The organism is Fodinibius sp. GM108, from assembly GCF_058386985.1.
Genome location: NZ_JBYEIR010000010.1, coordinates 1 through 57,671 on the forward strand (window position 1 = coordinate 1; position 57,671 = coordinate 57,671).

General features: G+C 44.1%; 48 protein-coding genes and 1 tRNA gene (1 of these 49 running past the window's edge). 29 read left to right on the forward strand and 20 right to left on the reverse strand.

Annotated elements, in window-relative coordinates; genetic code table 11:
• Positions 1–161 precede the first annotated feature (161 nt).
• Positions 162–1,289, reverse strand: a complete 1,128-nt coding sequence (tgt, locus tag ACT3ID_RS16295; protein WP_491543120.1) for a tRNA guanosine(34) transglycosylase Tgt — start codon at positions 1,287–1,289, stop codon at positions 162–164.
• Between the two features lie 146 nt (positions 1,290–1,435).
• Between tgt and ACT3ID_RS16300 the strand changes: the two genes are divergently transcribed.
• The 9 genes from ACT3ID_RS16300 to ACT3ID_RS16340 all read left to right on the forward strand — a co-directional run bounded on the left by ACT3ID_RS16300 (position 1,436) and on the right by ACT3ID_RS16340 (position 7,754).
• Complete coding sequence (locus tag ACT3ID_RS16300; protein ID WP_491543121.1) at positions 1,436–2,164, forward strand: polyprenol monophosphomannose synthase; 729 nt, start codon at positions 1,436–1,438, stop codon at positions 2,162–2,164.
• Positions 2,165–2,241: 77 nt separating this feature from the next.
• Positions 2,242–3,204 (forward strand): acetyl-CoA carboxylase carboxyltransferase subunit alpha, encoded by a 963-nt coding sequence (locus tag ACT3ID_RS16305; protein ID WP_491543122.1) that lies wholly within the window; start codon positions 2,242–2,244, stop codon positions 3,202–3,204.
• A 9-nt stretch (positions 3,205–3,213) separates the two neighbouring features.
• Positions 3,214–3,648, forward strand: a complete 435-nt coding sequence (locus tag ACT3ID_RS16310; RefSeq protein ID WP_491543123.1) for an acyl-CoA thioesterase — start codon at positions 3,214–3,216, stop codon at positions 3,646–3,648.
• Positions 3,649–3,651: 3 nt separating this feature from the next.
• Positions 3,652–4,149, forward strand: a complete 498-nt coding sequence (locus tag ACT3ID_RS16315; RefSeq protein ID WP_491543124.1) for a DUF2085 domain-containing protein — start codon at positions 3,652–3,654, stop codon at positions 4,147–4,149.
• Positions 4,118–4,660, forward strand: a complete 543-nt coding sequence (locus ACT3ID_RS16320; protein WP_491543125.1) for a hypothetical protein — start codon at positions 4,118–4,120, stop codon at positions 4,658–4,660. Before ACT3ID_RS16315 ends, ACT3ID_RS16320 begins: the two co-directional genes overlap by 32 nt.
• A gap of 32 nt (positions 4,661–4,692) precedes the next feature.
• Positions 4,693–5,622 (forward strand): CPBP family glutamic-type intramembrane protease, encoded by a 930-nt coding sequence (locus ACT3ID_RS16325; protein ID WP_491543126.1) that lies wholly within the window; start codon positions 4,693–4,695, stop codon positions 5,620–5,622.
• Between the two features lie 12 nt (positions 5,623–5,634).
• Positions 5,635–5,904: a putative signal transducing protein gene (locus tag ACT3ID_RS16330; RefSeq protein ID WP_491543127.1), complete on the forward strand. Its 270-nt coding sequence runs from the start codon at positions 5,635–5,637 to the stop codon at positions 5,902–5,904.
• Between the two features lie 7 nt (positions 5,905–5,911).
• Positions 5,912–6,733 carry a phosphatidate cytidylyltransferase gene (locus ACT3ID_RS16335; protein ID WP_491543128.1) on the forward strand — a complete coding sequence of 274 codons (822 nt, stop codon included), beginning with the start codon at positions 5,912–5,914 and terminating at the stop codon, positions 6,731–6,733.
• Complete coding sequence (locus tag ACT3ID_RS16340) at positions 6,720–7,754, forward strand: dipeptide epimerase (RefSeq protein ID WP_491543129.1); 1,035 nt, start codon at positions 6,720–6,722, stop codon at positions 7,752–7,754. The genes ACT3ID_RS16335 and ACT3ID_RS16340 overlap by 14 nt, the downstream gene beginning before the upstream one ends.
• A 181-nt stretch (positions 7,755–7,935) precedes the next feature.
• Here the strand turns inward: ACT3ID_RS16340 and ACT3ID_RS16345 are convergent, their stop codons facing one another.
• A complete protein-coding gene (locus ACT3ID_RS16345; protein ID WP_491543130.1) occupies positions 7,936–8,397 on the reverse strand; it encodes a MauE/DoxX family redox-associated membrane protein in 462 nt (153 codons plus the stop codon).
• A gap of 136 nt (positions 8,398–8,533) precedes the next feature.
• Between ACT3ID_RS16345 and ACT3ID_RS16350 the strand changes: the two genes are divergently transcribed.
• Positions 8,534–9,430, forward strand: a complete 897-nt coding sequence (locus ACT3ID_RS16350) for a TIGR01777 family oxidoreductase (RefSeq protein WP_491543131.1) — start codon at positions 8,534–8,536, stop codon at positions 9,428–9,430.
• Positions 9,431–9,551: 121 nt separating this feature from the next.
• Here ACT3ID_RS16350 and ACT3ID_RS16355 read toward each other — a convergent pair whose 3' ends face one another.
• Positions 9,552–12,194, reverse strand: coding sequence for a hypothetical protein (locus tag ACT3ID_RS16355; protein WP_491543132.1), 2,643 nt, complete (start codon positions 12,192–12,194; stop codon positions 9,552–9,554).
• Between the two features lie 113 nt (positions 12,195–12,307).
• Between ACT3ID_RS16355 and ACT3ID_RS16360 the strand changes: the two genes are divergently transcribed.
• From ACT3ID_RS16360 to tsaD, 12 genes are all read left to right on the forward strand, one after another.
• On the forward strand, positions 12,308–14,440 hold the full coding sequence (locus ACT3ID_RS16360; protein ID WP_491543133.1) for a BatA domain-containing protein: 2,133 nt from the start codon (positions 12,308–12,310) through the stop codon (positions 14,438–14,440).
• A gap of 8 nt (positions 14,441–14,448) precedes the next feature.
• A complete protein-coding gene (locus ACT3ID_RS16365) occupies positions 14,449–15,030 on the forward strand; it encodes a hypothetical protein (RefSeq protein WP_491543134.1) in 582 nt (193 codons plus the stop codon).
• A gap of 27 nt (positions 15,031–15,057) precedes the next feature.
• On the forward strand, positions 15,058–16,356 hold the full coding sequence (gene hflX / locus ACT3ID_RS16370) for a GTPase HflX (protein ID WP_491543135.1): 1,299 nt from the start codon (positions 15,058–15,060) through the stop codon (positions 16,354–16,356).
• 11 nt (positions 16,357–16,367) lie between these two features.
• Positions 16,368–17,036, forward strand: coding sequence for a CBS domain-containing protein (locus tag ACT3ID_RS16375; protein WP_491543136.1), 669 nt, complete (start codon positions 16,368–16,370; stop codon positions 17,034–17,036).
• Between the two features lie 102 nt (positions 17,037–17,138).
• Positions 17,139–20,132 carry a DUF6340 family protein gene (locus ACT3ID_RS16380; protein WP_491543137.1) on the forward strand — a complete coding sequence of 998 codons (2,994 nt, stop codon included), beginning with the start codon at positions 17,139–17,141 and terminating at the stop codon, positions 20,130–20,132.
• A complete protein-coding gene (gene aroA / locus ACT3ID_RS16385) occupies positions 20,132–21,427 on the forward strand; it encodes a 3-phosphoshikimate 1-carboxyvinyltransferase (RefSeq protein WP_491543138.1) in 1,296 nt (431 codons plus the stop codon). Before ACT3ID_RS16380 ends, aroA begins: the two co-directional genes overlap by 1 nt.
• A gap of 138 nt (positions 21,428–21,565) precedes the next feature.
• Entirely contained in the window at positions 21,566–21,991 is a 426-nt protein-coding gene (locus ACT3ID_RS16390) for an Hsp20/alpha crystallin family protein (protein ID WP_491543139.1), read from the forward strand.
• A 108-nt stretch (positions 21,992–22,099) separates the two neighbouring features.
• Positions 22,100–24,067 carry a molecular chaperone DnaK gene (gene dnaK, locus ACT3ID_RS16395; RefSeq protein WP_491543140.1) on the forward strand — a complete coding sequence of 656 codons (1,968 nt, stop codon included), beginning with the start codon at positions 22,100–22,102 and terminating at the stop codon, positions 24,065–24,067.
• A 413-nt stretch (positions 24,068–24,480) separates the two neighbouring features.
• Positions 24,481–26,052, forward strand: coding sequence for an L-aspartate oxidase (gene nadB / locus ACT3ID_RS16400; RefSeq protein ID WP_491543141.1), 1,572 nt, complete (start codon positions 24,481–24,483; stop codon positions 26,050–26,052).
• 21 nt (positions 26,053–26,073) lie between these two features.
• On the forward strand, positions 26,074–26,934 hold the full coding sequence (gene nadC / locus ACT3ID_RS16405) for a carboxylating nicotinate-nucleotide diphosphorylase (RefSeq protein WP_491543142.1): 861 nt from the start codon (positions 26,074–26,076) through the stop codon (positions 26,932–26,934).
• A gap of 21 nt (positions 26,935–26,955) precedes the next feature.
• Positions 26,956–27,897: a quinolinate synthase NadA gene (gene nadA / locus ACT3ID_RS16410; RefSeq protein ID WP_491543143.1), complete on the forward strand. Its 942-nt coding sequence runs from the start codon at positions 26,956–26,958 to the stop codon at positions 27,895–27,897.
• 97 nt (positions 27,898–27,994) lie between these two features.
• Positions 27,995–29,011 carry a tRNA (adenosine(37)-N6)-threonylcarbamoyltransferase complex transferase subunit TsaD gene (tsaD, locus tag ACT3ID_RS16415; RefSeq protein ID WP_491543144.1) on the forward strand — a complete coding sequence of 339 codons (1,017 nt, stop codon included), beginning with the start codon at positions 27,995–27,997 and terminating at the stop codon, positions 29,009–29,011.
• A 382-nt stretch (positions 29,012–29,393) separates the two neighbouring features.
• Here the strand turns inward: tsaD and rnhA are convergent, their stop codons facing one another.
• Together rnhA and pyrF are read right to left on the reverse strand one after the other, a co-directional pair.
• Positions 29,394–29,843 (reverse strand): ribonuclease HI, encoded by a 450-nt coding sequence (gene rnhA, locus ACT3ID_RS16420; RefSeq protein ID WP_491543145.1) that lies wholly within the window; start codon positions 29,841–29,843, stop codon positions 29,394–29,396.
• A complete protein-coding gene (gene pyrF, locus ACT3ID_RS16425) occupies positions 29,836–30,789 on the reverse strand; it encodes an orotidine-5'-phosphate decarboxylase (protein WP_491543146.1) in 954 nt (317 codons plus the stop codon). The genes rnhA and pyrF overlap by 8 nt, the downstream gene beginning before the upstream one ends.
• A gap of 38 nt (positions 30,790–30,827) precedes the next feature.
• Here pyrF and ACT3ID_RS16430 point away from each other — a divergent pair, with 38 nt between their 5' ends.
• On the forward strand, positions 30,828–31,571 hold the full coding sequence (locus ACT3ID_RS16430) for a class I SAM-dependent methyltransferase (protein ID WP_491543147.1): 744 nt from the start codon (positions 30,828–30,830) through the stop codon (positions 31,569–31,571).
• Between the two features lie 61 nt (positions 31,572–31,632).
• Here the strand turns inward: ACT3ID_RS16430 and ACT3ID_RS16435 are convergent, their stop codons facing one another.
• From ACT3ID_RS16435 to ACT3ID_RS16480, 10 genes are all read right to left on the reverse strand, one after another.
• Complete coding sequence (locus ACT3ID_RS16435) at positions 31,633–33,336, reverse strand: SGNH/GDSL hydrolase family protein (RefSeq protein WP_491543148.1); 1,704 nt, start codon at positions 33,334–33,336, stop codon at positions 31,633–31,635.
• 12 nt (positions 33,337–33,348) lie between these two features.
• Positions 33,349–36,258 (reverse strand): TonB-dependent receptor, encoded by a 2,910-nt coding sequence (locus ACT3ID_RS16440; RefSeq protein WP_491543149.1) that lies wholly within the window; start codon positions 36,256–36,258, stop codon positions 33,349–33,351.
• A gap of 276 nt (positions 36,259–36,534) precedes the next feature.
• A complete protein-coding gene (locus ACT3ID_RS16445; RefSeq protein WP_491543150.1) occupies positions 36,535–37,194 on the reverse strand; it encodes a hypothetical protein in 660 nt (219 codons plus the stop codon).
• Positions 37,195–37,318: 124 nt separating this feature from the next.
• Positions 37,319–39,511, reverse strand: coding sequence for a sodium-translocating pyrophosphatase (locus tag ACT3ID_RS16450; protein WP_491543151.1), 2,193 nt, complete (start codon positions 39,509–39,511; stop codon positions 37,319–37,321).
• A gap of 38 nt (positions 39,512–39,549) precedes the next feature.
• The gene (pth, locus tag ACT3ID_RS16455) at positions 39,550–40,107 is read right to left on the reverse strand and encodes an aminoacyl-tRNA hydrolase (protein ID WP_491543152.1); all 558 of its coding nucleotides are present in this window, start codon (positions 40,105–40,107) and stop codon (positions 39,550–39,552) included.
• A 33-nt stretch (positions 40,108–40,140) separates the two neighbouring features.
• Positions 40,141–40,851, reverse strand: coding sequence for a 50S ribosomal protein L25 (locus ACT3ID_RS16460; protein ID WP_491543153.1), 711 nt, complete (start codon positions 40,849–40,851; stop codon positions 40,141–40,143).
• Between the two features lie 17 nt (positions 40,852–40,868).
• The gene (locus tag ACT3ID_RS16465; RefSeq protein WP_491543154.1) at positions 40,869–41,801 is read right to left on the reverse strand and encodes a ribose-phosphate diphosphokinase; all 933 of its coding nucleotides are present in this window, start codon (positions 41,799–41,801) and stop codon (positions 40,869–40,871) included.
• A 78-nt stretch (positions 41,802–41,879) separates the two neighbouring features.
• A tRNA-Gln gene (locus tag ACT3ID_RS16470) sits at positions 41,880–41,950 on the reverse strand.
• Positions 41,951–42,002: 52 nt separating this feature from the next.
• Complete coding sequence (locus tag ACT3ID_RS16475; RefSeq protein WP_491543155.1) at positions 42,003–43,193, reverse strand: DUF2851 family protein; 1,191 nt, start codon at positions 43,191–43,193, stop codon at positions 42,003–42,005.
• Complete coding sequence (locus ACT3ID_RS16480; protein ID WP_491543156.1) at positions 43,186–43,482, reverse strand: hypothetical protein; 297 nt, start codon at positions 43,480–43,482, stop codon at positions 43,186–43,188. The genes ACT3ID_RS16475 and ACT3ID_RS16480 overlap by 8 nt, the downstream gene beginning before the upstream one ends.
• A 127-nt stretch (positions 43,483–43,609) precedes the next feature.
• On the opposite strand from ACT3ID_RS16480, the gene ACT3ID_RS16485 reads away from it, so the two are divergent.
• Both ACT3ID_RS16485 and ACT3ID_RS16490 read left to right on the forward strand, forming a co-directional pair.
• The gene (locus tag ACT3ID_RS16485) at positions 43,610–44,122 is read left to right on the forward strand and encodes a phosphoribosyltransferase family protein (RefSeq protein ID WP_491543157.1); all 513 of its coding nucleotides are present in this window, start codon (positions 43,610–43,612) and stop codon (positions 44,120–44,122) included.
• 74 nt (positions 44,123–44,196) lie between these two features.
• On the forward strand, positions 44,197–45,147 hold the full coding sequence (locus ACT3ID_RS16490) for a DUF3078 domain-containing protein (RefSeq protein WP_491543158.1): 951 nt from the start codon (positions 44,197–44,199) through the stop codon (positions 45,145–45,147).
• Positions 45,148–45,267: 120 nt separating this feature from the next.
• Here the strand turns inward: ACT3ID_RS16490 and amaB are convergent, their stop codons facing one another.
• Positions 45,268–46,794 carry an L-piperidine-6-carboxylate dehydrogenase gene (gene amaB, locus ACT3ID_RS16495; protein ID WP_491543159.1) on the reverse strand — a complete coding sequence of 509 codons (1,527 nt, stop codon included), beginning with the start codon at positions 46,792–46,794 and terminating at the stop codon, positions 45,268–45,270.
• A gap of 121 nt (positions 46,795–46,915) precedes the next feature.
• Here amaB and ACT3ID_RS16500 point away from each other — a divergent pair, with 121 nt between their 5' ends.
• Entirely contained in the window at positions 46,916–47,716 is an 801-nt protein-coding gene (locus ACT3ID_RS16500) for a TrmH family RNA methyltransferase (protein WP_491543160.1), read from the forward strand.
• A 6-nt stretch (positions 47,717–47,722) separates the two neighbouring features.
• A complete protein-coding gene (locus ACT3ID_RS16505; protein ID WP_491543161.1) occupies positions 47,723–47,920 on the forward strand; it encodes a hypothetical protein in 198 nt (65 codons plus the stop codon).
• A gap of 380 nt (positions 47,921–48,300) precedes the next feature.
• Here ACT3ID_RS16505 and ACT3ID_RS16510 read toward each other — a convergent pair whose 3' ends face one another.
• The 3 genes from ACT3ID_RS16510 to ACT3ID_RS16520 all read right to left on the reverse strand — a co-directional run bounded on the left by ACT3ID_RS16510 (position 48,301) and on the right by ACT3ID_RS16520 (position 55,310).
• On the reverse strand, positions 48,301–49,530 hold the full coding sequence (locus ACT3ID_RS16510) for a BaiN/RdsA family NAD(P)/FAD-dependent oxidoreductase (protein ID WP_491543162.1): 1,230 nt from the start codon (positions 49,528–49,530) through the stop codon (positions 48,301–48,303).
• 2 nt (positions 49,531–49,532) lie between these two features.
• Entirely contained in the window at positions 49,533–50,354 is an 822-nt protein-coding gene (murI, locus tag ACT3ID_RS16515; protein WP_491543163.1) for a glutamate racemase, read from the reverse strand.
• Positions 50,355–50,435: 81 nt separating this feature from the next.
• On the reverse strand, positions 50,436–55,310 hold the full coding sequence (locus tag ACT3ID_RS16520) for a lamin tail domain-containing protein (RefSeq protein ID WP_491543164.1): 4,875 nt from the start codon (positions 55,308–55,310) through the stop codon (positions 50,436–50,438).
• Positions 55,311–55,747: 437 nt separating this feature from the next.
• On the opposite strand from ACT3ID_RS16520, the gene ACT3ID_RS16525 reads away from it, so the two are divergent.
• Positions 55,748–56,149, forward strand: coding sequence for a hypothetical protein (locus tag ACT3ID_RS16525; protein ID WP_491543165.1), 402 nt, complete (start codon positions 55,748–55,750; stop codon positions 56,147–56,149).
• Between the two features lie 183 nt (positions 56,150–56,332).
• Here the strand turns inward: ACT3ID_RS16525 and asd are convergent, their stop codons facing one another.
• Positions 56,333–57,391 (reverse strand): aspartate-semialdehyde dehydrogenase, encoded by a 1,059-nt coding sequence (asd, locus tag ACT3ID_RS16530; RefSeq protein WP_491543166.1) that lies wholly within the window; start codon positions 57,389–57,391, stop codon positions 56,333–56,335.
• Positions 57,392–57,585: 194 nt separating this feature from the next.
• Here asd and ACT3ID_RS16535 point away from each other — a divergent pair, with 194 nt between their 5' ends.
• Positions 57,586–57,671, forward strand: the beginning of a protein-coding gene (locus ACT3ID_RS16535) for a glycine--tRNA ligase (protein WP_491543167.1). Its footprint extends 1,384 nt past the window's final position; only the first 86 of its 1,470 coding nucleotides appear in the window; the start codon lies at positions 57,586–57,588; its stop codon lies off the right edge, out of view.

Below are 57,671 nucleotides of genomic sequence, written 5' to 3' on the forward strand. Positions count from 1 at the left end.
GGCCGTTAAGCCCGGCAGCGCCGATGGTACTGGCCCTCGAGGCCGGAAGCGTAGGTCCCCGACTGCTCTTTAAATTAGTTAGCCCTCTGTGCTATGCGCAGAGGGCTTTTTTTGTTGATATACTGCTTTGGAAAGTTAAAATACTTTGCCAAGCCTTGATATTAAATCTTGGTAGCCAAAGTCGCTGCCTTCTCTTTATACCAGTTATGAAAGCAATCATTTGTTATGCGTTCTCTGATCTCTTCCATCAGCCATAAATAAAAGGTGAGATTATGGAGCGAAGCCAAAGAGAGGCCTAAAAGTTCATCATTTCGGAAAAGGTGATGGATATAAGACATCTTATACTTTTGGCACAGGTCGGTTGGGAAATCAGGATCGAGTGGTTTGTTGTGATTTTTCCATTTCGCATTTCGAATATTGATATATCCGTTTTTTGTAAAGATCTGACCATTCCGCGCATTCCGGGTCGGTAGTACACAGTCAAACATATCAATGCCGCGGGCAACACAATGGAGCAGGTCCGCCGGCTTCCCCACACCCATTAGGTAGCGCGGCTTGTCAGCAGGCAGATAATCAGTATTCAGATCTGCCATCTCCAGCATAAGCTCGATTGGTTCTCCTACACTAAGTCCGCCGATGGCAATTCCTTCAAAATCGAGGTCTGTTACATATTTAGAGGATTCTATTCTCAGATCTTTATAGGTGCCGCCCTGTACGATGCCAAATTGGGATTGCTGATGACCATATTTGGGATCCGTATTGCAAAAAGCCTGACGTCCACGTTCTTCCCAGTCATGGGTCAATTCCATAGACTCTTTGGCATATTCATAACTGCACGGGTAGGGAGGGCATTCATCGAGGACCATCATAATGTCTGACCCCAGGGTGCGCTGGATATCGACAACATTTTCGGGAGTAAACATATGTTTAGAACCATCAATATGGCTTTTAAACTTTGCTCCTTCCTGGCTGAGTTCACGATTATCTGAAAGTGAATAAACCTGATATCCCCCCGAGTCAGTCAAAATGGGCCGATTCCAGCTCATAAATGAGTGAAGCCCGCCCGCGTTTTCGATAATTTCACAGCCGGGACGCAGATAGAGGTGATAAGTATTACCTAAAATGATTTGAGCTTTGACTTTCTCAATCAATTCATCTTGTTTTACTGCTTTTACTGTTCCCAAGGTACCAACGGGCATGAAAATAGGAGTTTCAATTTCTCCGTGATCCGTAGTTAAAGTACCTAGTCGGGCTTTTGTTGAAGGAGCTGTTTTATTGAGTTTAAACAAAGGTAGAACGAAGTTTATGAATTATACTGCTGTTAGAAATGTTGGTCGGAAGATAGCAAAATTATTTATGCAACATTAATCAGCTATTTTGTATTCTTAGAGATAATTTTGGATAATGACATAATTTGAAAAAGTAAGACTCATATATGTCTAAAGAGACGTTGGTGATTGTCCCTACATATAATGAAGCCAATAATATTACCCGGCTCATTGAGATGGTTATGAATGTAGGAGAAAATATAGATTTATTAATTGTAGATGACGGTTCTCCGGATGGGACGGCAGAACTAGTAAAGAAAGGAATGGATAGATTTCCCGATCGTGTTCATCTTATTGAACGTACCGGTAAGCTGGGTTTAGGTACAGCTTATGTAACTGGATTCAAATATGCCCTGGACAACAATTACCAGTTTATTTGTGAGATGGATGCTGATTTTTCTCATGATCCGAATGATCTTCCCAAGCTCATTAGTGAGGTAAGGGAAGGACGTGCTGATGTTGCCATCGGCTCACGATATGCGAATGGTATCAGCATCGTAAACTGGCCGTTGAGCAGATTGATACTTTCCTATAGCGCCAATCTTTACGCACGCTTCATTACAGGATTGCCCATTTTTGATACTACGGCCGGTTTTAAATGTATCCATCGTAAAGTGCTTGAAACAATTTCGGTTGATAACATCCGGTCGAATGGATATGCTTTTCAAATTGAGTTGCATTTTAGGGCCTGGCAAAAAGGATTTAAATTGAAAGAAATTGCTATTATTTTTCGTGAACGAGAAGAGGGGGTGTCAAAAATGTCAAAATCTATTGTTTGGGAAGCTATTTGGCGGGTTTGGACATTAAAGCTGCAGAGCATATTTGGCACACTTTAAGAATTCCAGATAACTTCTTCATATCTTAGCTTTAGTTCTTATATTTGGTCTGACTTTTAAAGCGATAATATTTGTACATGGAGTATTTAGATTTTGAACAACCTATTGCAGATCTGGAGCAAAAAATTAAAGAATTGAGTGAACTTTCGGTTGCGGATGATGATGTGCTTACACCCGAAATTGAGCGGCTCGAAAAGCGTGTTGATGAGCTGAGAGAATCGATTTTTACCAATCTTACTCGTTGGCAACGCGTACAGCTAGCACGTCACCCCAATCGCCCCTATACTTTGGATTATATTCACAAAATCACCGAAAATTTTATAGAAATTCATGGTGATCGCTATCACAGTGATGATAAGGCTATTGTGGGTGGTTTTGCCACCATCGATGGACAGTCAGTGGTTATTATAGGTCATCAGAAGGGTCGTGATACAAAAACACGGAAGTATCGGAATTTTGGGATGGCAAATCCTGAAGGGTATCGCAAAGCATACCGACTGATGAAACTCGGAGAAAAATTTGATATTCCCGTAATCACACTGCTTGATACCCCGGGTGCCTATCCGGGTTTGGAAGCCGAAGAACGTGGTCAGGCCGAAGCGATCGCCAAAAATCTGAAAATGATGGCTACGCTAAAAGTACCTATCATTTCGGTAGTAATTGGTGAAGGAGCCAGCGGCGGTGCTATTGGCATCGGGATGGGCAATGAAGTGTATATGATGGAAAACACCTGGTATTCGGTGATTTCGCCCGAATCGTGCTCGTCAATTCTTTGGAAAACCTGGGATTATAAAGAACAGGCAGCGGCCGTTTTAAAGCTTACCGCACCGGATCTAAAAAACATGAATATTATTGATGGCATTATTGATGAACCTCTTGGCGGTGCACATCGGGATCCGGATAAATCTGCTGCTTCTGTAAAAGAACAGTTACTGGAATCACTGGAGCGACTTAAAGATTTGTCGGCCGAAGAGCTGGTCGAAAGGCGGATCGAAAAATATTCCAAAATGGGTGAGTGGGAAGAAGCTCCCCAAAATTAACTCAGATCCGTGTTACCTGACAGCAAGCCAATTTACACATATACGCATCAGTTGAGGAGTCGCTACGGGGAAACTGATCAGATGGGATATGTTTATTACGGGCGCTACCTTGAATATTTTGAAGAAGCGCGTACAGAAATGATTCGTTCCATTGGGTTCCCTTATAAGCGTTTGGAGGAAAATGGCATCATGTTGCCGGTCGTTCATACAGAAGTCGATTATAAAGCTCCCATTTTTTACGATGAATTAATGCGCATCAAGGTTAAGCTTTTCAATATTCCCACAGTTAAATTAGAGACATACTACGAGGTGTTCACGGATCGGAAAGAAAAGCCGCATATTTTGGGTAACGTTACACTCTGCTTTATGAAAGAAGAATCCCGCAAACCTTGTCGTGCGCCTGCTGATTTTATTGATAATCTAACAGCCAGTGTCAACTCCTGAGCTATGAAAATCCATCAACATAAATTATACCTGTTGGTTCTTGGCTCTGCTTTGGCAGTCATCATAGTTGCTTTGGGTGGGGGACTTTTTAATCAACAGTCATCCTGGCAACTGCAATGGCAGCATTATCTTTTCTCTGATTTATGTCATCAGGTAGTTGACAGATCATTTTGGCTGAACGGCCAGCCGATGGCTGTATGCAGTAGATGCCTGGGTATTTATTCCGGTTTTTTCATAGGTTTACTGCTGATACCAATCCTGAGTAAGTCAATTGCCGGTTGGCCGGCAAAAAAATTAGCCGTACTGATAGTGCTTCTAAATTTTATTGATGTTATTGGCAATAGCTTTGGTTTTTGGCAAAATACATTGATTTCACGGTTGGCTCTGGGGTACATGATCGGCCATTCTGCTACATTTATTTTAGCACAACAGTTTCTTAACACAACCACTGAATCAACGGGAAACTATTATGGAAAACTTACAGCAAGAAGCAGTCACTGAAGATCCTTCATATTGGAATTCGGTCTTTATAGCATCGGCGGTTTTTGGTGCCATATTGGCTATTGGACAGTTGATGGAAGGTTATTATGCCATTAATACTAGTGCTGAAGGAGGGTGGATTAGCACCGTCGTTTGTCTGATTGGAATTTTCGGCGGACTAGCAGCTGTTTGGCATTATGCTGCGGATAAAAATATTGTGATATCATTGGGAAAGGGAGCCTTGATAGGGTTTTTAGCAGGCGTTGGTGCACAGCTGATAAGCTACGGACTGATAGAAATTTGGGAGCTGATGAATCCCAGTTATGCTGAAGCGTATAAAGAGGCGCAGATTTCTGTTATTGAAGAGAATCCTAATTTGCCGGAAGAGTGGAAACAGAGTTCGATTGACTTTTTACATGACCCGAGCTTGGGCTTCACAATCATTATGGTGGTAGGTGGTGCATTGTTGAATGGCGTTTTGAATATGTTTACCGGCATGATTGGCGCAAAAACTTTCAGTGCTGAAGATTAAATTTTCGATTAAAGAATTTCAGAAAATATATTGTGAATACAGAAACTTCGGCTGACAACACATTTTCTAATAATCAATCCTGGGCCGAGCGTAATGGCTTTGCAGATTGGGCTCTGGCAATATTATGGATTATTGGCGCTTTTTTTCTGTTCCAGTTTACCGCCTATATTGTGGGATTTGGTCTAATTGCTCTGCAAGAGGGAGTCAGTGATGATCCTGCCGAAATGATGGCGATACTGGCTGATAATCTTGACCTTCTCTTTATCGGTAACTCAACCGGACAGATTTTATTTTTGGGACTGGCAACATGGGTCTTTGCACGCTTACATAGTTCGAAAAAGCATCGTCCAGAGTTTTTGCGTTTTAGCATTCACAGTGATACAGCCCAAAAAATTATCATTACCGTATTATTGATTCTTGCTATCCAGCCTGCTATTTGGTTTTTATCCTGGATCAACTCCTTTATACCAGTTCCGGAAACATTTAGTCAGCTGCAGAATTCACAAATGGAGATGATAGAAACTTATCTACGCGGTGACCACTTGATATTGCTGACTTTATTTCATGTGGCTCTGGTTCCGGCTATTTGCGAAGAAATGCTGTACCGCGGATATGTTATGCGGGCTTTCCAAAAAAGTTGGGGCATCTGGCCGGCTATTATCATTAGCGGTTTGTTATTTGGACTGTATCATGTACAAATTAGTAACTTACTGCCTCTGGCCGCACTGGGAATATTATTCGCATACGTTACCTGGGTTTCAGAAAGTATTTATCCCGCAATTGTCGCACACCTGGTAAACAATGGCGGGAGCGTGCTGGTTGGAGCCTATTATCCCGAATCGGCCTTTGCGGAAATCACTCCCGAAACAATGCCTCCTCTTTGGGGCGTATTTATTAGTCTGTTAATTACGGCTTATATTGTATATTGGATGTATACGAACCACACAAAGTCATCAGCTTAAGGAGGTAGTATTATGTTTAAAGGTTCTGAACCAAACGATATTGAAAACTGGGTATGCGTTATGGAACGAGGCACAGAATATGAAGTAGAAAGTGCTAAGAATTATCTGGCTGACCTTGATATTCCTGCGAATATTCTCTCAAAGCGAGATTCTTCATTTAGCGTCAATTATGGTGAAATGGGAATGGTTTACCTGTATGTACCTAACGAATTCGAGGACGAGGCGCGCGAAGCACTTAAAGAGTTAGAAGGGCAGGACGATGCCGATTACGAACAAGAATAACTGATTTGTGAGTGAACTGACCAAACGAATCCTATTTGCTGTCCCGGCTGCAGCACTTTTTTTGTATCTAACCTGGTTGGGCGGGATATATTTTCTTGGTTTAATAATCCTTATTACGCTTTTTACTCAGTACGAGTTTGCAGGTCTTGTTGAAGCAGCTGGCTATAAGGCGGATATCTTTTTTCCATACACCATTGCACTATGGATATTACTAGCTCCTTTTATACCTCATCCGCTGGTTATAGGCTTGGCCATATTCTTAATTTTTGTGGCTGTTCAGGTTTTTAAAACAGGAGACCGTGCACTCAGAGAGCTTATTTCAACTTCATTTAGTAGTATCTATGCCCCAATCGGTTTTTTAACTCTGCTATTAGTTCGTGATACCGGAGCTGCCGAAGTTGGATTTTTGCTGACAATAAGTTTACTGTTGATGGTCTGGGGCAATGATATATTTGCCTATTTTGGGGGTAAAACGTTTGGTAAACATGCTTTGGCTCCGTCGGTGAGTCCGAATAAAACGTGGGAAGGTTTTTTTTCGGGGATTATCGGAGCTCTGGTAGGGTTACTGTTGGTGATGTATGCTATTCCTCTTGACTTTCCCGTCCCTTTTGTTGCGATGATCCCGGCTGTTTTGCTAATAAGTTTTTTTGGTCCCATCGGGGACCTTACGGCAAGTCGAATAAAGCGTGCTGCAAATGCCAAGGATGCTTCCAACATCTTGCCCGGCCACGGTGGTTTTTTCGATCGCTTTGATGCACTAATTTTGGCTGCTCCTGTTTTTTATTGCTATCTCTATTTACTCAGAATATTAGAACATGTCTCATTTTAACTTTCAGGCAGAAGTTTGTGAACTCGAACTCGAAAATCCCTTTACTATAGCGCGGGGCACCAAAGAAACGGTGCCCAATGTAATGATTACATTGTCAGCTGATGGTGTAACGGGCTATGGAGAGGCCGGTCCGAACAAGCGTTATGATGAAGATGCTGATACTGTTCTGCGCTACCTCGATCAGTTGCCTGCAGATTTTTTTGAGGGGATTGAATCCGCAGATAAAATAGCTAAAAAATTGGACCAGTTATCAGCGAAATCTGTGCAATCAGCTAAATCAGCTGTTGAAATGGCGTGGCTCGACTGGTGGGGAAAGTCAGAGCAGAGGCCGCTCTGGAAACTCTGGCAGGCGCCATCCCAAAAAACGCCGCCGACCTCATTTACTATTGGACTGGACGAAATAGACGTGATGCAGCAGAAAGTCGAGAAGGCTGAGGAGTATCCCATATTAAAAGTAAAGCTGGGAACAGATCGCGACAGAGAAATCATTGAGGGGATCCGTGAAATAACGGACAAACCTATTCGCGTGGATGCGAATGAAGGATGGGAAGATTTAGCTGTCGCAAAAGAACAGATTGCTTTTTTAGCGGAGCAAAATATTGAGATTGTTGAGCAGCCGATGCCGGCGGCTATGCACGCAGAAATGGCAGAACTAAAAAACTGGTCGTCGCTGCCGCTGATGGCGGATGAAAGTTTTAAGGGGGATGAAGATCTCGATCACACAGCTAAGGCTTTTGACGGTATCAATATCAAGCTGATGAAAATCGGGAGTCTTGTTAAGGCCCGGCGGGTGATTGAAGAAGCTCATAAGCGTGACTTGCAAGTAATGATCGGCTGTATGATCGAGAGCTCGCTGGCTAATGCTGCTGGGGCTTTACTGGGAACCTGGGCTGATTATGTAGATTTGGATGGTCACCTGCTGATAAAGGATGATCCATTTAAAGGACTGAGCCTTGATCAGGATAAAAGAGTGCTTTTGAATGACAGACCGGGATTGGGGATTGAGAAGCGTAATGAGTGATTAGGAGCCGAATCAGAATCACTAGTGCGGGAATTAATTCCCGCGCTAACACATGTAGCTCTTGTTGATATAACCAACAAGATGAGCAGTATCTTTTAATATGGGAAGAGGGTTTTTCTAACTCTTTGCATTTAACCCCGTCTGGTAAAAAGATCTGCGCAAACCCGCGGCAAAATTGATATTAACCTGCGGCTGAATCTTTGTCTCCTTTACTCTTCACCGATAAAGCAAATGCTCCCACAACCATCAATCCCAGCACGAGATTCCGGAGGAGCGTAAATTCAATACCCGATGCGAAACCGAAAGCCCCGAAGCACCCGCAACTCTCGACGCTCATTCCTTGTGAGTAGAAGTAGCCTAACACTGAAGAAAAAGCCAAGAGCATGACCAGAGTACCTGCCAAAGCCCATTTAAGATATTTACCCCAGAGTAAAAATACGGCTAATATTAGTTCGACAATGGAGATTGTCGTAACAATAGGGCCGGCGTATTCAATGAGCCAGTAAAACACGGAAGCCAACAGTTCAACGAGGTATTGGGCATCCGAGGCGTTGATAAGCTTACCGATGCCGGAAACCAGAAATACCAGCCCCAGAATTATCCGTATTGTAGTCAGGGCGGTTTTCTTATATTTGGAATTCATTTTTTCTTACTTTGGTAGCAAGTGATTGTTAGATGATATAATCTAAATAAAAATTGAACATCAAGATACCACTTCCTAAGGGTGGCATCTTTTTACAACTGGTGATAGTAAGGAAAATAAAGAAACAAATTAAGCAATGAACTTTTTAATCAGCGGCGGAACGGGATTTATCGGAACGGAATTACGAGATTTCTTACTGAAAAAGGGGCATTTTATCACCGTCATCACCCGTTCACCCCAAAAATATAAAAGCGAGACGGCAAAGAATCAGCAGTTTATAAATTGGGAACCCAACTCTTTAATAACAGCCGCCGAAAAAGCGGATGTGGTTGTCAATCTCGTTGGTGAAAATTTGGCTAGGCGATGGACTGAAGAGAATAAAAAGCGGATCTATGACAGCCGGATCGAGTCAACAAATATGCTCGTAGATGCGATAAAAGAGGCAGAGTCGCGGCCGGAATTGATGATATCAGCGTCGGGAGTCAGTTATTACGGCGATCGTGGTGATGATTTGTTGGATGAAAGTGAACCCGCGGGGGATGGCTTTTTGCCTGATCTGTGTATCGAGTGGGAAGGTGCGGCACGGAACGTTGAGGAAGCAGGGGTCCGGCTGATTATTTTTAGAAATGGTGTTGTACTGGAAAAAGGGGGAGGAGCCTTGCAGTATATGTTGCCGGTGTTTAAGCTCGGCATTGGAGGATCTATCGGTGATGGGTCACAATATTTCCCGTGGATACATATGCTTGATGTGTGTCGGGCGATCGATTTTGCCGTTACAAAGAAAGAGCTATCCGGCGTGTGCAACCTGGCGGCTCCCAATCCGGTAACGATGGATGAGCTGGCTGATACGATGGGGGAGGTATTGCACCGGCCATCATTTTTTAAGGTGCCGGAATTCGCTGTTAAAACGGCACTGGGAGAAGCGTCCGATGCTTTGTTGGATAGCCTGCGTGTTCAGCCCAAGAAGCTGTTGGATGCCGGATTTGAATTTAGGTTTAAATATATTCGTGAAGCATTAGGTGATATTATTTAAATAGCTAATACATGATCCGTAATGCGGAAGATTATGCCCGCGGATAACGCTGATGGCGCAGATTCTTTCTCTGGATGATCAGCCGGATTAAAGATTTGGATTACGCATTATGAATCACGCATCACTCATCAGACTCTCCAAAAATCGTCCAGGTACGTAATCCCTCCCGTGTTTGTGCGATAAGCTCATTATAACCGTTTCCGTCTAGATCAGCGACAATAGGATACTGCATGGCCGAAGTGGGTACCGAATAAATGCGATCGCCGCTATTAATCTCCCAAACATAAAGTCGTCCAAAGTTGGCAAGAGCAATGATATCATCCTGGTTATTCTGATCGATATCTGCAATAAAAGGAGAAAATGAGCTGGCTGCCGGCTGTCCCATATTTTGTGTGAATTGAAGCTGGCCTGACGAGTCGATAAGAAACAGAGAACCATTAGAGCTCATTGACAAAATCATAGAGTTGCTGATTGTTTCGTCCTTACTTGTAATGGTTATATCATGAACCGAGGGACTCCCTTCCAGAGCTGTGTTAGCGACATAAACCGCTTCGATATCTGATGCTTCGGATGTACTTTCATATACATTCAGAGAATCAGAAAAAAGTTGTTGATCACCAATAGAATACAGATAACCATCTGCACCGTTACCCAGAATGTTATCTTCATAGATAACCGGAGATCCGTTTAAAGAAGCGTTAATGAATTTAGGAAAATCCTGCCGTTCGGTACCGCTGGCTTGCCAGGCATGAACGGCATTTTCAGAAAAAGCGATAACCGTTTTTAATCCTCTATAATTTCCAATGGTGGGAGAGGAATTAATTTCGGCATTGGTAGTTGTCGGCCACCCGTTGATATTTTCACCGCGTCCGTTTAAGACATGCAGTCTTCGATCTGCCGTAGCTACAATGGCATTAGGCAATCCATCTTGATCTATATCATCAACAATCAGCGGAGAGATAATCTGCTCATCCAGCTCAAAAGGAAATTGGGGCAGGGACTGGCCGTTATCATCCCAACCATAAACTTTATCGCCTGCCGGTACAAGTATTACATTTTGATTAGTGCCGTACCAGTCATAGACAACCGGAGGTCCTATCGGTTGATCAGTGCCAGTGTTTGCTTCCATAACTACCGTTCCATCAGCCGCCAATGCATATACATTACCTGCTTCTGTTGCAAATATCACTTCTTTGCGATCACTGCCGCCGATGTCTGCCAACGCTGGTTTGCCGGATAAGTCAGCGCCTGTAGGAAACAGCCATCTCTCTTCATAAGGTTCTGCATCAGCGCCGGTTTGATAGCTGCGCAAACTAAACGCCAGACTTTCTTCATCCTCATTAAGTGTGGTTGATGCAAAGAGTGTATTAAATTTGGAAGTAATGGCATTAAGATAATTGTTCTGTGAAAGGAATGGCTCTAAGAAAGAATAAAAATCGGGATTAGTAACAAATAGACTACTTATTTCATCCGGTAGATCTTCTTTACGATCTCGATAATCTTGCTCATAAAATATTGTTCGGCGGCGATTCCGATCTGATGAAATGACATCCACCAGTCCTTTACGCTTAGATATGACTACAGCTTCGCCGGTAATATCCAGGTAGAAATCGCGGAATGAGCAGAGCTGACTGCCAATAAGTTTTGCTGCGGCAGTGCTTTGAACAAAATATGCACCATCCCGCGCCTCGATATATCCTTCTGATTCCAAATCAGATAATTCCCGACGCAAGTCATCGGGATTCGAAAGCTTTCGCAGAAACAGATGTTCTCCGGTGGAAAGAAATCCGGATTGAGCATACAAAACAAGTGAGTATTCCGAATCCAGTGTGCGGGCAAGATCCATATATTGTGGTCCATTTTCCATCAGCATAGAATCCAGCTGTGTAGTATCAGGCAAGGATGTGGGGGGTGCCTGGCGTGGTGGCTGACGAAACAGACCAAAGGCTGCAGCGTTCGATGAGATATATCGATCGAGGGTAATCGGAGCATTTTCACTGGCAATCGATGCCACGAGCTCACTCGGAATACTGCTATTCAAAGGAATAGTCCCTGACAACTGAACACTGCTGTTTTGACTGTCACTTATTTGATTCACTGAAAGAAGCGCGGCCTCAGTCCCTGTAAAAGCCTCCTGAATGGCTGGGCGATGTGTAACATTAGTCAGTTGCTCTACCCATCCATCAAGTGAGGGAGTATTCATTATGATATGGCCCGGTTCCAGGGATAAATTGTCGAGTTTGGCCCTGGGAAGTTCTCCCAGATAAGCGCGTATAGCATCTTCAACACCGAGGCTTGACTCCGAAAACAGCAGGTTATCATGAATTTGAGCGGCAAATAAACGCCGATCTCCCATATGGAGTATATGGATTATAGTATCATTGAAGATGTATTCATTTTGGGTAAACTGCTCATAAAAATTTTCTTGTAAACGCTGTATGATATCTCCTGCGTTCTCGGCTATCCAAACCGTTTCTAACTGGTTACTAGCACCGGGATACAGTATAATCCCCTTCAAGTTAATAGATTCGTTGGCAGTTGAATCTATCGGAGACAAAAGCTGGTTGGCAGAGGCAGTGATATCATCCAGAAAGGGAGCATAAGGCGACTTCAACACAGAATTAAGCGTGGCATCCTGCTCGGGTATAATCACAAAGGGGGTTTTTTCCGGTATTGCATCAGACCAGGGGCGGTCGGGAACTGACGAACAGGTGGTGATAATAAGTGCTAAAACAAGCAGTCCCGGATGTTTGAAATACTTCATGTATGAGATAAAATTTTTCTCGGTAATAATGTTACTAAATCGATGTTAATTTAATAGTTTACGTACAGGGAACCAGTCTCACTGGCGGCACTAATCTAATAAATTTACCGGAAATGAACTTCTTAAACCCTTTTTTCTTATTGGGATTATTAGCGGTAGTCTTGCCGGTAATTATTCATTTAATTAATCTGCGCCGTCCGCAGAAGGTTGCGTTTTCAACCCTGTCGTTTTTTAATGAGCTACGTAAAAGTACGATTCGTCGCATACGAATCAAACAATACCTTTTAATGACACTTCGGGCACTGGCCATACTGTTCCTGGCTCTTGCACTGGCTCGTCCTTTTTTACCTCCAACACTTACCGGCTCTATAAGTTCCAGCGAGTCAAAGTCTGTTGCTATCCTTATTGATAATAGTGCCAGCATGAACCGCATTGGAAGCAGTGGACCGTTGATCGATCAGGCCAGGGAAGTAGCCGGTCGCATTATTAGAAACGCACATTCGGATGATAAATTTCTTATAGAAACGACGAATGATAATGACAGAACAAGTGCGAAGTTTATGAGGGATGTACAAGCCCTGGAAATTATTGACGAAATCTCCGCTGCCAACAGTGCTCATTATACCAAAGAGAAGTTTCGAGAGGTTTATGAACAGCTTCAGAATACACCAGAATCGCAGGCATTAATTTATGTTATATCGGATGGACAGGCCAGCCAGCTTCAAGATCTTCAAGAACTGGAATGGGCAAATGAGGAAAGAGAGGAAAAGCAAGTTTCTGTACAACCTATAACCCTTGAAGACGCCAAACAGCAAAATGTAGCTGTCTCATCTGTATCATTGAAAAGCCAGATGTTGAGTGGAGGATCCCCCCTCACATTGGCAGTGGAAGTCGAAAATACGGGTGATGCAGCAGTGGCCAACCAGTTTGTGTCTCTGGAAGTTGAGGGAGAGCTTTCGGGTCAGCATGAGATATCGCTGCAGCCGGGGGAAAGTAAAGAACTTTTGTTTCAGGTTGTGCCCGAGACAACAGGGGATATTTCCGGCCAAATTATAGTAGAAGGTGATGAGGTGGATTTTGACAATACTCATTATTTTTCTATACGTATTCCTGAGACAAGATCTATCTTGTTGATCAATGATGAGCAAGAACAGTCTTCGTTTTCATCATATTTGACGCCCGCTCTTGAAGCTGCACGCGAGACTAATGCACAGCTTTCATTTGAAGAAACGCAAGCTGCGGATGTGGATCAATCCCGGTGGATGGATTATGATGCTGTTATTCTTGACGGGCTTAATCAGATCCCGGAATATTGGTTTCAGGATTTACGCCGATATGTTCAGAATGGAGGCGGGATAATATTCTTTCCTTCGGAGCAGGGAGAGATCCGAAATTACAATAACTTTTTCTCACTTTTTAATGCCGGTAATTTTGATGATGTGATTGGGGAGTATGCTTCGTTCAATTCGGTGGTCCAGATGGCTGAACTGGAAGAGGGGCATGCTGTTTTGGATGAGCTTTTTGCCAAAGAAGAGGATGAGAGAATCAATGTAGAGCTGCCGTCGTTGTTCTACTACTACCATTATCAGGTCCCACCTAACTCGGGTGCTTTAAATATATTGGAAGCAGCTAATGGTGATCCTTTGCTTAGCGAACAGCAATTCGGACGGGGTGTATTACTATTATCGACGCTTGGAGCAGATCCGGGCTGGTCGAACTTCCCTGTTAATCCTTTATTTGCTCCATTCTATTATCGTGCTGTTCTTTATGCATCATCATCAGAAAATGGAGGATTACAGCAACATCGTTTGGGCCAGTCATTTGAGTGGGAAGGGGCTATAGAAGGTTCCGAAGTGACACTGCAGATAAACGGGACGGAGTACAAACCCGATGTACAACGTCGTGCAGAAGGAGTTCGAATTACGTATGGCGGGCGTGAATGGGAGCCCGGAATTTTGACAATTAATGCGGACGATAAGAATTATAAAATTTCTGCTAATTTAGACATAATGGAATCACGGTTTCATACGTTAGATGAAAACCAGTGGCGAGAATTCTTCAATGGAACCGTGAATGTAAATGAAATTATCAGTGCGCGGGATCTGACAGCTGAAAGTCTGGAGGACAAATTGAATACTGCTGTTTTCGGAAAAGAAATTTGGAACTGGTTTATTTGGACAGCATTGCTTTTTTTAATTATTGAAACCTTGGTATCGCGCCTTTATAAGGCAGAATCCATATCTTAAGGATGATTATGGAACTGGATTTAAATCTTATTTTTTTGGCTATCCTGGCCATATTTACCATAGGAGCTGCAGTACTGGCTACTTCGGCACTTGTGAATGTTATCCGGTTGCGGAATGTACGGCTCAGCTGGAGAGCTGGTAAACTATGGGGATTTCCACTTTTTTCGACACTTTTTCTAGTCACTGCTCTGATTGTTGGAGGAATCGCACTGTATCGTGGAGTAGTTGAAGAAATAGTTGCAGCGGGATTGTATTTATGGCTGGGGCTGGGATGGTTCACTGCAAGTTACTACGCAACCAAGCGATTTATTACGGATTATGGAATTGTAAAAAATGTCAATGAACCCTCACAGACAGTAGCATGGCATCAGATACGCGATTTTGTTGAAAAGGAAGACAACCATCGTACGCATTATATTTTCATTTACAGCCTGGATAAATCAGAAACTCCGCATGAGTTAATTCGTTTGGAGTTGGATGTTCCGAACAAAGAGAGAGAGTCTTTCCAAAAATTAATTTCACATAAACTCGGCAACCGAATTCGTTGTTATATGAAGGACGATATAAATGTCGAACAGTTTAACCAATAGAAACTTTAATAATCATACCTTACACATTTGTTTGAAGAGATACGAAATTCTGATATAGTACAAGAACGAGCCCTGCTCGTAGGTGTATATGGACCTGAAACGCCTCGAATACAGGCAGAAGAGTACTTAGATGAACTCGAACTGTTAACATATACAGCGGGTGGTTTTACAGTAGATAAGGTTTTGCAAAACCGGTTGCACCCTGACCCTGCCTCTTATGTCGGATCGGGAAAATTGCGTGAGTTGAAGCGCATGACTGGCGAAAAACAGATCGATACGCTTATCTTTGATGATGATCTTTCTCCCACGCAGATCCGCAACATAGAGAAGGAGACGAAAACCAAGGTGTTGGATCGCAGCGGTTTAATCCTCGATATCTTTGCCTCTCGGGCAAAAACATCGGCGGCTAAAACACAGGTTGAACTGGCACAATTGCAGTATTTACGTCCGCGACTTACCCGCTTTTGGACGCACCTCTCACGACAAGAGGGTGGAATTGGCACAAGAGGTCCCGGAGAAACACAGATAGAGATGGACCGCCGCATGATCGACAAGCGTATATCTACGCTTAAAGACAAGCTTGAGAAAATCGATCAGCAGCGGCATACCCAGCGCAAAGGTCGTTCGGATAAGGTGCGAATTTCACTTGTAGGATATACCAATGCCGGAAAATCTACACTGATGAATGCGCTGACCGATACGGAAGTTCGGGCCGAAGATCGATTGTTTGCTACACTCGATTCAACGGTACGGCGGTATCACGTAGATAATCACGAAGCACTGCTTTCAGATACAGTCGGATTCATTCGTAAGTTGCCACACGACCTTATTGCCAGTTTTAAATCCACGCTGGATGAGGTACGTGAATGCGATATACTGTTGCATGTTGTAGATGCTTCCTCAAAAATGGTGCAGGATTACATCGATGTTGTTGAGGATACTCTTGATGATATGAGTGTTAATGACAAAAAGGACGTGCTGGTTTTTAATAAGATGGATGCCATTGACAGTGAGCGCATTACCCAGCTGAAGCGTTCTTATCCCGACGCAGAATTTATCTCCGCAGAACGGAGTATAGGATTAGGGAAGCTCGAAGATCGTATCCAGGAACTTATTGAGGAGGATTTCGTTACAAAGACAATGAAAATCCCGGCTGCCAAATATGAAGGTGTAGCTTTTTTACATCGTGAAGCGAATATTTTACAAAAAAAATACGTAGGCTCGGATATTAAACTTACATTTAGTATAGCAAAGGATGATCTTATGCGTTTGAAAGCCTTGTTAAATGGTGCAAAAGAATCAGTTGCTGATATTGAAAATTCCTAATATAACTATCAATGCTTGTAGATAAATCCATAATAGAAGAGAAGTTCCAGCCGCTGACGGCAGATAATACTGTTGAAGAGGCACGGGATCGTATGGCGGAACAGGGGCTTGAGATATTTCCTGTTGTGGACAGCACCACGCAAAAGCTTATCGGGCAGATTACCTATAAAATTCTTTCAGATGCTAATGACAAGGCTCCGATTTCGGATATGGAGCTTGAAGAGGCAGTAAAAATTTATAAAGGTCAGCATGTTTTTGAGGCAGCACGACTCATGCTTCAGTATGAATTGAACAGCCTACCGCTGGTAGATAAGCAGGGTGCCTATATGGGCATTATCACCAAACAAGAAGTGCTGGAGTCACTTTCCCGGATGTTGAACCTGGCACAAACAGGATCTGTAATAACCATTGAGCTGGATCCGGTCGACTTTACGCTATCAGAAATTGTGCAGATTATTGAAACCGAAGGTGCAAAAATCCTCGGTGTTACCGTAGAATCTCCTGACCGATCTCCAAAAAGTTTTGAAGTCTCCTTTAAACTCAACTTAGAAGACGTATCAAACATAACTGCAGCTCTAAGACGTTACGACTACAATATCGTTGTTGAATCCGAAAATACAGTCTTTGGAAAAGATCTGGAACATCGGGCCGATGAACTGATTAAATATATAGATATGTAGAAGATCTACGGATGATATAACATCCCCTCTTTCAGGCAGAAGAAGAATACAATTCTTAATATATTCAGGCATAACAGAAACCGAAACGGCTTTCTTTATCAGATGAAAAATACGCGCGGAATTTTGGGTCTTTTATTAATAGGAGCATTGTTTGTCTACTCTCCCTTGCAGGCCCAAGGGATCCAGGAACCGGATTCAAAACATTATAACGAAGGAACTATCCTCTTTGACCGGGGACTTTATGAAAGGGCCGCTAAGGAATTCGAACAATTCTTGACTCTCAACAAAGATCATGAACTACGACCCGCGGCCGAGTATTATCTTGCCCGATCCCGCGCACAAGCCGATTCGCCGAACAAGTCGACCTATTACGAAGAATTTATTGCCAACTATCCCCACTCGGATTTTTCTTCTGATCTTCTTTTTGAATTGGGTAAGAATGCCGAAGAAAAGGAACTGTATAGCCAGGCCCATGACTACTACAGCCGCGCACTAAAGCTGGGGCTTAACGATAAACAATCAGCCCGGGCATATTATTGGATGGCAGAAGCGGAAGCAGAAAACGGAAATAATCAGCAGGCGCGGGAACACTTTCTAACATTGGCCGATGAATATCCGCGTTCTGAGTGGGCACCCAAAGCTCTTTATGCTCGCGGTCGGTTATATCTTAGCGAGAATAGATATGATGCTTCTACAGAGGCTTTTGAGATACTTAAAGATCGTTATCCCAATAATGAAATGACGCGTCGAATCGGGACGGCTCTGGGTGAATCGTATTATCAGCAGGAGCGTTATGAAGAAGCGATTGAAGCATTCAGGAATGCAATGCCTCATCTAGACGATGAGATGCGATCAAAGGCCGTATACCTGACAGCAGAGAGCTATAACTATCTGGGTAACTTTGATGAGGCTTCGGATTATTACCTGCAGTATATCAATCTCAATAAAGGTACAGACGAAGTAAGGGTGGCTCATTATGGTCTGGGATGGGTCTATCACAAGCAGGAAATATATCATTGGGCAGCCGATGAATTCGGAAAGGCGGCTAAAGGTGATGATGAGACAGCCCGCAAGGCTCTTTATTACAAGGCGGTAAACGAGAAGCTTGGATCACGATATCCTGAAGCTATCGAAACTTTTCGGGAATTTGGAGAGCGTTTTAAAGAAGGCCTTTGGGTTGAAGAGGCCTATTATGAATGGGCAATTACTGCCTATGAAATGGGGCGGTACGGTGAAGCCATCGAAGTACTGTTGCCTTTGGTGCGCAGCGATGAAAATTTGGAATGGGCCGGTAAAGTCTATACGCTGCTCGGTGAATCCTATTTTGCCAATAAAGAGTACACCAGGTCAATACAAGCTTTTGAAGCCGCCGAAGAAGTCACAGATATTGATCCAACGATAAAGCAACAGGCACAATTTCAAAAAGCATGGGTACAGTATAGTAACCAAGCGTACACAGAAGCACAGAAGATTTTTGAGTCGCTCCACAGGGAAGCTCCGGATACTGATTTTGGGAGTGAGGCTTTGTTCTGGAGCGCCGATTCCTATTATCATATGAACCATTTTGGTCCGGCCAGCGAACAGTTTAACCAGTTTATTCAAAGATATCCCGATCATGAACTTGTGGGAGCTGCCAATTATGCTCTCGGTTGGAGCCGGTTTAAAATGGGCAATTTCCAGGGTGCTATTGAACCATTTGTAACATTCAAGGAAGAATATGAACCGCCTGAAGTGGCACTTTACCCCTATGATACGGATACACAGTTGCGCATCGGCGATGCTTACTACGCCATTGGGGATTATGACAACGCTATTTCATCCTACCAAGAGGCGATAGGCGCCGAACCGGGAGGCGATTACGCCATGTTCCAAATTGCGAACAGCCATTACCGGGCTGAACAGACTTACGATGCAGTTACCACATTTAGAAAATTCTTACGGATCTATCCCTACAGTGATCTGCGCGAACAGGCGCAATACAATATCGGGTATATCTATTTGAATACCGGTAATTATTCTCAGGCGGTAGAAGAATTTCAGAAAGTCATTAATAAATATCCTAATACCAGCTGGGCCGCCCGGGCGCAATATAATATCGGTGATACTTACTATAATGCCGGTGATTACGAACAAGCTATTGAAGCTTATAAAACAGTCATGGAAAAATATCCGGACAGCGACTATATTCTGGAGGCTGTTAACGGGATTCAATATGCACAGATGTCGAGTAGTGGATCCGACTCAAGTACAAACGTGCTGGAAGAGTTTTTAGCTGAAAACCCGCAAACTTCTATGGCTGATCGCTTGCGTTATCGACAGGCTGATAATTATATGCAGTCCGGTGATTATCAGGGTGCCATTAAGGAGTTCAGGCAGTATATCCGAATAACAAACAACAAGGAGCTACTGCCCGATGCGCACTATAACTTGGCGGATGCGTATGAAGAAACAGGTCAGTTGAATGAAGCTGAAGAGACGTATCAGACCATCGTATCAAAATTTCCCGATTCCGATAGGGCGGCGCCATCACTTGCTGCGCTGGGTGAAATTGCCTACAGCCAAGAAAATTACCAGCAGTCTTTCAACTATTTCAACGAGCTCGCTGATAAGAGCAGTGAGTATCAGCAAGAAGCTTACATCGGGATGGGAAATGCCCAGCTGGCAATGAACAACGCTGATGAAGCAGCGGAATATTATCAGGCGGCGTTGAATCAGGATGAAAATTATGATGCCGCCAATGTAGGACTGGCTAAAGTGGCTATTGAAAAAGAAAATTATCGGAAAGCCGAAGAGTTGCTGAAACCCGTTGCAGATTCAAACAGCCGGGAAGTTGGAGCAGAAGCACAGTACCTGTTGGGAGTCACAAAATATGAGCAAGGAGACTATGAGGAAGCAACTCAGGAATTGTCCAATGTGAGTGTGCTGTTTGAAGCGTATGGTAAATGGGTAGCCAAAGCATTGCTGCAACAAGGCAAAGCGTATATACAGTTGGGACAACGTAGTGAAGCCCGCTCCGCTCTTAATACACTTGTCGATGATTATCCCGATGCGCCGGAGGCAGAAGAAGCAAAGCGATTATTGAATAGGGATTCGTGATGAATAAAGAAGTTAATCCTGCCGACACTTTAAGAGGCTCTCTGAAACTTCCGGCTGATAAGTCTATTTCTCACCGTTCTGTGATGTTCGCATCACTACATCAGGGGACGTCTTTCATATCCAATTTTTCAGAGGCTGCTGACCCTCATAGCACGATCGACTGCTTCAAAAAATTGGGCGTTGTCATACAAGAACAGCATGATGAACAACATACTATCGAGGTTCAGGGAGTGGGCCGTGATGGATTACAGCAGCCTGATGAAGATTTAGACTGTGGTAACTCCGGCACAACCATGCGTCTGCTTAGCGGCATTATTGCCGGTTCTGGTGTATCGGCCCGGCTGGTAGGTGATGACTCTCTTTCTGCCCGTACAATGAAGCGTATTATCGATCCGCTGAGAGAAATGGGTGCGCAGATAAAGGCTCGTGATGATGATTTTGCTCCGCTGCTTATTAGCAGAAACACAGCCATAAAACCGCTGCACTTTCCGCTGCCCATTCCCAGTGCACAACTTAAATCCTGTGTATTGCTGGCCGGTTTGTTTGGGGATGAAAAAACCAAAGTCATTGAAACGCTTCCCAGCCGTGATCATACCGAACGCTTGCTTGATTTGCCGATTGAGAAGAAAAACGGGCAAAAAATTATTACTGCCTCGCGTGATGATGAGATTCCCGAACAGAGTTATCGCATTCCCAATGACTTTTCGGCAGCGGCTTTTTGGCTGGCTGCCGGCGCGATACATCCCGATGCAGAAATTACACTGCCGAATGTGGGTATGAATCCTACCCGAACGGGCGCGCTGGATATCCTTAAAAAAATGGGTGCCGATATATCAATTAGCAACGAGGGGAGTGAAGGAGCCGAGCCCGTGGCGGATTTAATAATCACGAGTTCGGATTTGCAGCCAGTTGATATCACTGAAGAGGTCGTCCCAAACTGTATCGATGAAATACCTATCCTGGTGATTGCTATGCTGTTTGCCGATGGTACATCACGTATAACAGGTGCCGAAGAGCTTCGTCACAAAGAAACCGACCGGCTGGACGCTATGGCTGAAATACTGGATAAAGCAGGTGCCGATTTTACTGAGTACGAAGATGGATTTGAAATCAGGGGCAATCCCGATTTTCAACCCAAGGCTGCTGAATTTGACAGCTGCCACGATCATCGTATTGCAATGTCGGCTGCGGTTTTGAGTGTGATGGGTGAGCAATCTGCTTGTGTTATCGATGCAGAGTGTACTGCCATTTCTTACCCTTCTTTTTGGGATGATCTTGCAAAACTGACGAATTGATCCCTTTCTCCGCAAATCTGACAATTCCCTTCTTTTGATAGCGCAATAATGCCAATACGTCATAATTAAACCCCGCCTATAGAGGTTGGCATTGTGATTGCTCACATATTAATGAATTTAAACAAATGGGTAATATCCATGGGTGAATTTACAATTGATATAGAACGACAGTTGAATAAACTGGGAAAAGATATCCAGGATTTTGTGGAACGTATCGTTCCACTTGAAGACAAGGGACATGACTTTACTCCCGAATGTGACATCATCGAAAGTGATGAAACGTACGTGCTTAAACTGGATTTACCCGGACTGTCGAAGAAAGAAATTAATATAGCTCTTAAAGAGCATGTATTAACGGTGAAGGGCGAACGAGCCCAGGAACTTGGCGAAGACGCGAAGTATCGCCGACAAGAACGAGCTACAGGCGTATTTTCGCGCTCGTTTGCGCTGCCTGAAAATGTCAATACGGCTGAAATTGACGCCGTATTCCGCAATGGTGTATTAACGATTACAATGCCCAAGTCGGATGTTCTCAACGATGCAGAATCTATTCCGATCAAATAAATAAAGAATGTCATGCTGAACCCCGACAGCAGTCGGGATTCGGGATGACATGAATTTCGAGTTTCATCAAAGAATTAAAACTGCTAACAAAAATCATAAACTACTATTATGGGAAAGATTATAGGAATTGACTTAGGTACTACCAACTCCTGCGTTGCCGTTATGGAGGGTAATGAGCCTACAGTGATTCAAAACTCAGAAGGCGGACGTACCACTCCATCGGTCGTGGCTTTTTCGAAAGAAGGCGAACGCTTGGTTGGTGCACCTGCTAAACGACAAGCTATCACAAATCCGGAAAAAACAATTTCTTCGATTAAACGCTTCATGGGCCGCTTCTACGACGAGGTAGAAGAAGAGGCCAAACAAGCGTCGTACAAGATTGTTAAAGGCGAAAACAATACGGCTCGCGTTCAAATCGAAGACCGCAAGTATGCGCCTCAGGAAATTTCTGCAATGGTGCTTCAGAAAATGAAGCAGACCGCAGAAGAATACCTGGGCGAAGAAGTTACAGAAGCGGTTATTACGGTTCCGGCTTATTTCAACGATGCGCAGCGTAAAGCTACGCAAGAAGCCGGAGAAATTGCCGGGTTGGATGTCAAGCGAATTATCAACGAGCCAACTGCTGCTTCGCTGGCATATGGTCTGGATAAGAAGGAAGAAGATCTGACCATTGCTGTTTACGACCTTGGTGGTGGAACGTTCGATATCTCTATTCTTGAACTCGGCGACGGAGTTTTTGAAGTAAAATCTACCAGCGGTGATACCCATCTTGGCGGTGACGACTTTGACTCTCGTCTGATTGATCACTTGGCCAAAGAGTTCAAGAAAGATGAAGGTATCGACCTGCGCGAAGATCCTATGGCAATGCAGCGGCTGAAGGATGCTGCCGAGAAAGCCAAGATCGAGCTTTCCAGCTCGCAGAAAACAAATGTGAACCTGCCGTTTATTACGGCTACGGACTCGGGTCCCAAGCACCTGAATATCGACATCACCCGTTCGCAATTTGAGAAAATGATCGATGACCTGGTGCAAAAAACTGTGGATCCGTGCAAGAAAGCTCTTGACGATGCCGGATTCAGTAAGTCAGATATTGATCAGGTAATTCTGGTTGGTGGATCAACGCGAATTCCGAAGATTCAGGAAGTTGTTAAAGATTTCTTCGGAAAGGATCCCAGCAAAGGCGTAAACCCTGATGAAGTTGTTGCCGTTGGTGCCGCTATCCAGGGTGGTGTAATGTCTGGTGATGTTGATGATGTTGTACTGCTTGATGTTACGCCACTGTCACTCGGAATCGAGACACTTGGCGGCGTTTCAACACAACTGATCGAAGCTAATACTACCATCCCGACCAGCAAGACGGAGACATTCTCTACCGCTGCCGACAATCAGACCAGCGTAGAGATCCACGTGCTGCAGGGAGAGCGTGCCAAAGCACAGGATAACCGAACGCTTGGCCGCTTCCACTTGGATGGTATTCCTCCGGCACCGCGCGGCGTTCCTCAAATTGAGGTTACGTTTGACATTGATGCCGATGGTGTTCTGAATGTAAGCGCCAAAGATAAAGGCACCGGAAAAGAGCAAAGTATCCGCATCGAGTCTTCTTCCGGACTGTCCGAAGAGGAGATCGAGAAGATGAAAGAAGAGGCCGAAAAGCACGAGGAAGAAGACGAGCGAATTCGTCAGCGTGCCGAGAAGTTGAACAAGGCCGACAGCCTCGTATTCTCTACCCGCAAGCAGCTTGATGAGCACGGCGACAAGATCTCTGACGATAAGAAAGAACGCATCGAAGCCGCACTTGAGAAAGTGAAAGAGCTCCACGATCAAGAAAAAGTTGATGAGCTCGATGATGCCATGGAAGAGCTGAATAATGCATGGTCCGAGGCTTCGCAAGAGATCTATCAGTCTGCTGCTCAGGGACAGGGTCAGCCCGGTGCGGGAGCCGCTGGTCCGGGAGCGGGCGCAGCTGCTGGCGCTGGAGCTGCTAACGGAGCCGATGCCGAAGCCCAGCAAGGCGAAGAGGAAGACGATGCTGTTGATGCTGACTTTGAAGTCGTCGATGACGAGGACAAAGAATAACAGATTGTTAATCGACAGCTGAATCTGCAATTAAATTAAAGCCCTTCACCGTACGGTGAGGGGCTTTTTTGTTGTAAGAAATATCTGTTGTCAAACATGGTTATTTTAAGGTATTCTTCCTTTGAAGGGAGTCCGGCTTTAGCCGGGAGGGATGCTCCAACTATAAATTAATTTGGTTGTGAGGGAGTTGAACTCCCGAACATCTCCTGATCTATCTATGCTTAACGAATCATTTTCAGGAATGGATTTTTTAAGATTAAGCGAACCAAAGCTGACTTAAGGCACGAAATAGAAAACTGCTAGCTTAAAAATGGGCATGTTTCAAATAATTTACCCAGTATTTCGAATAATTATATTTGGGGCTCGCACCATCAAAACCGTATATTTGAACCCAACTTAAGTAAACACAAGTTTTGATCAGCACTTCTTTATCAACAGATTTTATTGTAATAGGCAGCGGAGCGGCTGGCCTCCAGGCAGCATTGCATGCCAGTCGGTATGGAGAAGTAACGCTGGTTACGAAATCCACCCTCGAAGCTAGTAGCAGTTATTGGGCACAGGGTGGTATTGCAGCGGTTTTAAATAATAAAGATAGTTTCCAAAGTCACAAGAATGATACGCTTGATGCTGGTCGAGGACTTTGCTATGAGGAAGCTGTTGACCTTCTGGTGGAAGAAGGAGCCCGATGTGTACAGAAATTGATCAATCAAGGAATGAGGTTTGATCAAACAAATGGATCCCTTGATATGGGGCTGGAAGGAGGACATTCCGAGCGACGCGTGTTACATGCCAATGGGGCGGAAACTGGCAAAGCACTGGTTAAATTTTTGGTTGATCAAGCAAAAGCACGAGAAAATATACAAATTATTGAAAACGCTTTTGTTTTTGAGCTGCTGGTATCGAAAGAAAGTTGTCACGGAGCACATGCTTACCTGTATAAGAGAGAGCATTTGCTTACCGTGCAAAGTCCGGTAACAATTTTAGCTACCGGAGGTTATTCAGGATTATATCAGCGAAGTACCAATCCGCATACCTCTACAGGTGATGGTCTTTGGCTGGGATATAATGCAGGAGTTAAGTTGCAGGATCTGGAGTTTATTCAGTTTCATCCCACTGCATTTTATTCCGAGGATGGATCAACTTTTTTAATAAGTGAAGCTGTTCGGGGTGAGGGGGCGCATCTATATAATGCTAATGGAGAGCGTTTTATGCTGGAGTATCCCCTGAAAGAGCTCTCACCACGTGATGTGGTTTCAAAAGAGATTTTCCGACAGATTAAGCAGACAGAAAAAGATCATGTTTATCTGGATATTCGCCATCTGGATACAAAAAAGATCAGCACGCACTTTTCAACGATAATGGATAATATTGAACAACAGGGAATCAATATTAAAAAAGAAGGAATTCCTGTTGCTCCGGCCGCCCATTACTGTATCGGGGGCATCTCCACAGATTTAAATGGGCATACATCGGTGGATGGATTATATGCTTGTGGAGAAGTAGCGGCTACCGGAGTGCACGGCGCTAACCGTCTGGCAAGTAATTCATTGTTAGAATGCCTGGTTTTTGCCAAGCGAGCTATTGAACACGCAGCTGATAAAAATGCAAAAGATACAGCACAAAATAAGTCAGCAGAGGTTAATTTCTTAGTAAACAAAGATATTCAGGACGAGTTTATTCGTTTGCAAAACTTTGTTTCTGCAATTTTGAGTCAATATGTGGGTATTGTTCGCGACGGCAATGCAATAGAAGATGCCTTGAACCACCTTAATATGTGGAAGGATAAAGTCCCGAATAGTTCTGATGAATATTTTACCATTCGTTCCCGGGGACTTTTACAGATAGCTGAAATGATTGCGAAATCGGCTTTGCATAGGGAAGAAAGCAGAGGTGTACATTTGCGAAGTGATTATCCCAAACAGAAATCTGATGTAACTCCTATAGTACATAAAAGGGAAAACCAGCATGTGCCGGAAGTCATATAACAGATTAAGGGTTTAAATCGGATGAATGAATTAACAAATTTATCAACAGTAGATAGTTTGCAAGAGCTATTAGATCGCGCTTTTAATGAGGATATTAAAAGTGGTGATATTACAACAAATGCTATTATTGATAAATCCGCTGATGCTGAAGCTGTGTGGAGATCCAAAGAAATGGGCATCGTTGCAGGACTAGACATCGCGAGGTCAGTATATGAGCAGTTGGATTCACAAATCGAGTGGTACCCAGAAGTTGAAGATGGCGATGCCGTTGATATAGGATCCGAGATTGTTACATTGAAAGGTTCTGGTCGAGCAGTTTTGACAGCTGAACGCATCGCTTTGAATATTGTCCAGCGGATGTCGGGCATTGCTACCATGACCCACAAGTTTGTTGAGGCCGTTGAGCCTTACGCTGCACAAATTTTGGACACCCGCAAGACAGTACCTGGTTTGCGTGAGTTGGATAAGTATGCTGTTAAGGCAGGTGGAGGCATAAATCATCGAATGGGGCTGTTTGATTTGGCAATGATTAAGGACAATCATATAGTAGCAGCCGGCAGCATACAAAAAGCAGTAGAAAAAGTTCGAGCATATGATCCTAAAATTCGGATCGAAGTTGAAACTACTACTATTGAACAGGTTAAGGAAGCGTTAACGTCCGGAGCCGATATTATTATGCTGGATAATATGAATGCCGACTTGATGTCGGAAGCTGTTAAGTTGATTGACGGCAGGGCAGAGACCGAAGCTTCTGGTAATATCACGCTGGAAAGAGTACGTGAAGTAGCAGCAACCGGTGTCAATTATATCTCCGTTGGAGCGTTAACACATTCGGTAGATGCATTTGATATTAGTCAGCAAATACAAAAAATTTTTCATTAGAAGAAAAACAGAGTAACCGTTATGAATACCCAGGAACTTATCGATGGGATAAAAAAACTAAAAGAAGAACGTAATGCCGTTATTTTGGCCCACAACTATCAGGTACCGGAGGTTCAGGATATTGCCGATTATATAGGTGATTCGCTGGGGCTTTCGCACCAGGCGGCCGAGACTGAGGCTGAAGTCATTGTTTTCTGTGGCGTGCATTTTATGGCGGAAACAGCCTCGATCATTTCACCCGATAAAAAGGTGTTGATTCCTGACCTCGATGCCGGATGTTCGCTGGCCGATAGTATCACGGCCGAACAGCTGCGTGAATGGAAAGCTGAACATCCTGAGGCGGTGACAGTAACCTATATTAATACCACGGCGGCAGTTAAGGCCGAATGTGATTACTGCTGTACCTCATCCAATGCGGTAGATGTCATTAATTCCATCCCCGAGGAGAAAGAGATTCTGTTTCTCCCAGACAAGTTTCTTGGTGGATATATTGAGATGGTAACAGGTCGCGAGCTCAACATTTGGGACGGCGCCTGTCACGTTCACGAGAAAATAGGGGAGCTGAATCTGTCGGAAAAGCAGGAAGAGTATCCCGAAGCAGAAATGTTGATTCATCCGGAATGCGGCTGCTCTACCTCATGCATGATGAAGTCGGCCATGTATTTTGACTGTGAGGATGGCCATATCCACTCTACGAGCGGAATGCTGAATCGCGCCAGTGAGTCGGATGCCGAGGAGTTCGTTGTAGCCACAGAAACGGGCATTCTACACCGGATGCGCAAAGAAAATCCCGATAAGAAATTTTATCCGGCAAATGAAAATGCAGTATGTGAGTATATGAAAATGATCACGCTTGAAAAGCTGTACGATTCGCTCAAGCATGATCAGTACGAGGTAAAAGTAGACGCCGAACTGGCCGAACGAGCTCACTTGCCGATTGAACGAATGCTGAGTATTGCGTAAATATAAGTTCTGGCCAGTCAAATAAATTTAATTGCGTAGTGCGTATTTGGTATATTCAGAATCTTAAGAATTACCACTACGCAATACGAAATACGAGATGAATATTCTGGGTATCGAATCATCGTGCGATGAGACGGCAGCCGCCGTATATACTGATGAAGGATTGCAGTCCAACATTATTGCATCACAGGCGGTTCACGAACAATATGGTGGGGTAGTGCCCGAGCTGGCTTCGCGAGCTCATCACAAGACGATCTGGCGTACAGTACAACAGGCGTTGGATGAGGCGGAGATCGATCTCAAAGAAATTGATGCTGTAGCAGTAACCCAAGGCCCCGGGCTTATGGGATCGTTGCTCGTGGGGCTATGCTTTGCCAAGGGGCTGTCTCTTTCGCGTAACATTTCGCTGGTAGGTGTAAACCACATGGATGCCCACATCTATGCCAATTTCATTGATGAGCAGCCTGAATATCCGTTTGTAGCGCTTACCGTATCGGGTGGACATACACAGCTTGTGCATGTGCCAGCGCTTTTTGAACATAATTTACTGGGGCAGACCCGTGATGATGCCGCCGGTGAAGCTTTTGACAAAATCGGTAAGATTCTTGGCCTGCCGTACCCTGCTGGTCCGGTTATTGATGAGCGTTCAAAGCATGGAGATCCTCATTTCTACGACTTTCCGCAGGCAATGCTGGATAACGACTTTGAATTCAGTTTTTCTGGCTTAAAAACGGCTGTTAAATATTTTTTGGAGGATCAGAATAACACAGAACAGTTTCTAGAAAATCACCTGAATGACATCTGTGCCAGTGTTACACATGCTATTACTGAAGTTCTTGTTAAAAAGCTTCGAAATGCTATTGAACATACCAAAGTAAAAACCATTGTTTTGGCGGGAGGCGTTTCGGCAAACTCGATGTTGCGCAGGAAAACCGAAAAATTGGCCAAAGAAAAAGGTTGTCAGTTGCATATCCCAAAGTTGGTTTACTGTACCGATAATGCCGCAATGATTGCTATTACCGGATATTTAAAGGCACAGCGTCAGGAATTCTCGGATATGGATCTCAAACCCTTTGCCAACTATAAAGCGCTGGCGCGTATGCGTGATGCGTAATGCGCGGAAGAAAATAGTTTTCAAACTAACTTCTTGATGCAGCCGAGGATTATATTGATCTGCGAATTCTGCGCAATCAGCGGGAGTTAAAATAAAGTTGTTCTATATCCTGTCAATTATCTAAAAAAGCTACGAAAATGGTTGAGCAAAGGTGAGCTATTTATCCTTTGATTCCTTGACGAGACGCGTTATACCCCAGATAAGCAAAAGAACAACAAGTACGGATACTATTACAATAGTCATAATCTCTCTGAATTTATTGATTTCTCTCTCTTCGATTTCTACAAACTTTACCCGCGAATGTTTCCCCTGGATTTTGAATTGCCTAAAAGGTTAAAGCTTCAATAACCTTCTACTTTCTACCTTCTGCTAACTACAACAACTACTGAAACTTTTTTGAAGCTTCCACTGCCAGCCGATCCACACGGTTATTCCGCTCATTATCGGCATGTCCTTTTACTTTGATCCATTCCACATCATGCGGCTGCATTGCGGTCAGCATTTCTTCCCAGAGATCCTGATTTTCTACCGGCTTTTTGTCAGACTTTTTCCATCCCCGTCTGATCCATGCATTTACCCATCCTTGTTTAAAAGCATTTACAATAAGGGCGCTGTCGCTGTGGATTTTTACGTGGCACGGCTGATTTAGAGCGTTCAAAGCCTCAATCACAGCTCTCATTTCCATCCGGTTATTCGTGGTGTGCGGTTCTCCGCCGGTGAGTTCTTTTTCTTTTCCCTGCCATTGTAGAAGAGCTCCCCAGCCGCCCGGACCGGGATTACCGCTGCAGGCTCCATCTGTAAATACAATAACTGTTTTCTTTTTGTCAGGCATATCGTGTCGTAATTGGGGATAATCTATTTTTCAGATTTTCTGCGGATTGGGCAACGGCCCTTTCCCAGTCAGTGCGATCCTTGCCGGCATAAATGATACTCCGGCTGGAATTAATAAGTGGAATTCCGCTGTGATTGACAAGGCTTTTGGCAAGTGCGTCAACTGAACCGCCCTGTTTGCCTACGCCCGGAATGAGCAATGGCGATTCGGGAAAGTTTGATATCACCGAATCCAGCTGCTCTGCTTTTGTTGCGCCTACAACCATTCCGATAGCTGTTTCGCTTTGTTGCTGCTTTTCACTGAGGCGGTGCGAGATATAGCTCGAAACAGATTCGCCGCCGGCCAATTCTTTTAGTAAAATATCTCCGGCACCGGGATTGGAGGTAAGCGTGAGCACATAAGTGGCTTTTGAATTATCCTGTAAAAATGGATCCAGCGTTTCAAATCCCATCAGCGGATTCAAGGTTACCGCATCCACATCCAATTGTTTGAAAAAAGCTTTGGCATAGTGTTCGGCCGTCGAGCTTATATCACCGCGTTTGGCATCAGCAATCACGATTTTTTCATCGGGGATGTAGTCCAAAATTGTCTCAAATACGTCCCAACCGTCTGCTCCTAGCGCTTCAAAAAATCCGAGATTTGGTTTATAGGCTGCGCAGTGTTTACAGGTCGCATCGATTATTTTATTAAGAAAAAGCTCTACTTGTTCAGCCGGAGAGTCATCCCTTTTTTTGATTTCATCAGGCAGAAGTTCAAGATTTGGATCAAGTCCCACGCATAGGGTGGACTGTGATAGTTTTACTGCAGACTTTAGCTTTTGTATAAACGTCATTCGCTGTTCTATTTTAAATTCAGCAGAAGATACAAACTGACCACAGGGATTCGAAATAACAACGAAAAAAATCCGGAAACGAATGTTTGCAATACCTTTGTATTTTTGCTTCATTCGTTTCAGTATATCATTAATATTTAATCAAATTTTTTATGGATTGGTTTGAGGAGTGGTTTAACAGTCCGCTCTATGAAAAGTTATATTCGAATCGTGATGAGGAAGAGGCGCGTCGACTCATTGCGTACCTGGAACAGACGCTTCAAAGCAATGACTGTTCCTCCATTCTCGATTTAGGATGTGGACGGGGGCGCCATTCGATTACTCTTGCCCAAAGAGGATACGATGTTAAAGGTATTGATCTTTCCGTTGAAGCTATTAATACGGCTAAAATTCGGGCACAAAGGTTGGGCATTGATAATGTGGATTTTGAAGTGCGGGATATGCGTGATCCTTTGCCAAATACCTTTGATGCGATAGTGAATCTGTTTACTACTTTCGGTTATTTTGAACAGGATGATGAAAATGCACTTGTGCTGGATGGCGTGGTCAAGATGCTCGGGAAAGGAGGAATTTTTGTCCTCGACTATCTCAATGCTGAAAAAGTAAAAAGAAATTACAATCCAGAAGAGGAAGGAGAATTCCAGGGCATTAACTACCGAATTAGACGATATATCCAGGATGGGGCTATTCATAAGGATATCGTTTTTACCGGTGACAGGCTAAGTGAGGAGCGCACTTATTCTGAGCGGGTGAAACTTTATGGATTGAACTGGTTTAAGAGTGAACTATCTAAGCGAAATTTGCGGATATTGAATGTGAATGGCGATTACCAGGGTCGAGCTTTCGACCTTGAAACCAGTCCCCGTTTGCTGATAATAAGCAAGTTGCTATCATAAGCAAATAAAAAACAGGCTACTTCATAGTGAAATAGCCTGCTTAAACGTAAAAGCCCGTAGTTTATCGCACCAGTGAAATGTTATAATTAAGATTGCCTACTACCTGTTTACTTTGCTGTTGCTGGCTGACACAATTACCGGCGCAGAGCTGTACGCTGGGCAAATTCAGCACGTCTACTTCGGGAATGGTTGCACCGAAGTTATCCTCGATGACCCGGATAAACTCATTGGCCAAAATGGCATTGCCTCGTTGATTGGGATGAATGCCGTCTGTGGAAAATATCCCGTTCGGACTAAAGTCCGGCTGCAGCAGTGTCCCGCTTATCCTGATTCCCAATTCGCCGTCAGCGCCAAAAATATCGGCGAAGGCCCCGTCGGCAGCTTGCGTATCGTATAGCGCTAACCGATCGCTGCTGTTAGCCGCTGTCTCAATGATCCCATTAAATTCGGCTGTTCTGGTTTGAATTTCGGCCTGTTCCTGAAGGGTAAGATAACATTCATCTCCCTGCGCTTTTGTACAGCCCAGATCGGGATTCTGTGGATTTGGGAAACCCAGCGGAATTACAACTCCAATGGTTGTAGGACCTTGACTCTGCGGATTATACTCTGTACCCAGAACAGCTCCCGCTGACAATGTTACAAGTTCACCCTGCGTTAGTGGACGAGATTGTTCGTACGGGATCAGCTGTTCTCGCTGTTGCTGGCTTAATGCTCCCTGACTTTCCAGCTGATCAAACTCTTCCTCCAGATCATCGAGCGTAGGGTCGTTTACCAGGATGGGATTATCGCCTTCTTGGTAGGTTACCTTTCGGGCGTTCATATCCTCCTGAGTATGATTTGGGAAGTTTGCGGCCACAGCATCCAGGACGGGATTCAAACTTTGATCGAAACTCTGGTCAAGCTGTTCGGCTTCTTCACCTGTTAGATTTATTGCATTCCATTGTACAGCCTGGAAAAATGGCACAGCTAAAACATTAGGTATATTGGCCACCACACCATCGGCCGAAGTGTTGTTAGTCAACTGATTGATAACCGCGTTAAACTGGGTATTGAAGTCTGAATGGGAGGTAAGCAGAGCCGGGTTCGAGGCCCCGGAAACAGCATATCCCAGCACGTCATTACTTCCTATCCAAAGTGTGAAAAAAGAGGGCTGTGTTGAGATCGCATCACCAAGTATGGTCGATGAACCGGGATCGGAGGCAAACCGCGCGTAAAAAGGATTAAAGGCCGGCTCGGACTCTGGTCCGCCGGTAGCCGCTGTAAGAAGTTGGCCGACCACAACGCCAGGTACGCCAAAGTTATTGAGATCACTGGCATTTCCGCTGTAGTCACTGATAGGATCGCCGCCAATAGTTGGTGAGGGACCCGGAATACTGGTATCGAGCTTATAGCGGCCTAAGATAGTCCCATCATCTTGAGGATTTGGTTCAGCTGAAGTATTGAATCCAAGTTCCGAATTGATATCTGGCTGATTGAACGTGTCAGGAGCACCTGCGGACTGCAGTTGTCTCCCAATGAGTGCTGGCAGAGAGTTTTGCTGTCCATCGTTGTAAAGGGCGGCGTCCATAAAACCCGCCGTAAGTGAATTACCGATTGCCACATAGTTGCTGAAATCTGCAGAGCCGGGATCCCCAGAAACAGATTCATCTGGTACTGGGTTATTCTCCAGCCGCTCATCCACAAGGGAATCAAAACTGTTCTCGCATGAAAAGGCAAAAATAGCTACAAAAAGAAGTATAAATGTTTTTTTCAGAAAAGATTTCATGGTATCAGTTATTTAATTCATGAATTGATCAAACGTAAAGGAGATCATATAGATGCCTCCCAGCCGGGGATTGCCAAATGAAGTAGTGTGATAATTATTGAGGATATTACTCCCACTTAATTTGACAGTAGTGTTAAGCGTGGACACTTTGTAACTGACTTGTGCATCCAGCGTGCCGTAAGCATCTATAACTCCTGCTCCATAAGAAGACTCCCACAGGAAAGCATCTTGCCAGCGGTAAACAACATTAAACCCGAGATTTTGCGTCAGTTTTCGGTTTTCAAGTCTTACATTATATCTCCACTCAGGGGTATTATATTCGGCCCGAAAACCTTGATCGATCAGATCTTCCTGAGATATCAGCTTATTGAAAGCTACATTACCGCCTAGTGAAAAGCCGCCATCCAGCACATACTTGGCTTCGGCTGCAAATCCGTGGGATTCTACCGTACCGTCTGCATTAATATCAAAACCGTAGTTTTGAAGTCGACCGTCATTATTGGGGAAACTATTGGTAATTACAGCATTTTGGCGTTCTTCTTCACTGTCGATACTGGGAACAGGAGCAAATCCGTCACGAGCATCTTCATTTCCTTGTTCGGTGATATCTACGGCTTGTGTAAATCTTATTTCAGCAATGAAATCTTCGTAGGCGCTGTAGTAGTAATAGGCATCAAAGAAGAGGCGATTGCCGATCAGCGTTTTATAACCCACTTCAAAAGTATTAACCTTTTCAGTTTTAAAATCTTCAAATTCAACGGGTTCTAGAAGGTCCCGTGCCTCGGCCAGACTTTCTCCGGCCTCAAATGCTGTGCGAGCTTCTTCTACGCTTTCTACGCGGTAAACAGTATTGGTTTTAAAATTATACCGATCGACAAGAATAGGATTGCTTCCCACTAATCGGCGGGTAACTACATCAAGGTCTATAAACTGTGTTTGCGTATCAGGCATACGGAATCCTCGCTGAAATGAAGCACGTAAATTGTGGTTATCCCGGACTGTGAACACAGCAGAAAGGCGCGGACTGAACTGTCCGTCAAAATATTCATTTTTATCATAACGCATGGCACCCTGGAGATCCAGCTTATCATCTAGCAATATTTTTGAGGCTTGCAGGTAAGCTCCGAACTCATCGATATTAAATTCTTCACCGTTATCTTGTAGCGCAAACAGTGTACCTTCCGAGTTGAGATCGTATCTTCGTACGTTGGCTCCGGCAATGAGCTCGACTGTGGCAGGATCGATTAAATCCGCGAAATTATATTTAGTTTCTGCATGCCAGAGACCAGATTTATCCAGGAATTTAGCTCCACCTTCAGAGATCGGTGTATCTCTGAACTGCTGGAACAGACTTTCAAACTGCTGACTTCCGGGTTGCGGCTGAGCAGCATTACCGGCGGCTCGAGCTGCGGCATGTGCTTCCTCAACGCTGGCTCCCTGAGTTCTGGCGCCAGCAAAAGTCTGAAAATAAGCAGGCACAAAAGTCTCCACGTTGATTAGCGTAGCGATAGTATTTGCAGCATAGGTATCCCCGGCATCTTCCTGGGTGGTGTAAGCGCGAGCAAAAAAGTTGGGGTTTCTTAGCTCCGCTTTTGCTGTCCAGATATTAAAATCATCGAGGACGAACCTGTCGTTGGCTGTATAAACAGAACTTCCGGCGCCCCAGTTAAACTGACCGAGCACCTCATAGTCTTCTGTTAAGCGATAGTGGAGGGCACTGCCCAGTTTCAGACTTTCTGCGGTGTTATCCACAAAAGAAGCTTCGGTAAATCCGGTAGGAGTAAAGGCTCCAGCCTCACCGTCGGGAAGTAAGCTGCGAATGGCAGCCACATCTTCATTTCCGGCAGCTATCTGCTGGTCGGCTATTTGTCCGATCGTAAGTAACTGCTCACCGTACACGTTAACACCGTTATACACACGATTACCGTCTCGCGAGGTGCTGCCACGTTCAACCGCCCCAAAAGTGGCCGGGCCCATATCACGATAGTCTTGTGCTACAAAATCTGTGGCGCGTAAGTAGGAGAAATTAAACTTATAAGCAAATTTGTCATTTACACTATTGGCATAGCGCAGCCCGTAATCTTGGTAAAATTGAGGATTCTCCTCTACATTTGAATCTATATGATTGAATCCTGTCTTGACCTGCGCAGATAAACCCTGATACTCAAACGGACTTTTACTGTTGAGTAGCAAAATTCCGTTCAAAGCATTTGGTCCATATAAAGCAGAAGCTACGCCTGGTATCAGCTCAGCGCTCTCAAGATCCAGCTCGGGAATTCCTACGACATTCCCAACGGGGAAATTTAATCCCGGTGCCTGGTTATCAATACCATCAATAAGCTGGACGAATCGTGTGTTACCGTTGGTATTAAAGCCGCGGGTGTTTACAGAATTAAATGTGATACTTTGAGTACTGAAATCCACTCCCTTCAAATTTGCCAATGATTGATAAAAGCTTGGTGAAGCGGATTGCTGAATTGCAACAGCATCCATTTTTTCAATGGAGACCGGTGATTCAAGAATGCTTTCTTCGACCCGGGAAGCAGAAACTACCACTTCTTCACCTACAATTGCTGCTTCTGAGAGTTCTACAGTCAAGTCTGTAACCGTATTGTCTGTAATTTCGACCTCTTTTGTCGTGTAGCCAATCATAGTGAACACAAGTGTAAGAGGCGGGTCTTGACGCAGTTTCAGGGTAAAAGTTCCATCACCACTGGTAGAAGTTCCTGTTACCTTTCCCTTGACGCTTACATTTACACCGCCTAGCGGGGAGCCAGTACTGGCATCAATTACGGTACCGCTGATCTCCGTTTCTAATTTTTCCCCGGAAGCCGAATGGGCCACAGCATGCTTTGTCCAGAATAAGGAGAAAAAAGCTATAACTGTAAAAATGAATAACCTTTTTAAGATCAATCTGTTCATAGAATTTAAGTTTTGTGGAGGTTGAACTGTCCAAGTACGGGATATAAAAGCCATATTTTTTAAGCTGTAAACTATCTCGAATCCATAGTTAAAATATAAAGGTAATCCTCAATAAAATATTATAAAATTATACATCATTATGACTTACTTAACAATGTTAAGTACTAAATAACGAAAAGAGAAGGTATTTTAAAAATCAGGTTATTTCGTTGCTTTGTTAGGGAAGGGAGGCCTTGCTGTTTTGCTGGTTAGAAACGCAGATGTTACGGAATGGTCTTATAAAACCGTTTCGGAGAAAACCTCTTCTGCTCCGTGCGGAGGCCTATCGAGTGTCCAGGTTTCAAAATAGAAGTGGCGTTCTGATCCCATCCGCTTACTGTTGATGCTGAAGAACCGAAATTGATCATCAACCAGCGGTTTTAGGTTTTCAAAAAGGCGGGGATAGATATTTTCCATAGAAAACAGGTGTAAGTCATATCCGTGATGCGCCTGTTCTTTATATAAGACATACGCCCCGGATTCAAGAATTTGTCGCAGCTCATCCTTTTTATGTCCTACATTTGACTCTTCATCAATTTCTATGCTTTTAAAATCATAATCATTTCTATTGTTACTGATTACCAGTGCCTGACCGATTTCTGTTTGTCCAACTGCTTTCGGCAGGGATTCAAAATCTCCTGTTGGTGCGTAAATGCATCGATCAGCGAAGACGTTATCGAGTTGTTGAAGAACGTTTTTATGTTTGCCTAATGTATTAATTCCGAACTGTTCTTCTTGTAGCCTGGTACCGGTTATGTAAAATTTTGAGTAAGTAGGATCGGGCGACATGAAATCTTCCAGGGAAGACTCTTTTTCTTCTTCTGTTTTATTGGCATTACGTTTTTCCAGTTTATCCAGGCGCAGATCGTGATCGAAAAAAAGTTTGAAAATATCCATAAGATGTAGCGTATTTCGTATTGCGTGATGTTTTAATATACACAATACGCAATACGCAATAAAAAGCCCTGCAGCTTATAATTAACTACAGGGCTTTAAATTTTAAAATTATGTAGCTCAGCTTTTAAATCATTGTAGCGATAACGAGTGCTACAACAGACATCAGCTTAATGAGAATGTTAAGTGAAGGTCCGGAAGTATCTTTAAAAGGATCTCCTACCGTATCTCCAACAACAGAGGCTTTGTGAGCTTCGGACCCTTTTCCAAGCATTTTTCCGTTATACTCAAAACCTTCCTCAATCATCTTTTTCGCATTATCCCAGGCACCGCCGGCATTAGACTGGAAAAGCGCCATTAACACACCCGCAGCGGTAACGCCCGCGAGCAAACCACCGAGCATTTCAGCGCCGCCCCAGAATCCGAAAGCAACCGGTACAACTACAGCCAATACGCCCGGGGCAATCATTTCCCGGAGAGAAGCTGTCGTCGAAATAGCCACACACTCTTCGTATTCTGCTTTCCCAATAGCTGTTTCAAATGTTTTCTGATCCTCTTCCGACCAGTTCTCGAGTTTTACACCTTCATTTCGATTCATGGCGTCTAGCCCGGCGCGTAGCTCCGGAATGTTGTTGAACTGTCGGCGTACTTCTTCAATCATCGACATTGCCGCACGTCCTACTGCGTTCATCGAAAGTGCCGAGAACAGGAAGGGCAGCATTGCACCAATGAACAGCGAAGCCATTACATATGGATTGGTAACGCTAATCGATACGCTTGCTCCCGGATTTACGGCTTCATAAGAAGTTATAAACGCGGCAAAAAGTGCCAGAGCTGTCAAGGCAGCAGAACCAATAGCGAATCCTTTTCCGATAGCGGCCGTAGTGTTTCCAACGGCATCCAGCTTGTCTGTTCGTTCCCGAACTTCACCAGGCAGTTCAGACATTTCGGCAATTCCACCGGCGTTGTCAGAAATTGGTCCGTAGGCATCAACAGCCAGTTGGATACCTGTATTTGAAAGCATACCTACTGCGGCAATGGCAATTCCGTAGAGGCCGGCCAGATAATAGGCGCCAATAATTGAGGCAGCAATAATAACGATTGGTATCGCAGTTGAAATCATACCAACACCCACACCGGCAATAATATTGGTAGCAGCACCGGTGGAAGATTGTTCTACGATATTGGTTACCGGTTTTGTTCCTACTCCGGTATAATACTCGGTGATAAGTCCGATGAGCAGTCCGGCTGCAAGACCAAAGATCGTAGCCCAGAATACTCCGCTCGGGGTATATTCAATACCGTTGAACGTCCAGCTTTCAGGAAGCATCCAGTGAATGACCAGGTACGATGCAATCAACATTACAGCTGCTGAGGTAAATTCCCCAATATTGAGTGCTTTTTGGGGATCCCCGCCTTCTTTGACACGTACGAAGAATGTGCCAAGAATGGAGGTTACAATGCCTATGCCTGCCAGTACGAGGGGCAGAAGTACGGCATTAAGTCCGCCAAATTCATTACCTGCGGCAAATCCGTCAAGTCCGATAAATGCGGCACCCAATACCATGGCGCCGATTATAGATCCTACATACGATTCAAAGAGGTCGGCTCCCATACCTGCAACATCCCCAACATTGTCACCTACATTGTCTGCAATAGTAGCGGGATTTAACGGGTGATCTTCGGGAATACCTGCTTCTACTTTACCAACCAGGTCGGCGCCGACATCGGCTGCTTTGGTATAAATTCCGCCGCCTACACGTGCAAACAGTGCAATAGATGAGGCACCGAATGAAAATCCGGTAACGATTGCTAATACTTTCTTAACGTTTTCAGCCGTCTCGAGACCAAAATGACCTCCAAAAAAGATAAACAGAACGCTTAGTCCTAATACGCCCAAACCTACAACGCCGAGTCCCATAACAGATCCGCCGGCAAAAGCAATGTTTAAGCCTTTTCCAAGGCTGGTTCTGGCAGCGTTTGTTGTTCGGACATTAGCTTTGGTAGCAACGCGCATTCCGATAAAGCCGGCCAGTCCTGAGCAAAAAGCTCCAAGGATGAATGATATGGACACCATCCAGCTTGAAAGTTGAGGGTCGGCACTCCATGCCAGAATAATAGCTACAGCCACAACAAATATGGACAGTACTTTATATTCGGCTTTTAAAAATGCCATGGCTCCCCGTTGAATATGAGAGCTAATGGTTGACATTTTTTTGGTGCCGGTGTCTTGTTTGTTAACCCAAGACGATTTATAAACGGTATACAGTAGCGCAAGTATACCACTAACCGGTATTAAGTAGGTTATTAAGGTATTCATGTCAGCTTTGGTTTGTTAGTCAATGTTTAATAGTGGAGTTAATTATACTCATTCATAGCCTGTTCGATACCTTCCCTGAGAAAACAGGTACAGGCATCAACGGCTTTGTCTAAAGTAGATTCGATAATCTTACGCTCCTCTTCAGTAAAAGGGGATAATACATGTTGCACTTGTTGTCCCTTTGGAAAGTCATTTCCAATCCCGATTCGTAAGCGTGGAAAAGCGTTTGTACCCAATTTCTGTATGATATCCTTTATCCCGTTATGGCCGCCTGCACTTCCACCGGGCCGCAGGCGAATGGTGCCAATATCTAAATCCAGATCGTCATAACATACCAGGCAATTGCCAACATCTTCTTTATACCAATTTATTGCCTGGCGAACAGCATCCCCGCTGTTATTCATATATGTTGTGGGTTTAACCAGGTAAACTGATTGTCCCGAAATATTTCCTTTACCCACATGAAAAGGGCCTTTTCCAGGCCCTAATCGTACTGACATTACATTTGCCAGCTTATCGATAAATTCAAAACCGATATTATGACGTGTACCAGCATACTTACTCCCGGGATTTCCTAGCCCTATCAGTAAAGGCATAAAGCAGGTATGCTGGTTTTATTAGTCAAACTGTTATTCGGTAGTTTCTTCTCCTTCTTCCGGTTCTTCTCCTTCTTCTGGCTCTTCTCCTTCCTCGAGTTCGCCTTCTTCAAGAGCTTCTTCGTCTTCGGGAAGTTCTTCTTCGGTAGGCTCTTCGGTAATGAGGGAAGAAGTAAGCAGAGCTTCGGATTTCGGCGGACGAATTGTTACGAGTGTTCGACTGAGATCGTCCAGCGGAATAATTCCCTCAAGATCGAGATCACGAACGTGCAGTGAATCACCAATCTTCAACTCACTTACATCAATGGTATAAGCACCCGGAATTCTATCAGGTGTAACACGGATGCGAAGGATATGCATAGGTTGGAAAATACGTCCACCCCCTTCGGTAACTCCCACTGGTGTACCTTCAAGCTTGATGGGGACGCTAAGAGTTACCTTTTGGTCTTCAGCCAGAGCATAAAAATCCACATGCACAGGCCGATCTGTGATGGGATGAAATTCTATATCTTTAAGAAGGGTCTTGTGTGTTTCGCCATTTATATTGAGTGCAAGGATCTGGCGCTTACTTTCGGCCAAGATCTTCTCAAGCTCAAGTTCATCAACCGAAAAGTGGATATTTTCATCAATTTCCGGTCCGTACATGACACCCGGAACCCTCATCGCATCACGCAGTGCATCGGCGGCTTTGCGACCTGTTTCTCTTTCCTTTCCTTCTAATTCTACAACTTCTGGAGTAATCATAATCCTAAAAACTAATTTTAATCGTCAAAAAGTGCACTTATTGTATCGTTTGTGTGGATACGCTGAATCGCTTCTGCAAAAATACCCGCCACACTCAAAACCTTAATTTTGCTTGAAGGTTTGCGCAGCGGTATCGTGTCAGTTACCAACAGTTGATCAATAGGTGAATCTTCAATTCGTTGGTACGCAGGTCCCGATAATATTGGATGCGTACATGTTGCTATAATGTTTAATGCTCCGCGATCTTTTAGTGCGGAAGCAGCATTGGTTAACGTGCCGGCTGTGTCAATAAGATCATCAACAATCAGCACATTTTTATCTTCAACTTCACCGACAATATTCATTACCTCGGCTACATTTTGTTTCGGCCTCCTTTTATCAATAAAAGCAAGCCGCGCTCCCAGGCGTTTGGCATATGCTCTTGCCATCTTAAGACTGCCCACATCGGGAGCAACGACAACCAGGTTGTCAATCGGATGTTCACTAAAATGATCTATGAACAGCCGGCTGGCATACAAATGATCCAGCGGTATATCGAAAAATCCCTGAATTTGGGCTGCGTGCAGATCCATTGTCAAAATACGGTCTGCACCAGCTTCGGTCAATAAATTGGCCATCAGTTTGGATGCAATAGAAACGCGCGGTTGATCTTTACGATCTTGCCGTGCGTAACCAAAATAGGGAATAACAGCTGTTACCCGCTTTGCGGATGCGCGCTTGGCAGCATCCAGCATGAGCAAAAGTTCCATGATGTTATTTCCCGGCGGTGGGGTCGACTGAACGACAAAAATATCCTCACCGCGAATACTCTGCTCGTATTTAACATACAGTTCGCCATCTGAAAATGGCTTAATAGTGATTTCCCCCAGCGTTGTTCCGTATTTTTCAGCAATAGCCCGGGAAAGGGCAAGGTTGCTGCGACCGGCAAATATGGCTAAAGGGGTATCCAACGAAGCAGGTTTTCAGGGATTTAAAAATAAAAGAAAAGGATGGCTTTGCAGTCATCCTTTCAGTGTCATTATTATGTGTTGCCCGGGGAGGATTCGAACCTCCACTGACGGCACCAAAAACCGCTGTCCTGCCGTTAGACGACCGGGCAATGTCATACCTTTTTTAACAGATGCAGATGATATGAATTTACTGGTTGTGAATCAAGAAGAAATTGCACTTTTAAAGACTTTACAGTTCTGGCAGTTACGGGGACGACAATACGATCTTAGTTGGTAAATGGTGCCCAATTTTTGGGCATAAGCCGAGGAGGGGAGATCAGTATCTTTAAGACATTTAAGCAATGATTTGGGTATATGAGCGCGGTGCTTGGCCCATAAATGCCAACTTTTGCTTTTGAGTTTGTCAGCGAAGAACAAGTTACCTAGTGAATACAATGCTGGCAGAAAAACGGTACCGAATAGTATTGAAGAACGTTCTTTTCCAACCGAAGGTGTTGTGGATATGGCATCCAGTAAATTTTCCCACAAACTTCGGGGATTTTTCGTCAGCCATTGTTCGAATGGCAGGTGATAAATATGCCAAAGCGCTTCAGCACCTTGTTGGATACGAAGCCGCGGATGATTACCGGGTCTGCACCCTTTATGGTTCCAGTTAAACTTTGAGTGATCATATTCTTTTTCTTTGTTGAGCCCGGATATTTGAAGAGCCCGAACACGAAATTCATAGCGGTCAGAAAAAGAGGAGATCAAATCAAGTAATTCTATAGCTAAAAACTGCATGGGTTCTCGGTTGTGCGAAATCCCCAACCCATTACATAAAGCAACAGAAAACATCTTGATCCAGGCTCGGGAAGGAGGCAGTGATGGGTCATAGAATTCCAGGAGATCATTAACTTTTTGTTCGAAATATTCTTTGTGAGCTTTTTTCAACTGCCTGGTAAAAGCTTCTTCAGATATAAAAGAGAGCTGACCGGCACAGGGTAGCTCAGGTTTATTTTGATATCGATCAAGAAAAGCATGCAGTGGTTCTGATAAATAATTGGATAGACAAAAGGTAGGAACAGATGTCTGATCCTGACGCTTGCTTTTCTTATCGGTGTTCCGAAAAACTACATGCAGTACTACATTGTTATAATTAGGATCTGTATGATGGCCATGGCTCTGCCAATCATAATGATTCCAATGAATTTCTACATCTCCGTACCAGCGAAGCTCTCCAATCATGATTTCAGCTCCCGAAAAATCAGGCCCATCGGATTTGTTAAGCTGACCGGGATGATATATCTGCAGTGATTCGCCATCCGTTGTTTGTAGCTGTTGAAGATCAAAATGCCTGTTTTCCCAGATCCAGTGTAGTAATGCTTCGTGATATGAGGAGTGGCCGCTACTCACTTCCCGTTTCGCTTAGATTTATATCTTCTGTAGCCTCATATAGATCGGGTACATTTTGGTGGATGCCCTGCCGTACATTTTTTCGGAATTCTTGAAGTTCCTTTCTGCTTTTATCGCTTGCAGTTTTCCCGTGTTTTTCGATCCATTTTTTTAGTTCTGTTGAATTATCAGCAAGCCATGAGCGATTTTGAGCTCCCGAGCGGGGCGAAAGTAGAAACCCAACAGCAATGCCGCCGATAAATGAACCAGTAGCTAGAACAATAGATGTTATATTTGATTTCCGTCTCATAAATTTCCCTCATTTAAATGAATGATTTATTTTTGCATGTCTGTAATACATGGTATTAATGTACAAACCCTTTTCTTATTATAAATTATTCGACAGATTTTTAAAATGATAATAAATTTATTCTAATATGGATTCTAACGATGACTTGGTGTTGATGGATGCCGAGCGCATTGACCGCTCTCTCAGGCGTATGGCGCATGAGATAATTGAACAGAATAACGCTAATTATCCAATAATTTTGTTTGGTATAAATGAACGCGGGTATGCTTTGAGTGGTGATCTGGCTGATATCTTAAAGCCGATGATCGAAAATAAAGTTCAATCTATTCAGCTTCATCTGGAAAAAGAAAACTCTGATCAAATTTTTGAAACGTTAAACGATAGATCAGTAAAAGAGACCTTTTTTGTAGTGGTTGATGATGTCATTTTTTCCGGAAAAACGATGTTTAAAGCCTTGAAAAAGATAACTGACCATCTGGATACTGCAGAAATTCATACGGCTGTACTCGTTGACCGCGGACACAGAAAATTTCCCATACAAGCAGAGTTTTGTGGAATAGATTTACCAACTAAGCATAAAGAGCATGTATCTGTAAATGTGGAGGATGGTGATGTAAAAAAAGTGATACTCTTCAAGTAATAAATCATTTATTATTAGTTATATATGTAATATTTTAAGGCACGAGAACTAACGGCGAATATTACACATATCCAATGGATTTAAAGGGCTATTACCCGCTGATTATTTTTGCACTTCTTTTCCTCACATTTTCCCAGGTATCTGCTCAAGAAAAAGAAGAGGCTATTGAAATAAGTCGGCTTATCGAAAATGAAAGCGACATTTCTATCCGTGATATGTCACGGATAAATCGAAAAGTGATTGTGTCGGATACCCTGAAGGGTTGGGCAGTGAATTGGAGCACCGGATTAAACGGTGCACAAGCTTCTTATGATAATTGGAGTCAGGGTGGGGTAAATACGATAAGTGTTACCGCGTCTACTATCTTTGATGCAAAATACCGCAAGAATCGCTTTGCCTATGCATTTGCCACCAATTTAAAGTATGGTAAGGCGCGGTTAGAAGATGAAGGTACTCGTAAGACCGACGACCGGATAGCAGTTAACAACAAATTTAGTTACCTGTTCAATGATGAGCATTGGAGCTTTTTTGCGAATATCAACTTTAGTACACAGTTTGATAAAGGTTTCAATTATGGAGCGGATCCACCAGAACTGATTTCCAAGTTTTTTGCCCCGGCTTATTTTACTCAAATTTCCGGTATTGCATATTCTCCGGCGGATTATTTTTCTGCAGAAGCGGGTTTGGCTGCAAAGCAGACCATTGTTTCCGATACCACCTTATCTGAAAGATACGGACTGGAAGCGGGCGAAAAATTTCGGTTTGAGCCAGGTTATTCACTGGCCATGAATTTCGATAAGACTCTTTTTTCCAACGTTAGATTGCGAAGTTCCGTTGAAACTTTTACCAATCTGCAGAGACATGTCGACAATACAGATGTAAACTTTTCAAATGAAATTATTGGAAAGATTAATGATGTGATGAATATGTCGTTCCAGTTTGTCATAATATATGACAGTGATTACTCCCGTGAAGTACAGATTAAACAGGTTCTTTCTGCTGGCCTGTCTTATAATATTCTCTAATAGCTGGATCTGAAGACGTTCCAATATTGAAAATGAAAAGCCCCGAAATGGGGCTTTTCGTTTTAAGGGTAGGTTTATTTTTATTTCTTCTGAAACTGTACTTCAGAAACTTTCTAAAGCCTAGACATCAAACTCAATACCCTGGGCCAGCGGCATTTCATCACTCCAGTTGATCGTATTGGTTTGTCGACGCATATATGCTTTCCACGCGTCGGATCCTGATTCACGGCCGCCGCCGGTTTCCTTTTCACCTCCGAATGCTCCGCCGATCTCGGCACCACTGGTACCTACATTAATATTGGCGATACCGCAGTCCGATCCGCGGGCGCTTAAGAATGTTTCAGCTTCACGTACATTCAGCGTAAACATAGCTGAGCTAAGACCCTGCTTAACCCCATTATGCTTGCCGATGGCCTCATCAAGATCGCTGTATTTTATGAGATAGAGAATCGGAGCAAAGGTTTCTTCTTGCACGATATCGTACTCATTTTCGGCGACAGCAATAGCCGGACGTACATATTCGCCGCCATCCAGCTTTTTCATGTCCAGTGTTTCTCCGCCATAAATAACTTCTCCGCCGGCGTCTTCAACTTCTTGGAGTGCCTGTTGCATGCTTTCGGTGGCTTGTTCATCAACAAGAGGACCTACGAGCGTATCCTCATCAAGCGGATTGCCAATGTTTATTTTCTCGTAAATTTCGATCAGCCGATTTTTAAGCTCATCAAAAACTTCTTCATGAACAATCAGTCGGCGCGTGGAAGTACATCGCTGTCCGCATGTGCCTGCAGCTCCGAAAACAGTGGCCCGAGCGGCCATTTCAAGATCCGCATTTTCAGTCACAATAATAGCATTGTTTCCCCCGAGCTCAAGAATCGTTTTACCCAGACGTGCTCCCACTGTTTTGGCAACTTCTTTACCCATCCGGATAGAACCTGTTGCAGAGATAAGGGGGATACGCTCGTCTTCGGTCATCCATTCGCCTACCTCGCGTCCACCGGTGATTAAATTAAATATCCCTTCCGGCAAATCATTTCGTTTCAGTACTTTTGCAATAATATTTTGGACTGCAATGCCACAGAGAGGCGTCTTTTCCGACCCCTTCCAGATCATCACATTGCCGCAGATGGCAGCAATCATGGCATTCCAGCTGTAAACGGCAACAGGAAAATTAAAAGCCGAAATAATCCCGGTGATTCCGAGCGGATGCCATTGCTCATACATCCGGTGTTGTGGACGCTCGGACTGCATTGTTTTACCGTACAGCATTCGTGATTGACCTACGGCAAAATCGCAGATGTCGATCATCTCCTGTACTTCGCCCAGACCCTCTTCATATATTTTGCCCATCTCATATGTCACCAGGCGCCCGAGGTCTTCTTTATGTTTGCGCAGTTCAAGTCCTATTTGACGAACGATTTCACCGCGTTTGGGAGCGGGCACCATCCGCCATTCTTTAAACGCTTCTTGCGCTGTTTCAACTACTTTGTCATACTCTTCGCGCGTAGTAATCGTCGCGTCCGCAATAGGCGACCCGTCAACAGGCGTATGGCTCGACATAGTTTCACTGTCTTTTGTCCCAAGAGATTGTTGTCCTGTGCTTGTGCCAAGATTTGTTCCTTCAATTCCCAGCTTCTTCAGAAAATCCATAAAAATTGGTTTGTTGTTTCTTTAAATTTGAGAGGTAAAATAAGTATTGTTGATGAGTATTCGCAGTACTTATTAAGTGGAAAAGTAAGAATAGAGATATTGTAATTAAAGATAGTAACAGATGAATTTATCATCGGCATCCAACCGGCAGGTTACGCTTTTGCGCAAACTTAATCGCAAAAAATATCGCCAGAAAGAGCAGCTTTTTTTAATAGAGGGAGAACGTGCAGTGGAGCAAGTGCTGCAGAATGATGTTATTACAGTTGAGTGTCTTTTTTTTGATGAAGCGCAGCAGTACTGGCAGCAACAGCCGTGGAAATCGTATAGCAACCTGATGGATGCTCATACTTTACCGGAGGATATATTTGCCGAAGTATCGGATACTGACAATCCGCAAGGGGTATTGGGGATGTGCCAAATTCCCGGCGAAACCACGGTCGAGGAATTAAATGAATCCGGTGGAATTGTTATTGCACTTGATGCCATTCAGGATCCGGGGAATTTAGGCACCGTCATTCGAACGGCCGCGTGGTTCGGGGCAAGCGGAATCATCTCCGGCAAGGGCACTGTTGATCTTTTTCATCCCAAGGTAGTCAGGGGAACGGCCGGTGCTACTGGTGTTCTGCCACACATGAATGGAGAACTGTCGGATATTTTCCCTCAACTGGAAGCGAATGGATGGTCTGTGTTTTTGTTGGATGCCGGGGCTGATTCGATACCGCTGGCAGATATCTCATCCACAGAAAAAGTGGTGCTCGTAGCGGGCAATGAGGCACATGGTGTCAATACCAGGCTCGTAAACAATGACCGACAAAAAGTACGCATTTCATCTCCGGTGAAAAATACAGGCGTTGAAAGCCTGAATGCGGCCGTGGCCACTTCGATAGCGCTCTATGATTTTTCGGGAAAAACTGCAAGATGAGTAACAATGTTTCCACCCGATGGCTGGGGGCATCTGGTGGATGAGCCGCAAAATCAACGTGCAGATGGCGGGACCAGAAAACCACTGGAACCCAAAAAACATCGCCGGCCCCATGGAATGCCACATTGTGGCTCTCCGATAAATCGGAGGATTTCACGAGGCCGTCTGCGAAAACTTGGCCTGATTGATAATCATCTCCGCTAAAATCATTTATCTCGTCCGTCCTCAGACAGAAATGATTTTTATACGTTCCGATTCTGATCAATCCTAGCGGCCAACTTTTCTAATGCCGGAATTGCTATAACCGCAAAAGGAACTGTTATCTAATAGAAAAGGGCAGCGAACCCCTGGTCTCGGTCTTAGCGGTTGAGGCGTTTGGAAAGGCAGGGCAGAAGGGTAACTTAACGGTTTAAAAATATCGGGGGTTCGGGGCGAATCGCGGGAAAAATGATGTTAGTATAATGACTAGTGCTGAATAGCTGTCCCCGATTCCCTGTTTCAAAAAGGACAAAATCTACGATTCCCCCGAGACTTTTTTGGTTCATTTTTTGGTCACAAAAAATGAACAGTAAGCATAACTGTGGCTACCGTATGTTTTGTGCCGCAATCCAGCCGGTTGTCCACGCCGACTGAAAATTATAGCCGCCGGTAATCCCGTCAATATTTAACACTTCGCCAGCAAAATAAAGATTTGAGCATTTTTGGCTTTCCATCGTTCCCATATTCACTTCATTCAGCGGAATACCACCGCTGGTTACGAACTCCTCTTTATAGGTCGTCTTTCCGCGGATTTCATACGTGGCGTTGGTGAGCTGTTGCGCCAGCTCATGAATCTCCTGATTGGAAAGTTCCGCCCAGCGCTTGTCAGTTGATATGTCTGCCAATTCCAGAAAGCGCTCCCAGAGTCTGTTGGGGATCTCAAATGTTGCCTGTTTCCGGGCAGTTTTGCGCGCATTATCCTGCCTGATCTGCTTCAATGTTTCACGAACTTCATGGCTCTTTTGCGGATGCAGCCAATTCACCTGGATAGCGAACTGATAGTCCTCATCATAAAGATGGCGGGCGGCCCACGCCGAAGTTTTGAGTACCGCCGGACCGCTTAATCCCCAGTGCGTGATAAGAATAGGTCCTGTATGATGATAGGAGGTACCTTTTATAGCGACCGAACACTGCTCGACTGAAATACCAGCCAAGTCTTCAAAAATAGTATCTTTAAAATTGAAAGTGAACAGTGAAGGAACAGGTTCAACGATGGAGTGCCCCAGCTCTTCCAGCCACTCATACCTGCTTCGCCGGTTTGAACCGCCAGTTGCGATAACGGCTACATCAAATATCTCCGGCTCTTCGCCGCGGACTGAGAGTTCATACTTACCTTTTTCTGTGGGCGTAACAGCCTCAACACGTGTTCGCATTCGAACTGTCACATCGTACTTGTCTGCTTCCTGCTTAAGGCAGTTAATAATAGTAGCCGAATCATCCGTTACGGGAAACATGCGTCCGTCCGATTCAGTTTTTAGTTCGATTCCGCGGTCTTCGAACCATGCTACGGTATCTTCAGATTGAAACTGCTCGAACGCCCAGCGAAGCTCCCGCGAACCTCGTGGATATGCTTTAGCCAATACTTCCGGATCAAAACAGTAGTGCGTGACATTGCAGCGACCGCCGCCGGAAATACGTACTTTAGACATTACTTCCCGGCTTTTCTCAAAAACAGTGATATCCAGTTGTGGATGGATACGGGCTGCATTAACAGCTGCAAAAAATCCCGCTGCGCCGCCGCCGATTACTGCCATTTTTTTAGATGCTGTCATCATATTTACAGGTGAATAGACTCTGAAGTGATCGGCTCGTTCCAAAACACCTTGGCATGGGCGTCGAAATCTTCTGCTGAGTCAGTCGTAAGGAAGCGCCGGGTTCCGCCGGTTGAGCATTTCTCGGCTATTTCGGGGTGCCTTTTCAGATAATCGGCTAGACTTTCGGCGACTATCTCTCCCTGGCTCAATATTGCGATATCACCTCCTACGAACTGCTTTATTTTATCGGAAAGTAGCGGGTAGTGGGTGCAGGCTAGCAACAGCGTATCAATTTTCTCCGATTGTGAGAGGATACCATCAATATGTTGCTTCACAAAATATTCAGCGCCCGGGCTGCTGTATTCCTGATTTTCAACCAGCGGAACCCACATGGGGCACGCTTCTTGAAAAATTTGCAGCTGTGGAAAGTGCTTTTGGATTTCCATCACGTACGATTTAGAATTGACGGTACCGCTTGTCCCCAGAATTCCTACATGTCCTGATTTTGAATACTTGCCGATGATTTCTGCCGTAGGGCGGATAACGCCTAATACCCTGCGTTCGGGATCGATCTCGGGAAGATTTTTCTGCTGAATATTACGAAGTGCTTTGGCCGAGGCGGTGTTACAGGCCAAAATTATCAGGTGACAGTTTAGGCCGAAAAGATACGTGACGCATTCCAGAGTATACTGATAAATGGTATCGAAGGATCGACTTCCGTAGGGGGAGCGGGCGTTGTCGCCGAGGTAAAGGTAGTCATACTCGGGCAGTTCGCGCACAATTTTTTTCATAACTGTCAGCCCGCCATAGCCGGAGTCGAAAATTCCAATAGGTGCGGTGCTCATCTGAATTCAACAAATACAGAGTTATAAATTACCAAATAAGAAAAGATTATCCGCTCGTAATTCCTAATGGAATCACGTGTTTTAATTTAACCTGCGAGCCAGAACGACCGTTTCTTTAAAAGCTTGATCGCTGCCGGAGCTGCTGTCATAGGCTTCAAAAACAACGATGTAAATACCGATTCGATTTCTGCTTCCGTCATCTTTGCGTCCGTCCCAGATCAGCTGTCCTTCGAAACCGGCTTGTTTCCCATCCGCCAGCTCACGGACAGGTCTTCCGTAGCGGTCGTAAATCTGCACATCAATAAGGTAATCCTGATGATCAAGTTTATAATTGATAAAAAGGTTATCTTCGTGGCCGTCATCGTCGGGAGAAAAAGGATTGGGTGTAAAGCTGATGCCTTTTTCCTGCATCTGCTCACTGCTCTTTTGATAGATAGAGTTTTCACTGTTTGGCGTTCCCCCTTTTTCGTTCACGCTGGAGCCCCAGTTCGATTCATCATTACTGGGCCCGTCGGGAGCTACACGTTCGAGGGCGATACCTCGCGTATCTATGATATTGGGGTTATGCCACGCCTCGTCGTAAAAAACGGAGTCGACTACAGCCCCGGTGCTGTCCGCGAGATAGATAGCATCACCGGAAGAAGCCAGACTCAGCGTAGAGCGATCTATTCGCATAACAGATTGTTGATCAGAGGAACTGAGCTCGAAGAAAGTCGCAATTTTACTTTCTTCAAAAGCGGCAGCGCCATCGGCATAAAAAAGCACTTGTCCTTCAGGCGGCACCCACTTTGCTGTGGTAGATACCGGATGCAGTGCGCTCACATCGCCATTTTCATCAGGAGCGTCGTGCAAAACAACGCCTTCCAGTGAAACAGCATAGTCGCGTGTGTTACGCAGCTCAATATACTCGCTTTGATCCGGTTGGTTATCATCAGAATCGGCCAGCGGGTTAAACATGATCTCATTGATCACCAGATCGGACGGTTCAACAGGCTGTGAGAGAGAAACTTCAGAACTGGAGGTTACATTTCCTTTGACATCGCTGATATTTTGAATAGTGATAGCGGTATTGTTGGTCGCGCTTTTTTGTGCAGATTTCGGAGCCAATATGATGATATTTGCATTGGTAGAGTCGAACCGGGCAACCTGTAACTCCTGATCACCAGAAAAAAACCTGGTTTCTTCTGTCAATCTGATGAATTCGCTGAATTGTACGTGGATATCTCCATCGGGCAGCACTTTGGAGAAAATGACTTCGGGTGGATCTGAATCTTCCTGAAAGGTTATATTTTTTGTGCCCGCCGAGTGACCATTTTCCGAAGTGTTAGTTTGCCAGTTTGAAGCATCATTGGATGCTCCCAACGGATCCCGCCGTTCCAGTGAGGTTCCTTCTGTATTACCGCCCCAATTTTGGTGATAATGCAGCGAATCAACAGTTAGTCCCGATCCAGAACGAAGATATATGGCATCGGGCGTATTATTGTTCAGTGCAGGAAAGCCGCTTATGGTATAAACATTGTTATTCAACCGGCGCAGTGTACTACTGCCGGTAAGTACAACATAACTTTTTGCCCGCAGCTGAATGTTTTTTGATATGGATGTTTCTGTACTTGTATCACCAATAATCCAATTGCTAAGATCTACATTTTTATTACTTCGGTTGTACAGTTCTACAAAATCTGCACCATTGGATCCGGGATTATATAGAAATTCATTAATCACAATATCGCCATAATCAGGATCTTCAATCTTTAGGTATTCCTCCTCAGTTTTTGTTTCAGACATCGTATTGCCAAAAATATCAGCAATGCCGGATATGGCTATTTCATACGTTTCACCGGAAGTGAGTTGTTCATCCAAAAACAGGGTAACCGTATCTTTGTGTGCGGAAATTAGCTGCAGATCCCGATCGGGAGTAATTTGGTAATGCTGATTATCGGTGGCCGATGCTGGATCAATGTTTTCTGAGAAAATAAGTTTTAGCGTCGTGGCATTTTCTATTTCGAGATCTGTAAGCGAAGGAGGGGTTTCATCCGGTTTAATCTGATTTTCCTTACCCGGAGTTCCAAATCCATTGGGAGCTTCACCCCAATTTTCCGAGAATGTTGGCAATATGGTTATCGATCTCCGCTCCAGAGCTATTTCGTTGCCACCCCAACTTGAATTGTACTGAAGGGAGTCAAGTAAAGTGCCATTTTGATCTCGAATGATAATTTGGTCACCGCCATTATTGAGAGCGGGGAAGTCGCTCATGGAGATCAGTGAGATATTGGAGTGATCTTCTTCTATGGTATTATCCGGAGCAATTACAATAAAGTTGTCGGGCGGCAAAATAATTTGATCAGATGTGATCGTTTTTTCAAAAGTTTCACGGTTATCGCTTAGCGTCCAGCCTTGCAGATCCAGCGATTTGTCGGAATGATTATAGAGTTCAATGTATTCCGAACTTGTCGGTGAGGGTATGTACATGAACTCGTTTATGGCAATATCGACAGGTTCAACAGGAGTGGGATTATAAAATGTAAATGAGGTATCAAAAGGAGCAATACTGTTGCCAAAAATATCAGTGATATTCTCAATGGAGAGAGTATAGGTCTTAGAATCCTGAAGAGATCTTTCAAGCGTTAAAAGCACGCTTTCGGGTGCGGAAATTTGAGCGTTGTCAATATCAGGACCATCGGACAATGTATAATTTGATTTGTCTTGTCCGATACCGGTGTTCAGTTGCTCCGAAAAAATGACGAGAATTTCAGTGCTGCTTTTGATGGAAAATGTTTCGACGGTGGGAGGTGCCTGATCCGGTTCTATTGTATTACTTGAACCCGGAGTCCCAAAACTATTGGGAGCATTGCCCCAGTTGCTTTGATAGGTGCTTTTAACATCAATACTTCTGCGTTCCAGAGCCATTTCGTCTCCGCCCCAGCCTGAGTTGTACTGCAGTGAATCGAGCAAAGAGCCATTTTGATCTCTGATAACAATTTGATCGCCGCCGTTATTTAAAGCGGGAAAGCTGCTCATCGTGAGCAGCATGATATTCGGATATTCTTCTTCGATTGTATTATCTGGAGCAATTACAACAAAGCTGTCGGGTGGGACAATAAATTTGCTATTTGTAATGGTCTCTTCAAACGATTCCCGGTTATCGCTCAGCGTCCAGCCCTGTAGATCCAGCGATTTGTCGGAGTGGTTGTAAAGTTCCACATATTCTGAACTGGCAGGGGACGGATCGTACATGAATTCATTGATGGCTACATCACCTGAATCGACAGGAGAAGGTTCATAGAATATAAATGAAGTATCGACAGAACTAATTGTGTTGCCAAAAATATCCTTAGTACCTGTTATGGAAAGGATGTATTCCTGTGCATTTTGCAGATTTGATCCCAGGGTAAGTTTAACTGTGTCGGCTGCCGGTTGATTGACAGCAGCTATGCTTGCATTGCTGATGGCATAGGTTCCTGCATTGCCGACCCGCTCATCAAATATGATTTGAAGTGTTTGCTTGGATGGTATTTCGACAGCGAGCAGTTCCGGAGCGGTATTGTCGGCAGCAACTTCGTTTGGAGCCCCGGGTGTCCCGCCATCAGAGTTGGGAGAACTGCCCCAGTTTTCCCGGAATGTAGGAGCCACATCAGACGATCGGCGCTCGAGCGCCACATCCGATCCGCCCCAGTCGGAGGTATAGGTGAGAGAATCAGCCAGGCTGCCGGCATTAGTGATTAATTGAACGGCATCCGTATTATTATTCAAAGCGGGTAAACTGACTTGGTGATAATTCCGATTACCAAATGTATTAAAGAGGGCTGTCGTATCAGCAGAGAGAACTAAAAGTTCATTAGAATCGATGGGAACAAGGTTCGCACTGAGAGAAGAACTACTGTTATTATCAGCGATTTGCCAGTCGGCAAGATTTAGATATTTATTACTGGTATTCTTGATCTCAACATATTCTTCCAGTCCATCTGGCTCATTGTACATAAATTCGTTGATGATGATATCACCATCCTCAAAAGTACCAAAGAGATTAAAGGTTACTGTAGTATTGTGATCGATTGTGTTGCCATCGATATCATCAATATTATTTACAGTAAGAGTATATCTTCCACTGGAAACGGGCGAATTGTACTCCAATCTAACCACGTTGGGTTCGGACAGACTAACTGCATCGGGATTGCCAACCCCATTGTTCAGTTCAAAGTCAGAGGTTGTAATACTGGCGGGACCAATTTCTAAATTGAAAACAACATCGATTGTTTGATTGTCAATAACATCGATATTTTGAATGGCAAGCGGAGGCGTAATTTTCGTCACGGTAATGTCATCGTAGGCAAACAGATCAGAACGGGTGCTGGTATAGTCACTGAACAGTCCAATATAGTTACTGATAGAATAAGTATCGTCTGTAACCGTACCCTGTGGAGTAAAAGAATTTCCGCCGGTCGGATCGGCATATAATTCCCAGTTACCGTCAAGATCACGTGTGGCCCGAACCCGAACGCTCACAGAGCTTGAATTAACCAGATCGTCCGTACCGTCGATGATTTCGGTTGTGCCGGAGTCATCCTGTCGATACAAACTCACTTCATCATCAGTACCACCTATCTGTATATAATATCCCTGTACATCTCCTTTCATATTTTCGACATCAGAAATGATATAAAATCTGGACAAATTACTGCCCGAAGGATTAAAATTAAGCTCAATAAGAGCTTCCCATTCTCCATAAGCAGCCGTTGATTCTGTTGTGATTACTGCCTCACTCGATTCAGAAGGGGCATCCAGCTGGAGTAGATTGCTGCTGTTTACAACGTGTTTGGATCCGTGGTCGGTCCAAGTGGGATTGTTTGTAAAATCTCCGTCGCTGAAATCATCATCAATAATGATAGTTTGGGCAAAAAGTGAAGTACTGAAGAACATCCCCAGTAGCAGGAGTAAACTAGCTGGTGCGTATCTCATAATGAAGTATCCCCGAAAATAATTGAGCCTCATCACTCGCACTAAGGCCGATAAAATATATTGAAAGGCTACTGATTTGATTCCGAATTAGCAAGAAATCGGTTTCTTTACCACTAAGACGCCACCTCCGTCCCGCCCGCTATTGGGAGAGTCTGATGAATTTGGCGCGTGATTTTATTAGCCCTACATCTATAAGTGAGGAAAGAAATGGCTAACACTCCTAAACATTTAAGCAAATATCATCACAAAAAATAAGGTGAACCAGTTATCCACTGGCCCACCCTGGAAGGACATTTGGTTTGCTCTCTTTTCAACGGCTTATACGCTTTTACGCGCTTCTGTTAGTATGACCGTTGCGAAGGGGAATCCTTACAAAATTTTTTAAATTATTTTTATATACTGATTATAAAATGCTGCAATCTTAAAAAAATACCTGAATGAATTACTCCACCGGCCAGTCAATACCTTTTGAAATACCAAATGTTAATCATGGATTTCAGGTAGCCAAGGGGCTTTTAAAATTGCGTGAAGAAGGTATCGAGCTAGAGTTTGAAACCAAGGATGCTATTCTGGGAGTTATCAGCTCGGGAGTGCAGACGAAGATACTTCGTTATGAGGATCTGGACTCCATACGTTTTAAAAAAGGATGGTTCAGTGGCAGGGTAATTTTGGAGGCTACGTCAATGCGTGTATTTGAGGATCTGCCTGGCAGTGAACAGGCTACATGCGAGCTTAAGGTGAAACGCAAACATAGAGAGGAAGCCGAAAAAGTAATTTCAACGGCGCGAATGTATCATTCTGAGCATAAGCTTGATCAGATGAATGGAGAAGATGGATAGATTTTCAGGAGGTGTGAGTAATACTGATCAAAATCTTTTTAATTCCCGCTGATCACGCAGATTTCGCCGAAAAGATATTATAATCTGCGCCATCAGCGTAATCTGCGGGTAATAAAGATTGTGCTCCTGAAGTGATTATCTTAATGGAAATTGGATAAATAAAGCTGATTGAAGGTTGATTTACTAATCCAAATAACCCTTTGCAGCCAGTAATTCAGCATTCAGGATTGCTCCGCCGGCTGCCCCGCGGATCGTGTTATGGGCCATTGTTACATATCCAAGATCCATGACAGTACCTTCACGCAATCTGCCTACCGCGGTTTGCATTCCTCCTTCACGCTCGGCATGCATACGCGGCTGTGGATGCCGATTTTCCGTGTGGAGCCTGATAGGATTTTTTGGAGAGGAGGGAAGATCCAGTTCTGCAATAGGATTATTCCAGTTCGTAAAAACCTTTTGAGCTTCGGTAATACTTTTCAGGGGATTCTTGAGCTTTACTGAAACTGAAAGCAGGTGTCCTTCGATAGTCGGTACCCGGACGGCCGTGGCCTGAATAGTAAAATCATTGAACGTAATGGAATCATTATTAAGTGTCCCCAGCACTTTGGTGGACTCTGTCTGCACTTTGGGTTCTTCACCACCGATATAAGGCACCACATTGGCTACAATGTCGAGGCTGGCTACACCGGGATATCCGGCTCCGGAAGTAGATTGCATCGATGTCACGATCACCGAATCAATTCCAAATGCATCATGCAGAGGTTTTAGCGACATCGACAGCGGAATCGAAACACAATTGGGATTGGTGACAATCCAGCCGCTGCCGTCACTGCTAAAGTCTTGACTTTTGATCAATTCTATATGATCGGGATTAACTTCTGGCACCAACAGCGGTACCTGATCGTGCATCCGGTGATTTTTGGCATTGGATATCACCGGAAAACCTGCTTTGGCAAAACTCTTTTCAATCTCTTCGGCTACGGATGAATCCAGTCCCGAGAATACAAAGTCGACACCGTCGAACTGATCGGGTTCACAAGCCTGAACTTCCATTTCGGCAATATCTTCAGGCAATTCTGTGGATTCAATCCAGTGAACAGCATCTTTATATTTTTTTCCGGCAGATCGCTCTGAAGCACCTAATGTTTTGATTTTAAACCAGGGATGGTTTTCGAGTAAACGAACAAACTTTTGTCCGACTGCACCTGTTGCTCCGAGAATACCAACTTGAAATGACTGCATCTACTTAACTAAGAATTGTTTGTGATTATTGATTGATAATACTTGCGTTATAAACGTGTAATTTATCCTAAAAATTCAGATTGAAATCACCCGGTAAAGCTGAAAATACGCATAAAAGCGTAATTAATTAAAGCAGTATTTTTTTCTATCTTTGGTCATCGTAAAATTCATCTTTAAACAACAACGTACACTACATGTCAGTTAGCGAACTCGAAAGTCTTGATACCCTCATCTCATTGGCAAAAGCGCGCGGACTTATTTATCAATCATCAGAAATATA

Coding starts and splice junctions, on each gene's coding strand:
- ACT3ID_RS16320 (WP_491543125.1), top strand. CDS start 4,118: ATGGAAAACTTACAGCAAGAAGCAGTCACTGAAGATCCTTCATATTGG.
- ACT3ID_RS16490 (WP_491543158.1), top strand. CDS start 44,197: ATGGATTTAAAGGGCTATTACCCGCTGATTATTTTTGCACTTCTTTTC.
- ACT3ID_RS16390 (WP_491543139.1), top strand. CDS start 21,566: ATGGGTGAATTTACAATTGATATAGAACGACAGTTGAATAAACTGGGA.
- ACT3ID_RS16430 (WP_491543147.1), top strand. CDS start 30,828: ATGGATTGGTTTGAGGAGTGGTTTAACAGTCCGCTCTATGAAAAGTTA.
- ACT3ID_RS16520 (WP_491543164.1), bottom strand. CDS start 55,310: ATGAGATACGCACCAGCTAGTTTACTCCTGCTACTGGGGATGTTCTTC.
- ACT3ID_RS16450 (WP_491543151.1), bottom strand. CDS start 39,511: ATGAATACCTTAATAACCTACTTAATACCGGTTAGTGGTATACTTGCG.
- ACT3ID_RS16315 (WP_491543124.1), top strand. CDS start 3,652: ATGAAAATCCATCAACATAAATTATACCTGTTGGTTCTTGGCTCTGCT.
- ACT3ID_RS16440 (WP_491543149.1), bottom strand. CDS start 36,258: ATGAACAGATTGATCTTAAAAAGGTTATTCATTTTTACAGTTATAGCT.
- ACT3ID_RS16375 (WP_491543136.1), top strand. CDS start 16,368: ATGCTTGTAGATAAATCCATAATAGAAGAGAAGTTCCAGCCGCTGACG.
- ACT3ID_RS16380 (WP_491543137.1), top strand. CDS start 17,139: ATGAAAAATACGCGCGGAATTTTGGGTCTTTTATTAATAGGAGCATTG.
- ACT3ID_RS16525 (WP_491543165.1), top strand. CDS start 55,748: ATGAATTACTCCACCGGCCAGTCAATACCTTTTGAAATACCAAATGTT.
- ACT3ID_RS16330 (WP_491543127.1), top strand. CDS start 5,635: ATGTTTAAAGGTTCTGAACCAAACGATATTGAAAACTGGGTATGCGTT.
- murI (WP_491543163.1), bottom strand. CDS start 50,354: ATGAGCACCGCACCTATTGGAATTTTCGACTCCGGCTATGGCGGGCTG.
- ACT3ID_RS16300 (WP_491543121.1), top strand. CDS start 1,436: ATGTCTAAAGAGACGTTGGTGATTGTCCCTACATATAATGAAGCCAAT.
- ACT3ID_RS16340 (WP_491543129.1), top strand. CDS start 6,720: ATGTCTCATTTTAACTTTCAGGCAGAAGTTTGTGAACTCGAACTCGAA.
- asd (WP_491543166.1), bottom strand. CDS start 57,391: ATGCAGTCATTTCAAGTTGGTATTCTCGGAGCAACAGGTGCAGTCGGA.
- ACT3ID_RS16355 (WP_491543132.1), bottom strand. CDS start 12,194: ATGAAGTATTTCAAACATCCGGGACTGCTTGTTTTAGCACTTATTATC.
- ACT3ID_RS16445 (WP_491543150.1), bottom strand. CDS start 37,194: ATGGATATTTTCAAACTTTTTTTCGATCACGATCTGCGCCTGGATAAA.
- ACT3ID_RS16505 (WP_491543161.1), top strand. CDS start 47,723: ATGTTTCCACCCGATGGCTGGGGGCATCTGGTGGATGAGCCGCAAAAT.
- ACT3ID_RS16480 (WP_491543156.1), bottom strand. CDS start 43,482: ATGAGACGGAAATCAAATATAACATCTATTGTTCTAGCTACTGGTTCA.
- ACT3ID_RS16460 (WP_491543153.1), bottom strand. CDS start 40,851: ATGATTACTCCAGAAGTTGTAGAATTAGAAGGAAAGGAAAGAGAAACA.
- pth (WP_491543152.1), bottom strand. CDS start 40,107: ATGCCTTTACTGATAGGGCTAGGAAATCCCGGGAGTAAGTATGCTGGT.
- ACT3ID_RS16485 (WP_491543157.1), top strand. CDS start 43,610: ATGGATTCTAACGATGACTTGGTGTTGATGGATGCCGAGCGCATTGAC.
- nadA (WP_491543143.1), top strand. CDS start 26,956: ATGAATACCCAGGAACTTATCGATGGGATAAAAAAACTAAAAGAAGAA.
- ACT3ID_RS16350 (WP_491543131.1), top strand. CDS start 8,534: ATGAACTTTTTAATCAGCGGCGGAACGGGATTTATCGGAACGGAATTA.
- ACT3ID_RS16360 (WP_491543133.1), top strand. CDS start 12,308: ATGAACTTCTTAAACCCTTTTTTCTTATTGGGATTATTAGCGGTAGTC.
- tsaD (WP_491543144.1), top strand. CDS start 27,995: ATGAATATTCTGGGTATCGAATCATCGTGCGATGAGACGGCAGCCGCC.
- dnaK (WP_491543140.1), top strand. CDS start 22,100: ATGGGAAAGATTATAGGAATTGACTTAGGTACTACCAACTCCTGCGTT.
- rnhA (WP_491543145.1), bottom strand. CDS start 29,843: ATGCCTGACAAAAAGAAAACAGTTATTGTATTTACAGATGGAGCCTGC.
- ACT3ID_RS16435 (WP_491543148.1), bottom strand. CDS start 33,336: ATGAAATCTTTTCTGAAAAAAACATTTATACTTCTTTTTGTAGCTATT.
- ACT3ID_RS16500 (WP_491543160.1), top strand. CDS start 46,916: ATGAATTTATCATCGGCATCCAACCGGCAGGTTACGCTTTTGCGCAAA.
- amaB (WP_491543159.1), bottom strand. CDS start 46,794: ATGGATTTTCTGAAGAAGCTGGGAATTGAAGGAACAAATCTTGGCACA.
- ACT3ID_RS16305 (WP_491543122.1), top strand. CDS start 2,242: ATGGAGTATTTAGATTTTGAACAACCTATTGCAGATCTGGAGCAAAAA.
- nadC (WP_491543142.1), top strand. CDS start 26,074: ATGAATGAATTAACAAATTTATCAACAGTAGATAGTTTGCAAGAGCTA.
- ACT3ID_RS16345 (WP_491543130.1), bottom strand. CDS start 8,397: ATGAATTCCAAATATAAGAAAACCGCCCTGACTACAATACGGATAATT.
- pyrF (WP_491543146.1), bottom strand. CDS start 30,789: ATGAAGCAAAAATACAAAGGTATTGCAAACATTCGTTTCCGGATTTTT.
- aroA (WP_491543138.1), top strand. CDS start 20,132: ATGAATAAAGAAGTTAATCCTGCCGACACTTTAAGAGGCTCTCTGAAA.
- ACT3ID_RS16510 (WP_491543162.1), bottom strand. CDS start 49,530: ATGATGACAGCATCTAAAAAAATGGCAGTAATCGGCGGCGGCGCAGCG.
- ACT3ID_RS16365 (WP_491543134.1), top strand. CDS start 14,449: ATGGAACTGGATTTAAATCTTATTTTTTTGGCTATCCTGGCCATATTT.